The organism is Luteibacter sp. ME-Dv--P-043b, assembly GCF_030209605.1.
In the GTDB taxonomy this organism is placed as follows: domain Bacteria; phylum Pseudomonadota; class Gammaproteobacteria; order Xanthomonadales; family Rhodanobacteraceae; genus Luteibacter.
Genome location: NZ_JARVRT010000018.1, coordinates 114,578 through 170,421 on the forward strand (window position 1 = coordinate 114,578; position 55,844 = coordinate 170,421).

The following is a 55,844-nucleotide window of genomic DNA, read 5'->3' on the forward strand; positions in this document are numbered from 1 at the left end:
CAAGCACGTGTTGCTGTGGAATCCGCCGGTGGTCAACCCCGACCTCGGCCTGCGCGCATCCGCGCGCTCGCAGACCAACCTGATCGCCCGCGTGGCGATCAAGGCCGGCATGAAAACCCTGGTGTTCGCGCAGTCGCGCCTGATGGTCGAGGTGCTCACCAAGTACCTCAAGGACGTGTTCGACCACGACACGCGGAAGCCGGCGCGCATCCGCGCCTATCGCGGCGGTTACCTGCCCACGGAACGGCGCGAGGTGGAACGCGCGATGCGGGCAGGCGACGTGGATGGCATCGTGTCCACCTCGGCGCTGGAACTGGGCGTCGACATCGGCAGCCTGGATGCGGTGGTGCTCAACGGCTATCCCGGTTCCATCGCGGCCACGTGGCAACGTTTCGGCCGTGCGGGACGACGCCAGCAGCCTTCGCTGGGGGTGCTGGTGGCCACCAGTGCGCCACTGGACCAGTACCTGATGCGCCATCCGTCCTTCCTCACCGAAGCCACCCCCGAGCACGCGCGCATCCAGCCCGACCAGCCGCTTATCCTCCTCGACCACATCCGTTGCGCCGCCTTCGAGCTGCCGTTCCTCACCGGAGACACCTTCGGCCCGGACGACGCGGAGCCGTTCCTGCAGGTGCTGGCCGAGTCCGAGGTGCTGCATCGCGAGGGCGATCGCTGGGAGTGGATTGCCGACAGTTACCCCGCCAACGCCGTGAGCCTGCGCTCGGTCGCCGACGGCAACTTCGTCGTGGTCGACCGTACGGAAGGCCGGCAAACCATCCTTGCGGAGGTGGATTATTCCGCGGCGGCGCTGACCCTCTACGAAGGTGCCATCCACATGATCCAGTCGGTGCCCTACCAGGTCGAAAAACTCGACTGGGAAGGACGCAAGGCCTATTGCACGCGCACCCGGGTCGATTACTACACCGACGCCATCGACTACACCAAGCTGAAAGAACTGGAGTGCTTCGACGGCACGAACGCGGGGCAGGGCGGTGCGCGGCACGGCGAGGTGCACGTGGTGCGCCGGGTGTCCGGCTACAAGAAGATCCGCTACTACACGCACGAGAACATCGGCTATGGCCCGGTCAACCTGCCCGACCAGGAACTGCACTCCACCGCCGTGTGGTGGCAATTGCCGCAGACGGTGCTGGACGAGGCGTTCCGCTCGCGACAACACGCGCTGGATGGCTTCCTCGGGGCGGCCTATGCACTGCACACCTCCGCCATCGTCGCCGTGATGGCCGAGCCGCGCGACCTGCAGAAGGCGGTGGGCTCCGGCGACGGTGGCTGGTCCGCCCAGGTGGACGCCGGTGGGCGCGGGCAGATCCACGCCCCTGACGGCGGCATCGCCCTGCCGGATGCCCTGGAGCGTTTCCTGCCCACGGTGTATCTCTACGACAACTTCCCTGGTGGCGTGGGCCTGAGCGAGCCGCTGTTCCGCCGTGCGCCGGAACTGCTTCGCCATGCGCTGGCCACGATCGAGGGCTGCGAGTGCAAGGCGGGTTGTCCTGCCTGCGTCGGCCCGGTGCTGGCTGCGGACGAGGCGCGCGCGGAGCATACGCCGCGGGCACTGGCCGGGCGCGTGCTGCGCCTGCTTGGGGCGGATGCGTGAGCGACCTGGCCGCGCGCCTGCGGGCGCTCCGCCAGCAAGCGGGCATTCGTGACGGCGTGCCGCCCACGCATTCGCCGGGCAGCGATGCCCGGCGCGTCCGTTCCGCGACATCGGCCACGGAAGCCGTGCCGGCGGCGTCCCGGCCGTCCGTCGACCTTGCCGCCCTGCGCCGCATGGCCGGCGTACGCGAGCGCATCGCCCAGCCGCGAGCCCCACTGCGCTCGTACACGCGCGAGGTGCCCGGCGACGAACTCTCGCCGGGCCTGCGTTACCTCGAACAACGCTTCGGTGGGTACGAGCCGCCCGATACCTACGACCTCGCTTTCGCCCGGCTGGACGGCGCATCGAAGGAACACCTGCTGCACTTCGATACCGAGACCACGGGCCTGGCCGGAGGCACCGGCACCCGCGCCTTCATGATCGGCGCCGCGGATTGGTACGAGGACCGCCTGCGTGTGCGCCAGCTGTACATCACGGCCCTGTCCGCGGAAACGGCGATGCTGAAAACCTTCGCCACATGGATCGGTCGGGACACGGTGCTGGTCAGCTATAACGGCAAGTCGTACGACGCGCCGTTGCTCGCCACGCGGTATCGCCTTGCGCGCCTGGCCAATCCGCTCGCCGGCCTGCGCCATGTCGACCTGTTGCATCCCATGCGCCGGCGCTACCGCCTCGACTGGGAAAACTGCAAGATGCAGACGGCGGAACGTCGCCTGCTGAGCATCGTGCGCGAAGACGACCTGCCTGGCTCGGAGGCGCCGCGCGCCTGGCTGACCTACCTGCGCGGCGGCGCGTCCACCAACCTCGTTCGTGTGGCCGAGCACAACCTGCAGGACGTGCGCAGCCTCAGCGGACTGCTCGTTCAAGCGCATGGATGGGCGGCGCGGGATGCCCTGGCGGTTTCGCCGGCCGATGACGAAAAATAGACGCCGGCCCGCGCAGGCTGGCCACGCGACTACCCACGCGGCGCGGAGTTGTTCCCCATGAGCGAAGCCATGAAGACCTGCGATCACGACGGCTGTAATTGCCGGGTGCCGGTATCGAGGGACTTTTGCAGCGAAAGCTGCCGCATGGCTTCGGAGAGCCAGATGGGTGGCGCCGGATGCGAATGCACGCATGCCGCGTGCCAGCAGCATCACCGATCAGGAGATCCATCCCGTGAGTAATGACCCCAAACAGCCCACGCCGGGCTATCGCGAAGACAACCCCAAGCCGTCTGGTTCGCCATCCAAGGTGCCCGGCGAAGGGCACCCCGGCGAATCGCAGAACATGCCCAAGGAAAAGCCGGGCAAGCAAGGCTCCTGACGGAAAGACGCCCGGGCAGCACGGCCCGCCCGGGCCACGTGGGTATCAGGCAGCCTTGCGTACGACGTTGTCGATACCGGCCATTGCCCCGTCGATGGACTCGGCACGGTGCTCGTCGCCCAGGGCGATGCCCTCCGCGCGCACGATCTCGATATCGGTGACGCCGAGAAAGCCGAGCAGGGTGCGCAGGTAGGGTTCCTGGAAATCCATGGCCTCCGCCGGTGCGCCATTGGCGTAAACGCCACCGCGGGACGATGCGATGATGATCCGTTTGCCGCCCGCCAGGCCTTCGGGGCCGGCACTCGTATAGCGGAACGTCTTGCCAGCCACGCTGATGCGGTCGATCCAGGCCTTCAGCGTGCTGGCGATGCCGAAGTTGTACATGGGCGCGCCGAGTACGACGATGTCCGCCGCCAGGAATTCCTCCAGTATCGCGGCGTTGGCGGCAGCCTGGGGGTCGTCTTCGCCTGCCGGCGGCGTCCAGTGGGGCAGGGCGTCGGCGTGCAGATCGCGGTAGGTCACTTCCACCTGGGGGTGGCTGGCGACGAATTCCGCGACCACGGCGGCGGTCAGGCCGCGTGAGACCGAATAGGCGCCCAGGGCGCTCGAATCGATATGCAGGAGTTTCATGGTGTTCCTCGAAGGGGCCGCCGTGGCGACATGGCCACGACGATACGCCGGGGACGCTGCGCCGATTAGGCGGCTTGTCGTAGACTCATTGTTCTAAACGAGAAACGACGGGCTACCGATGGAAGGCGCGCTGCAGGACCTGAACGATCTCTATTTCTTCGCCTCGGTGGTGGAGCACGGCGGGTTTTCCGCGGCCGGGCGGGCGCTGGGCATCCCCAAGTCGCGCCTGAGCAAGCGCATTGCGCAGCTGGAGGAGCGCCTGGGCGTGCGGCTCCTGCAGCGCACCACCCGTCGTTTCGTGGTCACGGAGATCGGCGAGCGATTCTTCCAGCACTGCCGGGCGGTGCTGGAAGAAGCCCGTGCGGCCCAGGATGCCGTGGAAGAATTGCGTACCGAGCCGCGCGGCGTGGTGCGGGTAAGCTGTCCCATCTCGCTGGCCCAGAACGTGCTGGGGCCGATGCTACCGGCGTTCCTGCTCGAGCATCCCAAGGTGCAGGTGCGAATCACCGCTACCAACCGCCGCGTCGATCTCATCGGCGAGGGTTTCGACGTGGCCATACGCGTGCGCGAAAAACTCGACACCGACGCCACGCTGGTGCTGCGCAGCTTCGGCTACGCACGCAGTCTGCTCGTGGCCAGCCCGAAATTCCTCGATACCCACGGCAGGCCCACCACGCTGGAAGCGCTGTCCCGGTTGCCGGCGCTGTCGATGTTCGAGCACGAGGGCGCCCAGATCTGGGAGCTGCTGGACGCGCAGGGCAAGAAGGCCGCGGTGGAGGTCAGGCCGAGCCTGATCAGCGGCGACTTCTCGGTGCTGATCTCGGCGGCCTTGCAATGTTGCGGCGTGGCGCTGCTGCCAGAGGAATACTGCGGGCCGATGATCGCCGCGGGCCAGCTGGAGTGGGTGCTTCCGGAATACACCACGGCGCAGGGCACCCTGCACTTCGTCTATCCCAGCCGCCGCGGCCTGCTGCCGGCGATCCGCAGCTTCGTCGACTTCCTGGCCGAGCGGCTGCCCAAGGCGCGCTCGGATTTCCGCCGCGAGTGCGAGAAGGTGGCCGTCGATCCCGGCCTGGCGGGGGCATTGCAGATCGCCCGCATGGTAGGATCGGAGCAACCGGCGGCATTTGGCCGTCCAAACGAATAAGGGCGTTCGATGCAGCTCGAAACCAAGCTACCCAAGGTCGGCACCACGATCTTCAGTGTCATGAGCCAGCTGGCGCTGGAGCACAAGGCGGTGAACCTGGGGCAGGGTTTCCCGGACTTCGAGCCGCCGCAGGCCCTGCGCGACGCGGTCACACGTGCCATGGCCGAGGGCCGCAACCAGTACGCGCCCGGTATCGGCATCCCGAAACTCCGCGAGCAGATCGCGGCAAAAACCGAGCGCCTCTACGGTCACCGGGTCAGCCCGGATACCGAGGTCACCGTGACCTCCGGCGCCACCGAGGCCCTGTTCTGTGCCATCGCCGCCGTGGTACGCGCGGGCGACGAGGTGATCCTCTTCGACCCTTGCTACGACAGCTACGAGCCCGCCGTCGAACTGCAGGGCGCCGTCGCCGTGCATATCCCGCTGAAGCTGCCCGCGTTCGGCATCGACTGGCAACGCGTGCGCGAGGCGATCACGCCGCGTACCCGGATGATCCTCGTCAATTCGCCGCACAACCCGTCCGGTGCGGTGCTCAGCCGCGCCGATCTCGACCACCTGGCCGAGATCGTGCGTGACACCGGCATCGTCGTGCTGTCCGACGAGGTCTACGAACACATCGTCTTCGACGGAGCGGAGCACCAGAGCGTATTGCGCCATCCGGAACTGGCCGCGCGCAGCATCGTGGTGTCCTCGTTCGGCAAGACGTTCCACTGCACGGGGTGGAAGGTCGGCTACGCCATTGCACCCAAGGCGCTGACGGCCGAATTCCGCAAGGTGCACCAGTACATCACCTTCTGCACGTTCAATCCGGCGCAGTGGGCGTTTGCCGACTTCCTGGAGTCCAGCCCGGAGCACTACCTCGAACTGCCGGCCTTCTACGAGGCGAAGCGAAATCGCTTTCGCGAACTGCTGGCGCCGTCGCGGCTGACCCTGCTCGACGTGCCGGGCGGGTATTTCCAGCTGGTCGACTACAGCGCGATCCGCGACGTCGACGACATCGACTTCAGCGAATGGCTGGTGCGCGAGGGAGGCGTGGCCGCCATCCCGCTCAGTCCGTTCTACGAGACGGCGCCGGGCACCCGCCTGGTCCGCCTGTGCTTCGCCAAGAACGATGCCACGATGGAAGCCGCCGCGGAGCTGCTGTGCAAACTCTGACCGTCAGCCTTGTCCAGGGCGCCACGCGCTGGCACGACGCCGCGGCCAACCGCGACTATTACGGTGCCCTGGTGCGCTCCGCCGTCGCCAGCGACTTGATCGTGCTGCCGGAAACCTTCCTGTCCGGCTTCACCAACGACGCGCTGGGCCAGGCGGAGACGATGGACGGCACCAGCGTCGCCTGGATGCGTGACCTGGCCGGCGAGGTAAATGCCACGCTCACCGGCAGCCTGGTGATCCGCGAGGGCGATACCGTCTATAACCGGCTCATCTGGGCGTCGCCGGATGGCTCGCTGGCGTATTACGACAAGCGCCACCTGTTCCGCATGGCCGGCGAACACACGCGCTACGGCGGCGGCAACCAGCGCCTGATCGTCACGTTGAAGGGATGGCGCATCCTGCCGCAGGTCTGCTACGACCTGCGCTTTCCCGTCTGGTTGCGCAACGGCCGGCGTGCGGAGGCGGAGGGCGGCATGGACTACGACCTGGCGCTGTTCGTCGCCAACTGGCCCGCGCCGCGCCGGCAGCCGTGGCGCACGCTGTTGCGCGCACGCGCCATCGAGAACCTTGCCTACGTGATCGGCGTGAACCGTGTCGGCATCGACGGCAACGACCACCCGTACGCGGGCGACAGCGCCATCATCGACCCGATCGGCGAAGCCCTGCTGGAACTGGGCCCGCAGGAGCAGGTGGTCACCACCGTGCTCGACCCGGCACCCCTGCAGGCACACCGCGAACGCTTCCCCGCCTGGATGGACGCCGACGCGTTTTCGCTGAGCCCCTGACCCTCACGCCGGGGGCACGTGACCGACCTGTAGGAGCGCGCGTTCGCGCGCGACATCTTCTAGCGATACCCATGGATTCTGCGCGCCAGCTCGCAGGCACGGCCCCAAAAGATGTCGCGCGCGAGCGCGCGCTCCTACCAAGGCGTGGCGTCGGCGTTCCCAGACCTGGTGTCGACGTTTGCCGGCACGCGCCTTATTTCGCACGCGCGAACGGAACCACCGGGCCGGCCGGCGTCGTCTTGCGCCATGCGCCGAGTTTGTCCCGGATACCTTCGCCGATATCGATCTGCGGCTCCGAAGGCTCCAGCGAATCCCTGGTCTCCCAGCCGGCGATCTCGGCCCTGGCCTTGCCGAAGGCGTCGATGAAATCGGGCGTGGCATTGAGGCCGTCGGCGAGCCAGGCGCGTCCGAAATACGTGATGTCCGAATCGCTGCCGCAGCCGAACGACGTACGGTCGGCGCGTGCCGAGGTCATCACCAGGGTGCCGGGGCCGCGCAGCTTCGGCACGAAGCCGCCGGAGTAGCAGGCGTTGACGACCAGCACCTTCCAGCGGAACGGATGGCTGGCGAAGATATCGGCCAGGCCGTCGGCGTCCAGCTGGTCCAGGGGGATCGGGTCCATGTCGACCAGCAGCGAGTGGTCGCTGCCGCCGTGCGTAGCGACATAGAGCAACAACACGTCTTCCCTGGGGTCCATCACCCGGGCCACGCCGTCCAGCGCTGCCTCCAGGTTGGTCCAGCTAGCCAGCGGGTGGCTCGACAGCGTGGCGGGGTGATTCTCCAGCACCAGGGTGTGGCCGGGGCTGCCGAAGCGCGTGGTCATCAGGCGATCGAGGTATTCCGCCTCGTTGCGGAACACGCTTTCCGAACCGTCGCCGGCAAACGCGATGGCATACACGTTGGTCTTGCCGGGCGTGCGGCGTGCCAGTCGCGACAGCGACGTCTTCATCTGCGCCGGTTGGGCGGCGAAGACCTGCTCCGGCGTGGGTGCATCGTCGGGCCAGGCGCTGTCGTCCAGGAGCGTCGGGGCATCCGCATCCGGCTCCGCCGCGGGGTCGGTCACGGCCGTCGTGGAGGACGCGGCCGCAGGGTGGTTGCCCGTCTCGCGGACGGTTTGTGTTGTCGAGCCAGCGGCGGGCAGGGCGTGTCCCGCCACGGACACAGGCTGCGTGACGGGCCGTGCCGGCCCGAGCTGCAGAATGCCTACGGTGCCCAGCGCGCCGGCGACAAAGGCCGCCAGGGCGTAGATCGCCGTGCGGCGACGCGGGTCAAGGCGCAATGGCATCGAAATCGGCAACAGCGGGATGTCCGGCGTCCACCAGTGCCGTCGGCGGGCGCACGAGCTGGATGGTGCGCATGCCGGCCTCGCGGGCGGCGTCCAGTTCCTCGCGGATATCGGACAGGAACAGCACCTGTGCCGGCGGCAGGCCGATCGCCCCGGCGATGTCGCGGTACGAGGCCGTCTCGCGCTTGGGGCCGGTCTGGGTGTCGAAATAACCGCTGAACAGCGGCGTGAGGTCACCGTATTCCGTGAAACCGAACAGAAGCTTCTGCGCAGGCACCGAGCCGGACGAGTAGACGTAGAGCTGCAGGCCCTGCGCATGCCAGGCACGCAGCCGCGCCGCCACCTCGGGGTACATGTGCGAGGTGTACACGCCCGACTCGTAGCCTTCGCGCCAGATCATTCCCTGCAGGGCCTTCAACGCCGTGGATTTGCGATCCTCGTCTATCCAGCGGATCAGCAGGTCGATGATCTCGCCGCGCGTGGCTTCGACGATGCCGGCTTCCTTGGCTGCCTCGTGCAGCCAGTACTGCACCTCGGGCTCGTCGGTGTGCGTTTCCACGTAGGCGGGCAGGTGCTGCCGGGCGTAAGGAAACAGCACGTCCTTGACGAAGTCGATCGAGCTGGTGGTGCCCTCGATGTCGGTGAGGACGGCACGGATATCGGACATGCGGGCAACGCCTGTGGGCCGGGGAGACTCCGCAGGATAAACGACCGGGCCCCTCCGCGGAACGGTCAGGCCGGGCCGGTCTGCTTGGCCGAGGCGTGCGGTGTCATGCGGGGAAACCGCTCGGCGATGTCGGTGCCGGTGAAATCGGCGACCCAGCCCTCGGTGTTGGTGAACAGGCGGATTGCCACGAAATAGGGCGATTCGCTCATGTCGAACCAGTGCGGCGTGCCGTCGGGCACCCCGATCAGGTCGCCCTTCTCGCAAAGCACCTCGTAGACCCTGCCGTCGATATGCAGGGTGAACTGCCCGGCGCCGGCCACGAAGAAGCGTACTTCGTCCTCGCTATGGGTGTGCTCGTTCAGGAACTTCTGCCGGAAGGTGGCACGGTCCGGATGGTCGGGCTTGAGGCTGATCACATCGACCGAGCGGTAGCCATTCTCCGCCATCAGGCGGTCGATGTCGGCACGATAGGCGGCGATGACCTCGTCCTGCGAGGCGCCGGGGGCGATCGGCTGGGTGGCCTCCCACTGCTCGAACCGTACGCCGACGGCCTGCAGGGCGGCGGCAATGGCGGCGTGGTCGTCGTGCACGGTGACTGGTGCATCGTGGGTGTGGTCGTCGTAGATACGCAGACGGCTCATGGGGAAAGCCTCCTCAGGTCGAGTTCGCAGCCCAGCAGGAATTCCAGGGCCTCCAGGTGCCGGCGTGTCTCGGCCATGTCGCGACCCCACGTATAGATGCCATGCCCGTCGATCAGGTAGGCATGCAGGGGCTTGCCGGCATCGATCCAGGCGTCCACGCGGGCTTCGAGCTCCGGCATGTGCTGGGTGTTGGGGAAGACGGGGATATCGAGCACGCTCTCGTGGGTGGTGTAGCCGGTGATGGCCTTCTGCAGCTCCCATCCTTCCAGGCGCACGCGGCCCTCGGCGGCAAACAGCCGGGAGCAGACGCTCTGCGTGCGCGAATGGGTATGCAGCACCACGTTGGCCTCGGGAAACCGGCGGTACACCTGCGTGTGCAGGCCCGTCTCGGCGGAAGGCCGGTTGTCCGAGCCCACTGCCTGGCCCTGCATGTCCACCACCATGATGTCGTCGCGGCCCAGCCGGCCCTTGTCGCGGCCCGAGATCGTGATGGCCGCCAGCGTATCGTCCAGGCGCATGGAGAAATTGCTGCTGGTCGCGGGCGTCCAGCCGAACGACGCCAGCTCGCGTGCGGCGTCCGCGATGGCGTCGGCGCGATCGGCGAGCAGGGCGGGGTCGATGGGGGAGAGGCTGGTCGGCATGGGGATTTGGACGTCCAAACGGATGGGGAGTGTACCACGCGGGGATGACGGCCCCGCGGCAGCCCGTGCACGGTCAGGCGCGTAATGCGAACCACTGCCTTTCGGCAAAACGCGTACGATCCCGGCCGTACGGCCCGCGGGCCGGATCATCATCGACGGAGGTTCACCTATGTCGCAAGACACCGAGAACATGGAGGGGCGTCGCCGCTTCCTCAAGGCCGCCGTGGGCGGCGTGGCCGCCGCGGCCGTGCTGAGCACCTTGCCGCGCGCCGCACGGGCCCAGGACCTGCCCCATCTGGCCCCGACCGACCCGACAGCCGCCGCGCTGAAGTACACCGAGGACGCCAGCAAGGCCGCCGGCCGGGCGACCCCGAAGGATGCCTGCTTCAACTGCAACTTCTACCAGGGCAAGGCCGATGCCGCCTGGGGGCCGTGCCAGTTGTTCCCCGGCAAGGCCGTGGCCAGCAAGGGCTGGTGCGTGTCCCACGCCGTCATGATCTGAGGGGGAAGCCGGGCAGTGTGCTCCCTGGAAAGCAAAATGCCGCCCGGCGCGTGGGTCGAGGAGCTGACCCTCCCGACGCGCCGGGCGGCAATCCGGGGCCCACTGCCAAGTGATTTACCCGCGGACTGAGGATCATACTCCCCTCCCGCCGCAGCCGGCCAATGGCAGTTAAATGACAGTCACACCCGACTCATTTAATGCGAAAAATCAATAGCTTGTAAAACCTACTTCGAGCCGGCTCGAAGTCGGCTGTGGCGATACCCGTAGGCGACGTACATCACCAAGCCGAGCACGGTCCACACGCCCATCAGTACCCAGTTGCGCACCCCCATCGACCACAGCAAGGCGACGCAGCTGAGGATGCCGAGCACGCAGGTGACCGGGGCGAACGGTACCCGGAACGTCCGTGGCAAGCCCGGGGCCGTCCTGCGCAGGATCATCACGCCCGCGCATACCGCGCAGAAGGCGACCAGCGTGCCCATCGAGGTGAGGTCGCCGAGCAGGTTGAGCGGGAACACCGCCGCCAGCAGGGCGATGCCCACGCCGGTGATCACCGTATTGATGTGCGGCGTGCGGTACTTCGGATGGATGGTGGTGAACACCTTCGGCATCAGGCCGTCGCGACCCATGATCATGAAGATGCGCGGCTGGGCGATGATCATCACCAGTACCACCGACGACAGGCCGATCAGCGCGCCGACCTCCACGGTGCCGCGCAGCCAGCCCAGTTCCGGGTGCTGGCGAATGGCCGTGACCACCGGCTCGGAGGTGCCCAGTTCCGCGAAGGGCACCAGGCCGGTGAGCACGGCGGCCATGGCGATATAGAGCACGGTGCAGATGGCCAGCGAGGCCAGCGTGCCGATGGGCATGTCGCGCTGCGGGTTCTTCGATTCCTGCGCGGCGGTGGAGGTTGCCTCGAAGCCGATGTAGGCGAAGAAGACCATCGAGGCACCGCGAAGGATGCCGGCCCAGCCGTACTTGTCGCCGCCCTGGTTCTGCGGGATGAACGGGTGCCAGTTGGCCGTGTCGATGTGGCTGGCGCCCACCACGATCACGACGATGATCAGCGCCGTCTTCAGCAGCACCATCGCCATGTTGATGCCCGTGGACTCCTTGATGCCCACATAGCAGAGCCAGGTGAGCGCCAGGGTGATGCCGACCGCCGGCAGGTTGAACAACGCGCCCGTGAAGACGAAATGGCCGTCGATGAAATCCAGCGGGGCGTTGGTCAGCGCGGTCGGGATATGGATGCCGACGTGATCGAGCAGGCTGACGAAATAGCCGGTCCAGCTGACCGCCACCGCCGAGGCGGACACGCCGTATTCCAGGATCAGGTTCCAGCCGATGAACCACGCCGCGCCTTCGCCCAGCGTGGCGTACGCATACGAATACGCGCTGCCCGAGACTGGGATCATCGAGGCGAACTCGGCATAGCACAGTGCGGTGAACGTGCTGCAGATGGCGGCCAGGATGAACGAGATGATGATGGCCGGGCCGGCGTGTTCCGCGGCAGCGACGCCCGTGATGACGAAGATGCCGCCGCCGATGACCGCACCGATGCCCAGTGCCGTGAGCCCCCAGGGGCCGAGCGTGCGCCTCAGCGCGGGACCGTGAGCGTCGTCGGGTTCGGCCTGGGGAGCTTTCTTGGCGAGTAGCTGGGTGAGCATGGGCGGCCCGGAGGAAGTGACGTGGAAAGAATAGCCGTAAACGTAAAAGGCCGGCGGGAGCCCGCCGGCCTTTTACGTTCGCGCGAGGATCAGGCCAGCGACTTGCGCAGCTTGCTGTGCGCGTAGCCATAGCCGAAGTAGATGACCTGGCCGATGACGATCCAGCCGCACATCAGGCGCCAGTGTTCCTCGAACGCCTGCCAGAACAGGTAGATGCAGGCCAGCGCGCCGATGATGCAGATCGGCCACACGAACGGCACGCGGAAGCTGCGCTTCAGTTCGGGGCGGGTGTAGCGCAGGATCAGCACGCCGATGCACACGGTGGCGAACGCCAGAAGCGTGCCCATGGAGACCAGCTCGCCCAGCACGCTGACCGGGAACAGGCCGGCCATGGCCGCCGCGGCGACGCCGACGATCACGGTGCCGACATAGGGCGTGCGGAACTTCGGGTGCACCTTGGCCATGGTAGGCGGCAGCAGGCCGTCCTTCGCCATCGAGAAGAAGATGCGCGGCAGGCCCATCAGCATCACCAGGATGACCGACGACAGGCCGGTGATGGCGCCGAGGATCACCAGCGCCTTCAGCCACGACAGCTGCGGGTAGAGGCTGAGTGCGGTGGCCACCGGCTCCGGCGTGTTCAGCATGCGGAACGGGGCGATGCCGGTGAGGACCAGCGCCACGGCGATGTAGAGCACGGTGCACAGGGCCAGCGAACCCAGGATGCCGATGGGCATGTCGCGCTGCGGGTTCTTCGCTTCGCCGGCGGCGGTCGATACCGCGTCGAAGCCCACGTACGAGAAGAACACGATGGTGGCGGCGCGGAAGATGCCGCCCCAGCCGTACGTGCCCGGGCCTTCGGAGGCGGGAATGAACGGGTGCCAGTTGGCCGGGTTGATCACCTGCACGGCGAACGCCAGGAACAGCAGGATCACGGTGACCTTGATCGCCACGATGATCGAGTTGACGAAGGCCGACTGCGTGATGCCGACGTAGCACAGGCCCGACAGCGCGGCGATGATGCAGACCGCCGGCAGGTTGATCAGCGTGCCGGTGGCCTGCATGTGGCCGTCGACGAACTGGAACGGCGCCGAGGCCAGTGCCGCGGGCAGGGCCAGGTTGATGTTGGCCATGTGCCCGATCATGCCGAGCATTTCATTGAAATAGCCCGACCAGCCGGCGGCGACGGTGGCGGCGGCGAACAGGTACTCGAGCACCAGGTTCCAGCCGACGAACCAGGCGACGTACTCGCCCAGCGTGGCATAGGAATAGGAATAGGCACTGCCGGAGACGGGAAGCATGGCCGCGAATTCGGCGTAGCACAGGCCGGCCAGGGCGCAGGCGAAGCCGGCGATCAGGAAGCTGATGACCAGGGCAGGGCCGGCGTGCAGGGCAGCGGCCTGCCCGGTGATCACGAAGATACCTGCACCGATGACGGCGCCGACACCGAGAAGAATGAGGTGCCTGGCGGTGAGTACGCGCCTGAGCTCGCCGTTACCGTTACCGTGGGCGCCGGTGTCGATGTGCTCACCGGCGTCTACGTGCGGCGCGGCCTCGATCGGATGCGTCGCGAACAGGTGTTTCAACATGTGTCTCCCCTACTGCCGGAATGTAGCCTTTTATTATTTGGGACCGCCGCGTGAGTCACGGTGGACACGCCGCTGCCCGGAAGCGCTGGCACGGCACCATAGCCCAGCGGGCATTGGGCGTACAAGCTGCGATGCGAGGCGCGCCAAGGCGCTGCACGTACCGGTGGGGATGTCGAGCATGACTTACGGCGGTTGTGCATGACGCGATGCTGCTCCATCAGAACACCATGTTGAGCGCGGCCTGCGGGGCCACGTAGTCGCCCGCGTTGCGCCCGGCCACCGTGAACTGCACGCCGGCGATCAGGCCGACGGTCGGGCTGAAGTGGTACTCCAGGGCCGGTGCCAGGCCGATGTCGTGGCTTGCGGGTACGCGGTGTCGGATGTTTTGCCCGTGTCCGTCGTGTCCTGCCACGGCGACGGCGCTGGCCCGGTTCCAGATGGCTTCGCCGACCAGCACCCAGCGCCTGTCGAGTACATACTCGGCCGCGAAGGTGGCGTTCCAGGCCTGGCCCGGTCGCGCGAAGCCGCGGAAGCCGCTGTCGGTGGCATAGACGCTGCTGTCGCGGACGCGTACATGGCCGGGCGAGGGGCTCCACGCCAGCTGACCGCGCCAGCGCATCGCATGGTCGTTGGCAAGCCAGTGGAGTTGCTGGGCGCCGAGGCTGACCGTGGTGCGGGCCGCGCCGTTGCCGGTGGCGTTCAACGGGTTGTTGTCGAGTCGCTGGAAACTGCCTGTCGGCAGGCGCTGGGCGAGCGCCAGGGCCAGGATCAGTCCGGTACCATCCGCGGCCGGTGCCCGCAGGCGCTGCTGCACTCGCACCACGGTGTCGCCCATGCGCAGACCGTCGGTATGGCCGCCGGCGCCCGAGGTGCGCGAGGCGTTGAGCGTGAGTTGCACGGCGCTGCTGTCGGTCAGCGCGTAGGTGACCGGCACGGCGACCTGCCATTGACGGTACATCGCATGCTGTTCGCGGCGGTGCCCGTCGTTATCGTAGGTGCCGCGGGTGTTGGTATGGATGAGGTAGGGTTCGACGTTGAGCATGCCGGCCGGCATCGTGTTGACAGCGGGCGTTACCAGCGGGCCGGTGAAGTCGGGCGATGCGTGCGGCGTGTCGGACGGCGCAGCGAGGGCGAGCGGTGCTGAAAGAGCTAACGAGAGGGCGGTGGCGGCGTGGAGGTGAGCGTTCATGCGATTCCTTGCGGGTGGAGATCTGCCAGGCGCGTCATGCGCTTGAAATGCATCCTAGGCGGCTCCGCCCGCCCGATAACATCGGATTAGTCTGAAAATGACGTGCGACAATCAGCAGCCTGATCGCCGCCAAGCCCGCCCATGTCTACCGATCGCCTTGCCTTGATGTCCGCCCTGCGCCGATACGGCGAACGTCGGCCGGACGAGCCCGATGCCGACCGCTGCGTCGCCTGGCTGGAACGTGGTGAACGGCCGTTCGAGCGCGAAAGCCTTGAAGGTCATTTCACCGGTTCGGCCTGGCTGGTCAGCCGCGACGGCACGCGTGTGTTGCTGATGCTGCACGCCAAGCTCGGCCGGTGGCTGCAGCCGGGCGGCCACGCCGATGGCGATCCGGACCTGGCGGCGGTAGCGCTACGCGAGGCGGAAGAGGAAACCGGCCTGCGCGGGCTCGCGGTGCGGCGGGAGATCTTCGACGTGGATGCCCATCGGATTCCCGCGCGGGGCCACGAGCCGGAACACTGGCATTACGACGTGCGTTACGTCGTGGTCGCGGGAGCCGACGAGGCGTTCGTCGCCAATGCGGAATCGTTGTCGCTTGCCTGGGTGCCCATCGTGGACCTGGTGCACGACGAGCGCGTCGAACCGTCGCTGCGGCGCATGGCGGGCAAGTGGCTGGCTGCCGGGCATCCGCTGGTCACGGACTGATCCGTAAGCGTTACCGGCGTTGCCGCGGACACGGACGATTCGCTCCCCAGGCCGATCTGCGCCACGGGATCGATCAGTCCTTGTACCTGTCCGGTGCCGGATGCAGCGTGCCGCACCGCTTGCAGGTGCGCGCGTCGATCGATCTGTAGAACGTGTCGAACACGGGTGGAAAATCCTTCTCGATGCTGTCGAGGGTGAAATAGGTCTCGAACAGCGTGTGGTTGCAGTTCTGGCAGAACCACATCAGGCCGTCGCGCTCCCCCGCGAGGCGCCGCCGCTCCACCACCAGGCCAACCGAATCCGGCATGCGTTGCGGCGAATGCGGCGTGCGCGGCGGAAGATAGAAGATCTCGCCGGCGCGGATGGGGATGTCGCGTGCCTGGCCATCGTCCTGCACCCTGAGCACCATCTCGCCTTCCAGCTGGTAGAAGAACTCCGGGCCTTCGTCGTAGTGGTAGTCGGTGCGGGCGTTGGGGCCGCCGACGATCATGATGATAAAGTCGCCGTCGACGATGCACTTGTTGCCGACGGGCGGCTTGAGCAGGGCGCGGTTTTCCGCAATCCAGCGTTGCAGGTCGATCGGCGGCAGCAGGCTCATGGTCGGCGTCATCCTGTGTGTAGGAGCGCACGATGTGCGCGATGCTTTTTACCCGGTCTCGCAGGATCGCGCACATCGTGCGCTCCTACCAACGTGGGGGGTCTTGGGGGATCATCGCGCACATCGTGCGCTCCTACCAATGCGTGGGTTCGTGCGGATTATCGCGCACGGCGTGCGCTCCTGCGCAGGCGTGGCGCCACGGGAGACGATGATGGATGAGGAGACGAGGATGGACGACGAGATCAGCTGGGCCGATTTCGAGAAGGTGATGATCGTGGCGGGTACCGTCGTGCGCGCCGAGGTGTTTCCCGAGGCGCGACGGCCCGCCTACAAGATATGGGCGGACTTCGGCCCGCACGGCGAGCGCAAGACCAGCGCGCAGGTCGCGGCGATCTATCGGCCGGAAGACCTTGTCGGCAGGCAGATCGTGGCGGTCATCAATTTCCCGGAGAAGCAGATCGGCCCGTTCCGTTCACAGTTCCTGCTGACCGGCTTCCACACGGACGAGGGCGTGGTCATCACGACCACGGAGAGACCGGTGCCGAACGGCACGCGGATGGCGTAACGGCATGCGGCGACGGCACACGGATGGCGTAACGGCATGCGGCGACGGCACACAGCTGCCGTAGGAGCGCACGATGTGCGCGAATCCGGGTTTCGGTGGGCGTCGGTAACGCCGGCGCGGTTGTCGCGCGTGGCTTCTTTCGCCATGGGGGAGGATGACGGATCGCGCACATCGTGCGCTCCTACCGGTGGCCGGGCGGCCGGTCGGTTATCGTTGGCCCGGCGTTAACGGCCCGATGTCGCTGGCCCGGCCCGGCCCGGCGGGTGGCCGGGCCGGTGGGGTCGTTACAGCGCCTCGAAGATGCCGGCGGCGCCCATGCCGGTGCCGATGCACATGGTGACCATGCCGTACTTCTGCTTGCGGCGGCGCAGACCGTGGATCAGCGTGGCGGCGCGGATGGCGCCGGTGGCGCCGAGCGGGTGGCCGAGGGCGATGGCGCCGCCCAGCGGGTTCACCTTGGACGGGTCGAGGCCGAGGTCGCGAATGACGGCGAGGGCTTGTGCCGCGAACGCCTCGTTCAGCTCGATCCAGTCGAGCTGGTCCTGGGTGATGCCGGTCTGCTTCAGCGCCTTGGGGATGGCTTCCTTCGGGCCGATACCCATGACATCCGGCGCCACGCCGGCCACCGAGAATCCCACGAAGCGGGCCAGCGGGGTCAGGCCGTAGTCCTTGATCGCCTTCTCGCTGGCGATCAGCAGGGCGCCGGCACCGTCGGACATCTGCGAGGAGTTGCCGGCCGTGACCGAGCCGCCGAACTGGCCGTTGCGAAACACGGGACGAAGCTTGCCCAGCACCTCGAGGGTGGTGTCCTTGCGCGGGCCTTCGTCGGTGTCGATGACGCGGCGATCCTCGCGCACGCTGTGGTTGGCGAGGTCCGGGTAGCGGTCGTCGAGCTGGAACGGCGTGATTTCGTCCTTGAACTCGCCGGCGGCGATGGCCGCGAACGCGCGCTCGTGCGACTGCAGGGCGAAGCGATCCTGGTCCTCGCGGCTGACCTTCCAGCGCTCGGCCACCTTTTCCGCGGTGATGCCCATGCCGAAGGCGATGGCGCGGTTCTCGTCGTTCTCGAAGATGGCCGGGTTCATGGCGATCTTGTTGCCCATCATCGGCACCATGCTCATCGACTCGGTGCCGCCGGCCAGCATGAGGTCGGCCTCACCCAGGCGGATGCGGTCGGCAGCCATCGCGATGGCCTGCACGCCCGACGAACAGAAACGGTTGATCGTGACGCCCGGCACCTGTTCCGGCAGGCCGGCCAGCAGCACACCGATGCGGGCCACGTTCATGCCTTGCTCGGCTTCCGGCATGGCGCAGCCGATGACGGCATCGGCGATCAGCATCGGATCGATGCCGGGCGCCTGTTCGATCACGGCGCGGATGACGTGCGCCAGCAGGTCGTCGGGACGGGTGTTGCGGAACACGCCGCGCGGCGCCTTGCCCACCGGGGTGCGGGTGGCGGCGACGATGTAGGCATCTTGCACTTGCTTGCTCATGGGGTGGTTCCTTTAAGGGGGAAAGTCGAATGCGTGAGAGCGCGTGGCGCGTCAGTTACGCAGCGGCTTTCCCGTCGTCATCGTGTGCGCGATACGGGCCTGGGTCTTCTCGGTCTGCGCCAGTTCCACGAAGTGGCGACGCTCCAGGGCCAGCAGCCAGGCTTCGTCGACCAGCGAGCCGCGCTCGATCTTGCCGCCGGCGAGGGTGTCTGCAATGCGGCTGGCGATGTCGATATCATGCGGCGAGGCGAAATAGCCCTCGGCCAGGTTGGCCAGCGACGCCTTGAAGGTGGCCGTGGCCACGTCGCCGCCCACCGGGATGGCGCGACGGGGCATCGGCGGGCGGTAGCCGGATTCCGCCATGGCCAGGGCCTGCGCCTTGGCCACGTGGAGCACTTCATACGTGTTGAAGACCACGATATCGTCCTTGCGCAGCAGGCCCATGGCCTTTGCCTCGATCGCGCTGGTCGACACCTTGGCCATCGCCACCGTCTCGAAGATCTTCTTGAGGAACTCGAACGGATCCTCCGGGTTGGCCTGTGCGGCACGCACGGCGAATTCCTTCAGGCCGCCACCGGCCGGCAGCAGGCCGACGCCGGCCTCGACCAGGCCGATGTAGCTCTCCAGCGCCGCCACGGTGCGCGCCGAGTGCATCTGGAACTCGCAGCCGCCACCCAGGGCCAGCCCGCGCACGGCGGCGACCACCGGCACCAGCGAATACTTGATGCGCATGCTGGTGGCCTGGAAGTTCGCCACCATGGCCTCGAACTGGGCCAGCTTGCCGGCCTGAAGCAGGCCCAGCGCGCCCTTGAGGTCCGCACCGGCCGAGAACGGCTCGGACGGCTGCCACAGCACCACGCCGCGGAATTGCTGCTCGGCCAGGCCGATGGCGTGCTGGATGCCGTCGAGCACCTGGTCGTTGACCGTGTGCATCTTCGTCTTGAACGAGATCACGCCGATGTCGTCGCCCGCATGCCACAGGCGCACGCCTTCGTTCTCCCAGACCGTGGTGCCCTTGTCGAAGGTTTCACCCAGGATGGGGTCGGGGAACGCCTGGCGGGCATAGACCGGGTGCGTGGAGCGCGGCTGCTCGGCGTTGGCACTGGCCGAGTAGGAGCCGGCCTTGCCATGCACGCCGGTGCGACCGTCAGTGACCCAGGCGGGCAGGGGCGCGCTGCTCATGGTCTTGCCGGCGGCGATGTCCTCGGCGATCCAGCCCGCGACCTGTTGCCAGCCGGCGGCCTGCCAAAGCTCGAACGGCCCCAGCTTCCAGCCGTAGCCCCAGCGGATGGCGAAATCGACGTCACGGGCCGTCTCGGCCACGTCGGCCAGGTGGAAGGCTGTGTAGTGGAACAGGTCACGGAAGACGGCCCACAGGAACTGTGCCTGCGGGTCGGACGAGGCGCGCAGCTTCGCGAATTTCTCGGCCGGGTCGCGGATGGCGAGGATGGCGGAGACTTCTTCCGAGGCCTTCGGCTCGGACGGTCGGTAGTCCTGCTTCTGCAGGTCGAGCACCACGATGTCCTTGCCGGCCTTGCGGTAGAAGCCCGCGCCGGTCTTCTGGCCGAGCGCGCCCTTGTCGATCAGGCCCTTCAGCCAGGCGGGCGGCTGGAAATAGCGGTGCCACGGGTCGTCCGGCAGGGTGTCGCCCATGGTCTTGACCACGTGGGCCAGGGTGTCCAGGCCGACCACGTCCGCGGTGCGGAAGGTGGCGCTCTTCGGGCGGCCGATGGCCGGCCCGGTCAGCGCGTCGACGGTGTCGAAGCCCAGGCCGAACTGCTCGGTGTGGTGCATGGTGGAGAGCATCGAGAACACGCCGATGCGGTTGCCGATGAAGTTCGGGGTGTCCTTGGCGTACACCACGCCCTTGCCGAGGGTGGTGGTGAGGAAGGCTTCGAGGCCTTCCAGCACGGCACCGTCGGTGAGACGGGTCGGGATCAGCTCCACCAGGTGCATATAACGAGGCGGATTGAAGAAATGCACGCCCGTAAAGCGGTGGCGCATGTTTTCCGGCAGCGCCTCGGCCAGGCCGTTGATGGACAGGCCGGAGGTGTTGCTGGCCAGCACGGCGGTCTTCGACACGTGCGGCGCGATCTTCTGGTAGAGGTCGAGTTTCCAGTCCATGCGCTCGGCGATGGCCTCGATCACCAGGTCGACGTCGGCCAGCTGGGCCAGGTCGTCTTCGTAGTTGGCCGGGATGATCGCGGCGCCCAGCGATTTTTCGGCCAGGGGCGCGGGCGACAGCTTGGCCAGGTTGGCGATGGCCTTCAGCGCGATGCCGCTTTTGGGACCGTCCTTGGCGGGCAGGTCGAACAGGACGGTTTCCACGTTGGCGTTCGTCAGGTGCGCGGCAATCTGCGCGCCCATGACGCCGGCGCCGAGTACCGCGGCCTTGCGAATGCGTAACGGTGTTGCGGTCATGGTGATCTCCGGTGATGCGTGAGGATGCGTCCCGCGGTCAGCGAGCGGCGGGGGTAGGCGATGGGGCGGGCGAGACGGCCGGGCTGCGCAGGCCGGCCGCCGCAAAGCGGATCAGGTGCTCGGCGGCGCTTTCGCGGTGGTCGCGTTCGGCCACGTCGGTCTTGCGCTGGATGATCCCGAAATCGGCCATGGCGTAGGTGAGGGCGCCGGTGACGATATCGAGCCGCCAGTAGATGTCTTCCTTGGGCAGGCCCGGCAGCAGCCGGGCGAACTCGCCGGCGAACTGGCGAAGCACGTGGCCGTAGTTCTCGGACAGGAACCGCCGCAGGGTCTCGTTATGCTCGGCATACGCCCGGGCCAGCACGCGGACGAAGGCGGCGCCACCGCCATCGTTGCGGGACAGGTCCAGCGCGGGGCGGATGTAGGCGTCGAGGACATCCTCGAGGCGGGTACCTTCGCCACCGGCCACCTTGCCCAGGGCGGCCAGGCGCCGGCTGTTCAGCTCGTCGAGGCGGCGACGGAACACTTCCTCGATCAGCTTGTCCTTCGAGCCGAAGTGGTAATTCACCGCGGCGAGATTGACCCGGGCCGCGGCGGTCACCTGGCGCAGCGACGCACCGGCGAAGCCGTGGGTGGCGAACAGGGCCTCCGCAGCACCGAGGATACGTTCCTTGGTGCTGCGCTCGCGCGACGCGTAGGGGGCGTTCGTCATTCGGCGGACTCCGCAGGCGGCAGGGTTTGAATCAAACGATCGTTTGAGAATACGCCCGGGCACTCGAAAGGGTCAATGTGCGACCGCACATGGCTGCAAGCAGCTTGCGATTGAGCTAGAATCTGTCAAGATTTCGTGAGCTAAGTCAGTCATTCCTGACGGCTTTGGCCTCAAACTTTCACCGGGCGTCCCCGCGGGCCCCGGCATACTTGTCTTTCTTTTTTCCATTTCCCGGAGCATCCGTATGGCGCTGGAGCGCACCCTTTCGATCATCAAGCCCGACGCCGTCAAGAAGAACGTCATCGGTGAAATCCTCGCTCGCTTCGAGAAGGCCGGTCTCAAGATCGTTGCCGCGAAGATGAAGCAGCTGACCCGCGAAGAGGCCGAAGGCTTCTACGCCGTGCACAAGGAGCGTCCGTTCTTCGGCGCCCTGGTCGATTTCATGATCTCCGGCCCGGTGATGATCCAGGCGCTGGAAGGCGAGGGCGCGGTCCTGAAGAACCGCGACCTGATGGGTGCCACCAACCCGAAGGACGCCGCGCCGGGCACGATCCGCGCCGACTTCGCCGACTCGATCGACGCCAACGCCGTCCACGGCTCGGATTCGCTTGAGAATGCCGCCAACGAAATCAAGTACTTCTTCAACGACTCGGACGTCGTTTCGCACTGAGGCACGCCGTGAACACGCCCGCCGACAAGGTCAACCTGCTCGATTTCGATCGCGCCGGCCTGCGCGATTTCTTCGCCCAGCTCGGCGAGAAGCCCTATCGCGCCGAACAGGTCATGAAGTGGATCTACCACCGTCTCGAAAGCGATTTCGAGAACATGACCGATGTCGGCAAGGCGTTGCGCGAAAAGCTCAGTGCCAGCTGCTACGTGGGCCCGCCGAAGACCGCGTTCGAGAAGACCGCGGTCGACGGCACCCAGAAGTGGCTGCTGGGTATGGATGGCGGCAACGCCATCGAGACCGTCTACATCCCGGAGCCGACCCGCGGCACGCTGTGCGTGTCGTCGCAGGTCGGCTGCGCCCTGAACTGCCAGTTCTGCTCCACGGCCACCCAGGGCTTCTCCCGCAACCTGTCCACGGCCGAGATCATCGGCCAGGTATGGGTCGCGGCCAAACATCTCGGCAACGTGCCGCACCAGCAGCGTCGCATCACCAACGTGGTGATGATGGGCATGGGTGAGCCGTTGCTCAATTTCGACAACGTGGTCAAGGCGATGAGCCTGATGCGCGACGACCTGGGCTTCGGCCTGGCGAGCAAGCGGGTCACGTTGTCCACGGCCGGCCTGGTGCCGATGATCGACAAGCTGTCGGCGGAGAGCGACGTGTCGCTCGCCGTATCGCTGCATGCGGCCAACGACGAGTTGCGCACGGAACTTGTGCCCCTGAACAAGCGCTACCCGCTGGCCGAACTGATGGCTGCCTGCGAGCGCTACATCAACCGCGCGCCGCGAACCTCCATCACCTTCGAGTACACCCTGATGAAGGGCGTGAACGACCGGCCGGAGCACGCGAAGCAGCTGGTCAAGTTCATGCGCCGCCTGCCGGGCGCCAACAAGGTCAACCTGATCCCGTTCAATCCGTTCCCGGGCACGCGGTTCGAGCGTTCCAGCCCGGACGACATCCGCAATTTCCAGACCCAGCTGCTCAATGCCGGCGTGCTCACTATGCTGCGGCGTACGCGTGGCGACGACATCGACGCCGCCTGCGGCCAGCTGAAGGGTCAGGTGGTGGACCGCACGCGCCGCCAGGCCGAGTTCCGCCGGAAGCTGGAAGAGGGAGCGGTGAATGCGGCTTGAGCGTTGGGGTTTGCTGGCGGCACTGGTGCTGGCCTGCGCCGGCTGCGTGGCCGGCGAATCCGGGCTCAAGCCCTCGTCGGCCGCCGACGAGCGCGCCAAGGGCGCCGAGGTCCACACGGAACTGGGCCAGCGCTACATGCAGGATGGCGACCTCCAGGGCGCCATGGAAAAGCTGCAGAAGGCGCTCCAGTTCGATCCCAAGTACGTGCCGGCGCACACCGTGATCGCGGTGCTTTACGAGCGGATCAACGATCCGGTCAATGCCGAGTTGCACTACCGCAAGGCGATCGAGTTCGACCCGAAGAAGGGCTCGGTCAACAACAACCTGGCCGTTTTCCTGTGCAAGCAGGGGCGCGGCGTGGAAGCCAGGCCGTTCTTCGATCGCGCCCTGGCCGATCCCTTCTACGAAACGCCTGACCTCGCCTTGACCAACGCGGGTACGTGCCAGATGCAGGCGAAGGATTATCCGGTCGCGGAGGATTACTTCCGCAAGGCGCTGCAGCGTAACCCCAATAACGCCGATGCCCTGTATCAGCTGGCCGACCTGTTGTACCTTAAGAACGATGCTTTCCGGGCACGGGCCTTCCTGCAGCGCTATGAAGCGCTGGGCAAGCCCAGTCCGGATTCGTTGAAGCTCGGTCATGACATCGAGCTCCGTCTGGGCAACGGGGAGGTTGCCCAGGACTACGCCAAACGTCTGCGCTCGCAGTTCCCGGATTCGGAACAGGCGCACACCCTCGAAGCCAGCGCACGTCAATGACATCCGTACCTTCGAATAATTCCGGTCGGGACGACCGCGAACAGGACCTGTTCGCCGGCATCGCGCCGAATGCACCTACGGAGCACGCCATGGAACCCCAGTTCGACGTGAACGCCGATGAGAGCGGTCGTGTCCTCATCGATCACGCCGCCGGGAGCGCCGGGCTCGGCGCCCGCCTGCGGGCGGCCCGCGAGGCCCGTGGCTACACGATCGAAGCCTGCGGCCAGGCCCTGCGCCTGCCGTCGCGCCTCCTGCGCCAGCTGGAAGCCGGCGAGTACGGCGGCATCGACTACCAGGTCTACCTGGCCGGCTACCTGAGCAAATACGGCGACCACCTCGGTGTGGATCCGGAAGCCATCCAGGCCGAGCTGGCCACGTTGGCGCCTCGTCAGCCGGAACTGGTGGTCACGGGCGGCATCTCGCACTCGCGCTACCTCCTCGACCGTTACGTCACTGCCGCCACCTATGTGGTGCTGACGGCCGTGATCGTCGTGCCGATGGTCTGGCTGGGCGTGCGCGGCACGCTCGACCGTGACATGCCGCGTCTGTCGCCCCTGGACGCGTCGCCCGTCGCCCAGCAGGACGCACCGGCGCCGAGCACATCCAGCGCCGTCGCTTCCGCTACGCCGGCCGGTGGTCCCGCCGCCGCTCCCGCCGCGGAATCGCGCGTCGAGGACCAGCAGCCCCTGCTCGCATCGATGGCGATGTTCCCGCCGCTGGATCGCAGCGCGGCGAAGGCACCGCTGGCGACGTCCGCCGCCGCGCCGGTAACCGAAGACGCGGCCAAGGGGCAGGGTGCACACAGCCTGTCGCTCTCGCTGCCGTCAGCCAGTTGGGTGGAAGTCACCGCCGCCGATGGTTCGCGGCTGGAATACGGCATCCTGCCCGCGGGCACGCAGAAGTCCTACCGCAGCGACAGCCCGCTCGAGGTCCGCATCGGCAACGCCACCGGGGCCCAGGCCACGGTCGACGGCCAGGCGGTCTCGCTGGATGCCTTCCGTCGGGCGAATGTGGCGCGTTTCCGCGTGGATATCCGCGACGGCAAGGCCACGCCGATCGCGAACTGATCGCCGCTAAGGCCACGCCGTCTCAGCGCGGCGCCGCCGGCCTGCGCTTTTCGGTTATCCTTGCCTATTGATCCGTCCCGTCATCGTCCCGATGGCAGGTGCGGGCTTGTTCCCTCCAGGATGTGCTGCGCGGAGCGCAGTGGGTGATTGCATGTCATTCGACGTATACGACGATTACGAACAGGGTGAACGCGTCCAGCAATGGCTGCGCAGGAACGGCGTGTCGATCGCCGTCGGCATCGCGCTCGGCCTGGTGCTGATCTTCGGCTGGCAGCAGTGGAAATCGCATCGCGCCGGCCACGAGCAGGCCGCCGCGGGCGAATACGCCGCGCTGCAGGCCGCCGTGGCGCAGAATCGCGCCAACGAGATCGATCTGCGCACCGAGACCCTGCTGAAAGATTACTCGGACACCGCCTGGTCGGTGTTCGCGGCTGGCGAGCGTGCGCAGCGCAACGTCATGGCCGGCCAGCTGGACAAGGCATCCGGCGACCTCGACTGGGCCGTGGCCCACGCCAAGGACGACGCGTTGAAAACCCTCGCGCAGCTTCGTGTCGCGCAACTCAAGTTTGCCCAGGGCAAGCCGCAGGACGCCATCAGCTCGCTCGACGCGATGCAGGGCAAGTCCTTCGTGGCGATCGCGCAGGAACTCCGCGGCGATGCGCTGGTCAAGCTTGGACGCCACGACGACGCACGCAAGGCCTATGAGGCGGCGATCGCCGCGATGGGCGACAGTGCACCGCAACGCGGTGTCGTTCAAACCAAGCTCGATGATCTGGCAGTGGCCGGGAAGCAGGGTGCATGAAACGTTTCTGGGCAATCGCGTTGACTTCGTCGCTGGTCGTTCTGGCCGGCTGCCATTCGTTCAAGAAGGAAAACGTCGAACCGCCGACCCCGCTCGACAAGAAGTTCGAGCCGACCCTGAAGGTCCAGCGCCTCTGGAAGTCCGGCATCGGTGATGGCGCGGCGGAATCCGGCGTGCGCATGCGTCCGGCCGTGGTCGACAACGTGGTCTACGCCGCCAGCACGGATGGCAAGATCGCGGCATTCGACGCCGCGACGGGCAAGACCCTCTGGTCCAAGAGCACCCGCCAGCACGGCTGGTTCGGGTGGGGCGACGCCAAGCGCGAGGACGCCCGCTTCTCCGGCGGCCCCGGCGCTGCCGGCGACCTGCTCGCCATCGGCACGCTCGATGGCCACCTCTATGGCATGAGCACCAAGGACGGCGCGCGCCGCTGGTCGGCGGAGCTCTCCTCGGAAGTCATCGCCGCGCCGGTCATCGCCGGTGACATCGTGGTGGTCCGCTGCAACGACGGCCGTGTCTACGGTATCGACGCCGCCAACGGCGAGCGTCGCTGGGTGTACGACCAGTCCCAGGTGCCGCTGCTCAGCCTGCGCGGCAACGGCCGCCTGCTGGTCGCCAACGGCGTGGTCTTCCTCGGCAGCGATGCCGGCAAGCTGGTCGCGATCCGCCTGGACAACGGCGAAAAGCTCTGGGAACAGACCCTGTCCAGCGGTGAAGGCCGTACCGAGATCGATCGCCTCAACGATGCCGACGGTGCGCTCGTGCTCGACGGCACCACGATCTACGGCGCCGCCTACCACGGCAACCTCACCGCCATCGACGGCCCCAGCGGTCGCCCGCTGTGGAACCACGGGTTCTCCACGTTCACCTCCCTGGACGTGAAGGACAACGCGGTCTACGGCGTGGACGACCAGTCGCAGGTGTTCGCCTTCGACAAGAGCAGCGGCGCCAACATCTGGAAGCAGGCCGACCTGAAATACCGTTGGCTGACCGGCCCTGCCGTGCAGGGCAACTACGTCGTGGTCGGTGACCTCGACGGCCACATCCACTGGATGGCCGCGGCCGACGGCAAGATCGTCGCCCGCGAGCGCCTGTCCAAGAAAGCCATTCGTGCCCAGCCCGTCGTGGTGGGTGACACCGTGTTCGTTGAAGATGTCGAGGGCCACATCGGCGCCTACCGCATCGCCACGAACTGATTCACAGGATAGATGTATCTCCCATGTTGCCCGTCGTCGCTCTGGTCGGCCGTCCCAATGTCGGTAAGTCGACCCTCTTCAATGCGCTGACGCGTAGCAGGGACGCCCTCGTCGCCGATATGCCCGGCGTCACCCGTGACAGACACTACGGTGTCTGCCGTCTCGGTCCCCGGCCCTTCGTGGTCGTGGATACCGGCGGTATGTCCGGCAGTGACGAGGGCATTGAAGGCCTTACCGCCACGCAGGTCCGTCTCGCCATTGGCGAAGCGCACCTGCTGGTGTTCGTCGTCGATGCCCGCGACGGCGTGCTGCCGCTCGATGCCGGCATCCTTGCCGAGCTTCGTCGCAGCGGCAAGACGGTCATCGTCGTGGTCAACAAGACCGACGGCGTGGACGAAGCCGTCGCCATGGGTGAGTTCGCCTCGTTCGGTATCGCGGAAACGCTGCCGATGTCGGCGGCACACAATCGCGGTATCGACGTGCTGGTGGAAAAATCCATCGGTTACCTGCCAGACGAGCGGGACAACGATCCCGGCCTGGACGACCACGGTATCCGCGTCGCCATCGTGGGCCGTCCCAACGCCGGCAAGTCCACGCTGATCAATCGCCTGCTCGGGGAAGATCGCCTGATCGTCTCCGACGTGGCCGGCACCACCCGCGATCCGATCCGGGTGCCGCTGGAACGCGACGGCAAGAAGTACACCCTGATCGACACCGCCGGCGTGCGTCGCCGCGCCCGCGTCGAAGAAGCGGTCGAGAAATTCAGCGTTATCAAGACATTGCAGTCTATTGCTGCGTCGCAGGTTACGGTTGTCCTGATCGATGCCCGCGAGAACCTGGCTGACCAGGACCTCACTCTGATTGGCCACGCCATCGAGGAGGGCCGCGCGCTGGTCATCGCGGTGAACAAGTGGGACGGCATGGATACCTACGCCCGCGAGCAGACGCAGAAGGCGCTCGAGCGCCGGTTGGTCTTCGCCGATTGGGCCAAGACCGTGTTCATCTCCGCACTGCACGGCTCCGGCCTGCGCGAGTTGATGAAGGCCGTGGTTCGTGCGCATCACGCCGCAACCAAGGTGCTGACGTCCAGCGAGCTGACGCGAACGCTGGAGCAGGCCTACGAGGCCTACCAGCCGCCGCTGGTCCGCGGTCATGCGCCGAAGCTGCGCTATGCGCATCCGGGCGGGTTCAACCCACCGACGATCGTCATCCACGGCAGCCGTACCAAGCACATCGCGCCGGCATATCGGCGCTACCTGGAGGGCTTCTTCCGCAAGCGCTATCGCCTGGAAGGCACGCCCATTCGTATCGACTTCCGTGATGGTGAAAACCCTTACGCTGGCAAGAAGAACGTCCTGACGGAAGGCCAGCAGCGCCGCCGTCGGGAGATGATCCGCAACGCGAAGCGACGCGAGAAGTAAGCGTCGCCCTCGTCGAGGTGCCTCGCATGACCGACGATATGGGCAGGGACGAGTGGTTGGCCGCGCTGCGACAGCGCGTGCCCGAGATTCCCGCGACCGATGCACGCGTCCGGCAGCTCGCCGGGGCGCTGTTGGTCGACGTACGTGAGGACAGCGAGCGCGCCTCGGGCCTGCCGGAAGGCGCACTGGGGCTGTCCCGCGGTTTCCTCGAGTTGCGTATCGAGCAGGTGGCGCCCGATCGTCAGGGCGACATCCTTCTGCTATGCGGTAGCGGCCAGCGGTCGCTACTGGCTGCCGAAGCGTTGCAACGCATGGGTTACCGACACGTGTCGTCCGTTGGCGGTGGCATGGGCGCGTGGAAGGCGGCGGGTCTCCCCGTGACAGCCCCCGGACTGGATGCGGATGCGGCGGAGCGCTATGCGCGTCAGGTGCGGTTGCCCCAGGTCGGCGAGGCAGGCCAGGCACGGCTCGGCGCCGCCCGGATAGCGGTGATCGGTGCCGGTGGCCTGGGTTCGCCGGTGTTGCTCTACCTGGCCGCCGCGGGCGTCGGCCACCTCACCCTGATCGACGACGACCGGGTGGAGCGATCCAACCTCCATCGCCAGGTGGTCCACGCGGACGCCCGTGTCGGCGTAAGCAAGGCCGACTCCGCCCGCATGGCCTTGCTGGCCCTGAATCCCCGGGTCGCTGTGCGCGTCGTCGTCGACCGGCTGCGCGCGGAGAATGTCGAGGCCCTGATCGACGGCCACGACGTGGTGATCGACGGGGCCGACAACTTCCCCACGCGCTACCTGCTGGCCGCCGCCACGCGGCGGCTCGGCGTGCCCCTGGTCTACGCCGCCATTGAACGGTTTACCGGCCAGGCCAGCGTGTTCGACCCGCGGCGAGAGGATTCACCGTGCTATCGCTGCCTGTTTCCGGAACCGCCGTCGGCAGCGGACGCCCCCAACTGCAGTGAGGCCGGTGTGCTCGGCGTATTGCCCGGGCTGGTCGGACTGGTGCAAGCCACGGAGGCGATGAAGCTGGTGCTGGGCATCGGCCAGCCGCTGGTCGGACGCCTGCTGACCTACGACGCGCTGGGCATGCGCTTTCGCGAGCTTGCGCTACATCGCGATCCGCACTGTCCGGGCTGTGGGCCGGCAGCCCGGTTCGATGGCTATGTGGATATCGAGCGGATGTGTGCGTCGGCCGGCTGATCGGTGACGATCGAATACATCGCCGCGTCAACTGAAATTCCTTTCAGGACCAGACGGTTGCGAAGTATTCCTTCGAAAGAACCTCCGATGCGTTCAGCCGTTCGCCGGCTGGCCAGGTTGTCGTGGGCGGCCACGATTTCCAGTCGTGACACCGCTACCGTCTCGAGCGCGAATCGCGCGGCAAGTCGTCCGGCGCGTGTGGCGATGCCCTTGCCCTGGGCGGATTCCCGCACCCAGTAACCGAGGTTGGCAAACCGGTGCTCGTGGTTGAGGTGATTCACCCCCATGCCGCCGAGCAGCGTATCGGTAATGGCGTCGAAGACCAGGAACTCGTTGCCCTCGCCGGTGAGCCAGTGCCGACGGCAGATATCGATCCATGTCGTGGCATCGGCCTCGCTGTACCCGGCATGGCACCAGTCCTGCCAGCGGCCGACGGTAGCCACCGATTCGCGAACAGCCTCGGCTATTGCGGGGGCATCGCTCATGCGATGCGGGCGTAGGACGACGTGGCCATCGCTCACGTCGTGCGGGTAGGGGATCGGTGCGGTGTGCATGGCGGAAAGTATGCAAGAGCCGACTCTTCTCCGCACGCGGGGTTCAGGGGATAATGCGCGGTTTCCGCAGGGCGACACCCCATGACCGCACGTATTCTCGACGGCAAGCGCATCGCCCAGGAACTTCTCGAGCACATCGGTCGCCGCGTGGCCAAGCGGGTGGCCGAGGGTCGCCGTGCGCCCGGTCTGGCCGTGGTGCTGGTGGGTGAGGACCCGGCCTCGGCGGTGTATGTCCGCAACAAGCGCAAGGCCTGCCAGCAGGTGGGGTTCCAGTCGTTCGGCTACGATCTCGCGGCCAGCACGTCGCAGGACGAACTCTTTGCGCTGATCGACCGGCTCAACGCCGATCCCGCCGTGCACGGCATCCTGGTGCAGTCCCCGTTGCCGGCCCACATCGACGAGGATGCGCTGGTCGACCGGATCGATCCCGGCAAGGATGTGGACGGCTTCCAGGCGGTCAATGTCGGGCGGCTGGCCCTGCGTCGGTTCGGCCTGCGCCCGTGCACGCCCAAGGGCGTGATGACCTTGCTCGGCCACACCGATCGGCCGGTGCGCGGCCAGCATGCGGTGATCGTCGGCGTCTCCAACCACGTCGGTCGTCCGCTTGCGCTTGAGCTTCTTATTGCAGGAAGTACAGTGACTTGCTGCCATAAGTTCACGCAGAATCTAGCTTCGTTCGTCAGCCAGGCCGACATCCTCGTGGTCGCGGCCGGCAAGCCGGGGTTGGTGCGCGGGGAGTGGATCAAGCGGGGTGCGGTGGTGGTGGACGTGGGCATCAACCGGCTGGAAGACGGCCGTCTGGTCGGCGACGTCGAGTTCGCGCCAGCGGCGGAACGGGCCTCGTGGATCACCCCGGTGCCCGGTGGCGTCGGCCCGATGACGGTGGCCACGCTGATGGAAAACACGCTCGAGGCGGCCGACGCGCTGGATGCCTTGCTCGCTCGCGAGCACGGCGGCGTGCACGGCGCCGCGTAGTCGCGTCGCGCGCCTATCCGAGTGCTGCATTGCGGGGTATAATGCCGCGATTTACTCGCGGGAATAATGCTATGCGCATCCTTGCCGAGGCACTCACTTACGATGACGTGTTCCTGGTTCCCGGCCACTCCACGGTCATGCCGCGCGATGTGGACACCTCAACGCGGTTCACGCGCGGCCTGCGCCTGAACATCCCCATCGTGTCCGCCGCCATGGACACCGTGACCGAAGCCCGCCTCGCCATCACCATGGCCCAGAACGGCGGCATCGGCATCATCCACAAGAACATGTCCGCCGAACTCCAGGCCGCCGAAGTGCGACTGGTCAAGAAGTTCGAGGCCGGCGTCATCCGCAGCCCGATCACCGTGCGCCCCGACACCTCCATCGGCGAGGTCATGGCGCTCACGCGGGCGCACAACATCTCCGGCGTACCGGTGGTGGACGGCGAGAAGCTGGTCGGCATCGTCACCAGCCGCGACCTGCGTTTCGAGCGCAAGCACGACGACCCGGTGCGCAACATCATGACCCGCGAGGATCGCCTGGTCACGGTAAAGGAAGGCGCCTCGCACGACGAAGTGCTCGAACTGCTGCACCGCAACCGCATCGAGAAGGTCCTGGTGGTCAACGACGGCTTCCAGCTGCGTGGCCTGATCACCGTCAAGGACATCCAGAAAGCCCGCGACAACCCGAACGCCGCCAAGGATTCGCACGAGCGCCTGGTGGTAGGGGCCGCGGTGGGCGTCGGCGGCGACACCGAGCGCCGCATCGAGCTGCTGGTTGAAGCCGGCGTGGACGTGGTGGTGGTCGACACCGCGCACGGGCATTCGCAGGCCGTGATCGACCGTGCCGGCTGGGTCAAGAAGCGCTACCCGCAGGTGCAGGTCATCGCCGGCAACATCGTCACGGGCGAGGCGGCACGCGCACTGCTGGACGCCGGCGTCGACGCGGTCAAGGTGGGTGTGGGCCCGGGCTCGATCTGTACCACGCGTATCGTCACCGGCATCGGCGTGCCGCAGATCACCTCGATCGACATGGTCGCCACGGCGCTGAAGGGCGAGATCCCGCTCATTGCCGATGGCGGCATCCGCTATTCCGGTGACATTCCGAAGGCGCTGGCCGCCGGTGCATCCTCGGTGATGCTCGGTTCCATGTTCGCCGGCACCGAGGAAGCCCCGGGCGAGGTCGAGCTGTTCCAGGGTCGCTCGTACAAGAGTTACCGCGGCATGGGCTCCATCGGCGCGATGCAGCTGGGCTCGAAAGATCGCTACTTCCAGGACGAGGCGGACGCCGACAAGCTGGTGCCGGAAGGCATCGAAGGCCGCGTGCCTTACCGTGGCCCGCTGCGCAACATCATCCATCAGATGATGGGCGGCCTGCGCGCCTCCATGGGCTACATGGGCGCGGCGTCGATCGAAGAGATCCATGAGAAGGCCCAGTTCGTGAAGGTCACCGGCGCGGGCGTGCTCGAAGCGCATCCGCACGATATCCAGATCACGAAGGAAGCACCGAACTACCGCCGGGACTGACGCGCCCGCGCGTGCAGCCCCGGTGACCCAGGACGCCCGCCGCAAGCGGGTGTTCTGCTTTTTCAGCCCAACGCGCACGGCGCGGGGCGTTCCCCATTCCCTACGGCAGGCAGTCACCGATGACCGATATCCACAGCGACAAGATACTCATCCTCGATTTCGGTTCGCAATACACGCAGCTGATCGCCCGCCGTATCCGCGAGATCGGCGTGTACTGCGAAGTCTGGGGCTGGGACCACGCGCCCGATGAGATCGCCGGGTTCAACCCGAAGGGCGTGATCCTCTCTGGCGGCCCGGAGTCGGTGACCGAGGACCAGTCCCCGCGTGCGCCGCAGCAGGTGTTCGACCTCGGCGTGCCCGTGCTGGGCATCTGCTACGGCATGCAGACCATGGCCGAGCAGCTCGGCGGCAAGGTGGAGGCCGGTCATCACCGCGAGTTCGGTCCCGCCACGATCACCTTCGGCCAGTGCGGCCTGTTCGAAACGGTGGTGGAGGACGGCGAATCGCTGGGCGTATGGATGTCCCACGGCGACCGCGTCACCGCGATCCCGGACGGCTTCACCGTGGTCGCCTCCACCCCCAGCCTGCCGCTGGCCGCCATGGCCGACGACGCCCGCCGTTTCTATGGCGTGCAGTTCCACCCGGAAGTGACCCACACCAAGCGTGGCATGGAGCTGCTGCGCCGCTTCGTCGTCGACCTGTGCGGCTCGGCCACGCTATGGGACGCCGCCCATATCATCGAGGACGCCGTGGCCCGCGTGCGCGAGCAGGTCGGCAGCGACCGTGTGCTGCTGGGCCTCAGCGGTGGCGTCGATTCCTCCGTGGTGGCCGCGCTGCTGGAAAAGGCGATCGGCGACCAGCTGACCTGCGTGTTCGTCGATACCGGCCTGCTGCGCTTCCAGGAAGGCGACCAGGTGATGTCGACCATGGCCGAGCACATGGGCGTCAACGTCATCCGCGTGGATGCGAAGCAGCGCTACTTCGACGCCCTGGCCGGCGTGGAAGACCCGGAAGCCAAGCGCAAGGTCATCGGCCGCCTGTTCATCGAGATCTTCGACGAGGAATCGGCCAAGCTCGACGGCGTGAAGTGGCTGGCCCAGGGCACGATCTACCCGGATGTCATCGAGTCGGCCGGCAGCAAGACGGGCAAGGCCCATGTCATCAAGAGCCACCACAACGTCGGCGGCCTGCCGGAGCACATGAAGCTCAAGCTGGTCGAGCCGCTGCGCGAGTTGTTCAAGGACGAGGTGCGCCGCATCGGCGTCGAACTGGGCCTGCCGCGTGACATGGTCTACCGCCACCCGTTTCCGGGCCCGGGCCTGGGGGTGCGCGTGCTGGGCGAGGTGAAGGCGGAATACGTCGACCTGCTGCAGCGGGCGGATGCGATCTTCATCGAGGAATTGCGCAGCCATGGGCTTTACGACCGGGTGAGCCAAGCGTTCGCGGTGTTCCTGCCGGTGCGTTCGGTGGGCGTGGTCGGCGATGGCCGGGCTTACGAGTGGGTGATTGCGCTGCGGGCCGTGGAGACGATCGACTTCATGACGGCGCATTGGGCGCACTTGCCGTACGACTTCCTTGATAAGTGCTCTACGCGTATTATCAATGAGTTGCGGGGTATTTCTCGTGTGGTTTATGACATCTCGGGGAAGCCGCCGGCGACGATTGAGTGGGAGTGACGGCGGCCTGTTGCTGGATAATCATTTTTGTGCAGAATTCGGTTTATCTAACTGTTTTTCCTCATCGCTAATCGCTATTCGACTGAATGAGGGAAGGTAAACCGTTTTTGTGCATCTGATATCCCCTGCTCGATGGGAAGTCTTGTGACTGATTTACCTTCAGATCCCATCGGTGCTGCCTGGCTCGCTCGCGCGTAACGCGCGCCGTGCCGCGTTTCTGTACGAGTGGCTGACCGGGACGATCCGTCATTGACGCTGTACCCGGCGCTTCTTGGCCCGGCCCTTGCCATGCTGCCGCCTCGCTTGCGCGAACTTCATGGCATCGCGGCCACCCGCTACTGGTCGGGACACGCCGAAGTGACCCACGGTGCAGGTCTTGTCGCGCGCCTTGTGCGTGCCCTGGTCGGCTTTCCGCAAGCGACGGTGGATATTCCGGTGTCGATTGCGTTTGCACCGGAGGAGGGCGCGGCACGAGGTACCGAGCGCTGGACGCGGACATTCGGCGACCGGGTGTTTTCCTCCACACAAGCCGCTGGCTCCGGCCGCAGCGACGCGTTGCTGGTGGAGCGTTTCGGTGTGGCGTCCTTCGCCATGGCCCTGGTGGTCGAGGCTGACGGACTGCACTTCGTGCCGCGCCGATGATCGTTGTTCGGCGTTCCCATGCCTGCATACCTCCTGTCACGGGGACGCATGGTCGAATCCGAGGATGCGGGGCGCTTTCGCTTCCACAGGGAAATCGTGCTGCCGTTTGTCGGCCTCGTTGTCGCCTATCGCGGTGTACTTGATCGGGAAGCATGAGGCGAAATGCGTGGGACGGTGCGGGCTCAGCCTTCCGCCGCCAACGACCGCCGGACGCTAGCAGCAGGGCAGTGCCCGCCCATGTTCAGGTAATTGCTTACCTGCCCTCGCGACGGTTTCTCGTCGGTCATCTGTTAACTCTTTAAAGACCACACGCCCGACGACAGACGTTAGGGTGTCACTTGACAACCTCGTTTTTTTATCCGAACCTTGGAGCCAAGGATGTCGCGACGAAGCCATCCGAAGAAGGACATCGAAGAGACGCTACGGCACGCCGAGCGGTCCGGCTGGCGGATCAGCACCGGCGGCAGCCATGCCTGGGGCAAGTTGTATTGCCCCTACAACGATCGGGACTGCCGTTGCGGTGAGTTCTGCATCACCAGTATCTGGAGTACGCCCAAAAATCCGGCAGGCCACGCACGGGCGCTACGCCGCGTGGTGGACCACTGCAATGCGATTCGCAAGCCAGGCGGTCGAAGCGGTTGAACCAAGGAGGTTCCGTGGAATACGTATTTACGCTCAAGTACAGCCTGCCCACCGATGAAACCGACATGGATGCGCTAGTCGAGCGGCTGGGCGAAGCGGGCTGCGACGATGCCATCCTCGGCATCGGCCTGCCGGGGCGCCTGGCCCTGGCGTTCAGCCGGGAAGCCGTCTCGGCAGTCGACGCCATGCGGTCGGCACGCGACGACGTGCGACGGGTCGTGCCGGCAGCGGTATTGATCGAGGTGTCGCCAGACGTCGTCGGCCTGACGGATATCGCGGAAGTCGCCGGTGTCTCACGGCAGAACATGCGCAAACTGATGCTCACGCATGCCGGTCGCTTTCCGGCCCCGCTACACGACGGGTCTAGCGCGTTATGGCATCTGTCCGATGTGCTCGCATGGCTGGCCGAGCGCAAGGGTTATACCGTCGATCCCACGGTCATGGAGACGGCGCTGGCGGCGATGCAGGTCAACATCACCAAGGAGCATGCGCGGCTGGCGTCCACCGATACTGCACCGGGCTGATAAAGCTGCCGGATAAGTCCGGCTTGCGTGTAAGGGAATCCGTCACCATCTCGGAGTTCTTCTTGCCTTCCCCGGAGTATGTTCCATGGCCCAGCCGGCGCTCTTCAAGCCTTTACGCGTGCGTGACCTCGAACTGGCCAACCGCATCGTCATCGCACCCATGTGTCAGTACTCGGCCGACAACGACGGCCGCATGAATGACTGGCACCGTATTCACCTCGGCCAGCTGGCCCTGTCCGGCGCGGGGCTGCTCACGATCGAGGCGACCGCGGTGGAACCGGAAGGCCGCATCACCTGGGGCGACGTGGGCCTCTACGACGACGCTACGGAACACGCCATGGGCGGTGTGCTGGAAAGCGTCCGGCGCTGGTCGCACATGCCGATCGGTATCCAGCTGGGCCATGCCGGACGCAAGGCCTCCACGGAAACGCCTTGGGCCGGCGGTCACCAGCTTGCGCCCGATCACGAGCATGGCTGGCAGACGGTCGGCGCGTCGGCCGTACCCTTCCATGCAGGCGATCATGCGCCCGTGGCGCTCGACAAGGCCGGCCTGGCCCGCGTCCGTGACGCCTTCGCCGCTGCGGCCGAGCGGGCTGCCAGGCTTGGCCTCGCCTTCGTGCAGCTCCATGGCGCGCACGGCTACCTCTTGCACCAGTTCCTGTCGCCTTTGTCCAACCAGCGCACCGACGAGTACGGCGGCTCGCTGGAGAATCGCATGCGCTTCCCGCTGGAAGTCTTCGACGCCGTGCGCGCGGTGTTTCCCGCCGATCGCCCGGTAACGATGCGGGTATCGGCCACCGATTGGGTGGAGGGTGGCTGGGATCTGGAGCAGACGATCGCTTTTGCCAAGGCGCTTGAGGCCCGCGGCTGCGACGCCATCCACGTGTCGACCGGCGGCCTCGACGAGCGCCAGGCCATCCCGGCGGGACCGAACTACCAGGTGCCGTTCGCCCGCGGCATCAAGCAGGCGGTTGGCATTCCGGTTGTGGCAGTAGGTCTGATCACCAGCCCCGAGCAGGCCGAAGCCATCGTCGCCACCGGCGACGCGGACATGGTCGCGCTGGCCCGCACGATCCTCTACGACCCGCGCTGGCCCTGGCATGCTGCCGCAGCGTTGGGTGCCACCGTTCGTCCGCCCAAGCAGTACCTGCGGTCGCAACCCTCGCTGTACCGGAACCTGTTCGGTTCGTCGGGAGGCATCGGGCCGCAGGCGGCCTGGATTCGTGACGAGGACGGTGGCTACCGGTAGCACGCCTGGTTCGTAAGGCACGGCGGATGCCGCAGGCGCTCTTCCGGACCTGCGGCATTTTTTTTTCCAGGGCGTGCCCTGTACCCATCGGTACAATGGAAGCCTTCTCATCAGGCGTCAGACCATGGCCGCTCCGGTTCCCCCGTTCACGCGCGAATCCGCGCTGCAGAAGGTCCGCCTGGCCGAGGACGGATGGAATAGCCGCGACCCGGCAAAAGTCTCGTTGGCCTACACCGTCGACAGTCACTGGCGTAACCGTGCCGAGTTCATTACCGGGCGCGAGCAGATCGTGGCGTTTCTCACGCGCAAGTGGCTCAAGGAACAGGATTATCGGCTGATCAAGGAGCTTTGGGCGTTCACCGACAACCGTATCGCGGTGCGCTTCGCTTACGAGTGGCATGACGACAGCGGCCACTGGTTCCGTTCCTACGGCAACGAGAACTGGGAGTTCAGCGCCGACGGCGAGATGTCCCACCGTTACGCTTGTATCAACGATCTTCCCCTGGCCGACGCCGATCGTAAGTTCCACTGGCCGCAGGGGCGTCGTCCCGATGGCCACCCGGGCCTGTCCGACCTGGGTCTGTAACTCGATGGTGCTCACCATGACGGAAATAGCATGAGCGACGAACCCACGCGTTGCGCCTGGGCCGGCAGCGACCCGCTCTACGCCGCGTACCACGACACGGAGTGGGGCGTGCCGCTGCACGACTCGCGCATGCTCTGGGAGCAGTTGATGCTGGAGGGTTTCCAGGCGGGATTGTCCTGGATCACCATCCTGCGCAAGCGGGAAAACTTCCGTAAGGCGTTCAAAGGCTTCGATCCGGCCAAGGTGGCGCGATTCGGCGAGGCGGACATCGTCCGCCTGCTCGACGATGCCGGCATCATCCGCTCGCGGGCAAAGATCGAAGCCACCATCAACGGCGCGCGTATCTACGAGGACATGCGCGCCCGTGGCGAAACCTTCGATGCGTATTGCTGGTCGTTCACCGACGGCACGGTGATCCGGGGCGATGGGCGTAGCGTGCCGACGCAGACCCCATTGTCGGTGACGATTTCCAAGGATCTCAAGAAGCGCGGCTTCAAGTTCGTCGGCCCCACCATCACCTACGCCTGGATGCAGGCGGTAGGTATCGTGGACGATCATGCCGCGACGTGCTTCCGGCGTAAGCCTCGGCCAGCCGGGTCGTAGCCGGCTGCGTGGGCGCATCGTCCGACCCGCCTAAACGACGTAGAATCCGCCCCTTGTCCCGGGAATGCCCCTGCCTTGTCCACGCCCTACGTCGCCAGCGATGACACGTTCTCGGAAGCCGACCGCCGCTGGATGGAGCGTGCGCTGGCGTTGGCCGCACACGCTCGCGATGCCGAGGGCGAGGTCCCGGTCGGCGCGGTGCTTGTGTCGGACGATGTCGTCATCGGCGAAGGCTGGAATCGCAACATCACCCTGAACGATCCCACCGCGCATGCGGAGATCCAGGCCTTGCGCGCGGCCGGGCAGGCGGTGAGCAATTACCGGTTTCCCGGCTCCACGCTCTACGTCACCCTCGAGCCCTGCACCATGTGTGCCATGGCCATGATCCATGCGCGCGTCGGCCGTGTGGTGTACGCCGCGACCGATCCCAAGACAGGGGCGGCGGGAAGCGTCTTCGACACCCTGGTTTCCCCGTTGCACAACCATCGCGTGACCGTGGTCGGCGGCCTGGAAGCGGAGACGGCAAGCGCGATGCTGCGCGCGTTCTTCCGCGCGCGCCGCTAGCTTTCGTGAGTGCCGCTAGGCGTAGGGTGCCAGCACCTCGGTCACCGAACGCTCGATCTTCAGGTCGAACAGGGCATCGGCGCGCGTGACGCCGATATTGAGCGAGGCGATGGGCAGGCCACGCCGCGAGGCTTCCAGGACGAACCGGTAACCGGAATAGACCATCAGTGACGAGCCGACCACCAGCATGGCGTCGGCCTGGCCGAGGCGTTCCCAGGCGGTGTCCACGCGGGCACGCGGCACGTTCTCGCCGAAGAAGACGACATCCGGCTTGAGAATGCCGCCGCAGAGCGTGCACGCCGGAATGACGAAGGAAGAGAAGTCCACCTCGTCCAGGTCCGCGTCGCCATCGGGTGCGATCGTGGCCTGCAGCGCCAGCCATGCGGGGTTCGCGCTCATCAGCCGGTTCTGCATGGCGTCGCGCCCGGTGATGTCGCCGCACTGCATGCAGCGCACGCGGTCCAGGCGCCCGTGCAGGTCCACCACCTCGACGCTGCCTGCCGCCTCGTGCAGGCCGTCGACGTTCTGGGTCAGCAGCAGCGCGATGCGGCCATCCTGTTCCATCCGCGCAAGCGCACGATGAGCCGCATTCGGGCTGACGGCGGCGAAATGACGCCAGCCGATCATGCCGCGGGCCCAGTAGCGAGCACGCGCCGGCGGCCCGCTCATGAACATCTGCAGGGTCATCGGGGGACGGCGTTTCCACGCCCCCTGGCCGTCGCGGTAATCGGGGATGCCGGAGTCCGTGCTGATACCCGCGCCGGTCAACACGAACAGGCGGGGGTGGGCATCGACGAAGGCGCGCAGCGGATCGTCGGCGGAGGCGATGGCGGGCAGGGTGCTCACGATGCGCGAACTATAGCGGATCGGTCAGGTGTGTTTGCGAAGCACTTCGAGCACGCAGGCGGCGTCCTCGCCGAAGCGCCGGATGGCCGCGTCGAGGGTGGGGCTGCGCTCCTCGGCCAGGCGGCGCTCGAGGTGCAGCCCCATGCGCGCGAGGTCCGTCGCCTCGGCCATGCCCAGCGCGCCGGACACGCGGTGCAGCCAGGCCTGCAGGTCGGCCGTGCCGGGTTGCGCGAGCAGGAGGTGCAGCTGGATCAGGTCGCGGCTGAGCGAGCGATCCAGCGCCGCGATCACCTCGCGCAGCGCGGACGTGCCGCCGAGCGTGGTGCGCAGTGTCTCGATGTCGATGCGCGGGGATAGGCGGGGCAGGGTGAGGGTAATCTCGACGATGATGCGGGTACCACGGTCGGCGGCGCACTCGATATGCAGGACGCCGTCCAGTGTCGCCACCATGGCCTGGGCCGTGGCCAGGCGCGGGCAGTGCTCGTCGAGCGCGCTGCCGGTGTCCGCCACGGTGATGTGGACGAGCTGGCCGTCCGGATCATCGCCCACCACGTCCACCTGCAAGGCGACCCGCACGCTGCCGGGCACCGCGAACGCCCTGTCCAGAAGGAGGCACAGCACGCGGCCCAGCATGGCGTACGGGCCGACCAGATCGTGCGCCAGCGCCGGGTCCACCTCGATCTCCAGCTCGCTGCCGTGGCGTCGCGCGATGCGGGCGTAGTGCTGGCCGATGCGAGTCAGCAGCGCGGGCAGGTCACGGCATTCTCTGATGCTCGCGCACGCGAGCGCGATGCGGTCGTAGCCTGCCAGCAGCCGTGCGCGCAGGCGTCGTCGCAGTGGCAGCGATGGGCGCGATGTGCTCAACTCTGCGCCCCGCCGACGGCGCCCCGGAAGGGCGCATGGCGGCCTGGACTGGTTATCGAGAAAGGATTACTCATGGTTCACCGTGTCATCCTGGCGGACGATCATCCCGTCGTGCTCAAGGGCATCAGCCTGGCGTTGACGAAGGACGGCCTGGCCGACGTGGTCGGCGAGGCACAGTCGCCGGACGAACTGCTCGCCGTGCTGGCCAGGGAGCCCTGTGACGCGCTGATCACCGACTTCAGCATGCCCGAACCGGGCCGCGACGGGCTGGCCCTGCTGGCGGAAATCCGCCGGCTCTACCCCGATCTGCCGGTCATGGTGATCACCACCCTGGCCAATCCCGCCCTGTACCGCGAGATCCTCGAGGCCGGCGTGCGCGGACTGATCGGCAAGTCGGGGGATACGCGGGAGATTCCCGAGGCACTGGTGCAGATCCTGTCGAACCATGTCTACCTGGGAGCCTCCGTTCGCGAAATGATTTTCACACCGCAGGGCGAGCCCATCGGCACCGGGACGCTGGCCGACCTTTCGCCGCGGGAGCTGGAAATCCTGCGCCTGTTCGCCGCGGGCAACAGCGTGACCGACATAGCCCGGGCCACGGGACGCGGCTTGTCCACCATAAGCCAACAGAAGACCAACGCCATGCGCAAATTGCGGCTGGAAACCGATGCGGAGATCTTCGAATACATCGAAAGGCTGCGACTTCCGCCGGCCGGGGTACAGGCGGCCGGTCAACATAGTCGCAGCCGCACGGGCGGGACATAGAAAAAATCTCAAAAGTGCACGCTGGTTTGACATCGGCGTTCAGGCGTCATGCCTACAATGTGACGGTCCGGTGCCACGGCGGCGCCACCCAAGGAGACGTATCGGTGAGTGCCAAGATCAGCCCGCTGGCGGGCAAACCCGCCACGGAAGCCACCCCGGTGGATGTCGCCGCCCTGCTTGCCGCCTATCACGACCTGCAGCCCGATCCGTCGGTGCCCGAGCAGCGCGTGGTGTTCGGCACGTCCGGCCACCGCGGTTCGTCGCTGGTCCGCTCGTTCAATGCATCGCACGTACAGTCCGTGGTCCAGGCGATCTGCGAGTATCGCCGCAAGGAAGGCATCGACGGTCCGCTGTTCGTGGGCATCGACACCCACGCGCTGTCCGCTCCCGCGTTCGAAAGCACGGTAGAAGTGCTGGCCGCGAATGGGGTAGCGACCTACGTGTCCCGTGGCGGCGAATTCACGCCCACGCCAGCGGTCTCGCATGCCATCCTCGTCTTCAATCGCGGGCGTGACAGCGGCCTGGCCGACGGTATCGTCATCACCCCGTCGCACAATCCGCCCGAGAGCGGCGGCATCAAGTACAACCCGCCGCACGGCGGCCCCGCCGATACCGACGCCACGTCATGGATCGCCCAGCGCGCCAACGCGCTGATCGAGGGCGGGCTGCGCGAGGTGAAGCGGCAGCCGTTCGCGCAGGCGATCAAGGCCTCCACCACGACCGAGTACGACTTCCTCGATCGTTACGTGAGCGATCTCGGCGACGTGCTGGATCTGGACATCATTCGTGCCAGGGGCGTCCGTATGGGCGTCGATCCCCTCGGCGGCGCCGGTGTGCATTACTGGCGTGCGATCGGTGAGCGCTACACGCTCGACCTCACCGTGGTCAGCGAGGTGGTGGATCCCACGTTCTCCTTCATGTCGCTGGACTGGGACGGTCGCGTGCGCATGGACCCGTCGTCGTCCTATGCCATGCAGCGCCTGATCGGGCTGAAGGACAAGTTCCAGGTCGCCTTCGCCTGTGACACCGATCACGATCGCCACGGCGTCGTGGCGCCCAGCACCGGTTTGCTCCCCGCCAACCATTACCTCGCGGCAGCGGCGTGGTACCTGTTCCAGAACCGGCCCGGTTGGCGCCCCGATGCCGCGGTCGGCAAGACCGCCGTCAGCACCGGCCTGCTCGATCGCGTCGCCGCGAGCCTGGGGCGGCCGCTGCGCGAGGTCCCGGTGGGCTTCAAGTATTTCGTCTCCGGCCTTTACGACGGCAGCCTCGGCTTCGGCTGCGAGGAAAGTGCGGGCGCCTCCTTCCTGTCCAAGGACGGATCGGCCTGGTCGACCGACAAGGACGGCATCGTCGCGGCGCTGCTGGCCGGCGAAATGACCGCCCGGCTCGGGCGCGACCCTGGCGAGATCTATCGCGGGATCACCGCCGAGCTGGGCGACCCGGCCAACGCGCGCATCGACGCGCCCGCCTCGCACGCGCAAAAGGCCACCCTGTCGAAGCTTTCCCCGGATCGGGTCGATTCGAAGACCCTGGCGGGCGACCCGATCGTCGCGGTGGTCAACCAGGCCGGTGGCCAGCCCATCGGGGGGATCAAGGTCAGCTCGGCCGAAGCCTGGTTTGCGGCACGCCCGTCGGGCACCGAGGATATCTACAAGGTCTACGGCGAGAGCTTTCGCGGTCCCGACCATCTCGCCCAGGTGCTGGCCGAAGCGCAGGCCATGGTAGACAAGGCCCTCGGCTAGTCAAAAAAAACGCCGTGGGCGCCTAAAGATTGTGCCGAATACGCCGTCAAGGAAGTGTCTCCTTCATTCCGGGCGCCCCGCGTGACTCTTTTCAAATCGACCCAGGCCCGCTACACGGTGGCGGTAGCGGCCTATTTCCTCGTGCTGGTGGCGCTGACCCTGGTGGTGATCCGCCTCTTCGTCAGCCCGGACCTGCGCGCCAGTGAAGCCGAACTGGTCGGGCGCAACGTCGACGAGATCGGCGCGGTCATCACCAACAAGCTGCACCAGGTGGAGGCGCAGCAGCGCAGCATCACCCAGACGGTGGCGCTCATGGACAGCCCGTCCATCGACCGGCTGCAACCCGGCCTGGTGGACCAGTACGGCGATGCCGACGTGTTCGGCGGCGGCATCTGGCCGCTGCCGTTCAAGCGCGAGGCCACGAAGGAACGCGACAGCACCTTCTTCGCCCGCGATGCCAGCGGCAAGCTGGCGGTCAACACGCACTGGAACCAGCCCGACGCCCTGAAGTACTGGGAGCAGAGCTGGTACAAGAATGGCCTGAATGCGCCACGCGGCCATTGTCTCTGGGCCGATGCCTACAAGGACGACGCGAGCGCACAGCCGCGGACCAACTGCGCCATGGCCATCTACAAGGGTGACGAGATCTTCGGTGTCTCCACCGTCGACGTCACGCTGGGCTTCTTCAACCGCCTCGTGGCGGACATGGAAAAGAAGGTACACGGCCAGATCCTGATCGTGGAGCCGAACGGCACCGTGGTCAGCAACAGCACCTATATCAAGGACGACATCGTCCTGAAGAAGATCGCCGACCTGGCCGGCAGTTCGACCATGATCGCCCAGGTGAGGGACGCACTCCCGGGCGTGGCCAAGGGTGGCCAGGTCGAGCGGGACTACGACGTCGACGGCGAATCGCATACGTTGTTCCTCAAGCCGATCGCCGGGACGCCCTGGGTGCTGGCCACCAGCCTGCCGACCCATCTGCTCACCGAGAACAGCACCCGTGTGCTGACCAAGCTGGCCGCGGTGCAGGTGCCGCTCGCCGCGCTGCTGCTCATCGCGCTGGTGCTGGGCATCCGCGCGCTGATGAACCAGCTGGCCACGTTGAAGACCAACATCGACGAGCTCAATTCCGGCGAAGCGGATCTCACCCGCCGGCTCAGCTATGGCAAGGGCACCGAATACAACGGCGTGGTGGACAGCTTCAACGGCTTCATCGCTCGCCTGCAGGGCATGATGCGGCAGGTGCGTGACAGCTCGGCGGCCATTTCCTCGGCGGCCACGCAGATCGCCAGCGGCAACCTCGATCTTTCCCAGCGCACGGAGGAGCAGGCCAGCTCCCTGGAAGAAACCGCCGCGTCGATGGAAGAGCTGACCGCCACGGTCCGGCAGAATGCCGACAACGCCCGCCAGGCCAATACGCTGGCCCGCGATGCGGCGGCCGCGGCACGCAGCGGCGGTGACACGGTGGACGAAGTGGTCGTGACCATGGATGCCATCACCCGGTCGTCCGCCCGCATCGCCGATATCGTAGGGGTCATCGACGGCATCGCCTTCCAGACCAACCTGCTGGCGCTGAATGCGGCGGTGGAAGCGGCGCGTGCCGGTGAGCAGGGACGCGGTTTCGCGGTGGTGGCCGGTGAGGTGCGCAGCCTGGCCCAGAGTTCGGCAAAGGCGGCCCGGGACATCAAGACGCTGATCGCGGATTCCGTGGACGATGTGGAACGGGGCTCGTCGCTGGTCCGCGTGGCGGGCCAGCGCATCGGCGAACTGACCGGCAACGTGGCCCATGTGGCTACCTTCATGGAAGAGATCATGGCGGCCAGCAACGAGCAGAGCCAGGGTATCGAGCAGGTCAGCGGCGTGGTCACGCAGCTGGACGACATGACCCAGCAGAACGCGGCCCTGGTCGAGGAAGCCGCGGCTGCGGCCAAGGCCCTGGAAGACCAGACCCGCACGCTGGAGTCGGTGGTGGGCGGCTTCAAGCTCTGACAGATAACGCCGACGCCGGCGCCCTCGATGGGGGCGCCGGCGTCGTTCCGTCCAGGGGCTTCCCGGACGTCTTAGCGCATGCCGCCCGAGGCGATGATCAGCTCGCCCGTGAGCCACTTGGCCTCGTCCGACGCGAGGAATGCCACCACCGGCGCGATGTCGTCCGGCTGGCCCACACGACCCAGCGGGGTCAGGCCGACCGCCCACTGTTCGAAGTCGCCACCGGCGAAACCCGCCGTGTGCACGCCCTCGGTGATGACCATGCCCGGGTTGACCGAGTTGACCCGGATACCGCGGGCGCCCAGCTCGCGCGACAGCACGCCGGTGATGGCGTCCACGGCGCCCTTGGTCCCCGAATACACGGCGCTGCCCGGCGGCGTGATCCGCGACACCGTGGAGCCGATATTGATGACGCTGGCGCCCTGGCCGAGATGGGGGGATGCCGCCTGGGTGACCAGCAGGGTGCCGAGTACATTGATGTCGAAGATGCGGCGGTACAGGGCCTCGGTCGTCTCCTCGATCGGGGCCATCTGGTAGACACCCGCGTTATTGACCAGGATGTCCAGGCGGCCGAACTGCGCGATGGCCGCCGCCACCATGCTTTCCGCATCCGCCTGCTTCGACACGTCGCCGCCCACGGCGAACGCCTTGCCGCCCGCGGCTTCGATCGCCGCGACCACCGTATCGGCACCGGCCTTGCTCGAGGCGTAATTGACCACCACGGAGGCACCTTCGGCGGCCAGCGTGCGTGCGATGGCCGCGCCGATGCCCTTGGACGCGCCGGTCACCAGCGCGACCTTGTCTTTCAGCTTGCTCATGGTTGTTTTCCCGTGATCGACCGCCGGTATGGCCGCCGCTGTCCCCTTGCATGGGGGTGACAGGTGCGCGCGTGTCATAGGTCGCCGGTCAAAACATTTGTGCGTGGCGCGCAACAGTGACGGGGGTGCGCTGGCCTTGAATCCATGATGCAATGCCGCATTGATGATCGGGACACTTCCGGGAATACGCACCATGACTACTTCGACCCCGCTCGAACCCGTCGATTCGTTCGACTACGTGATCTTCGGCGCCACGGGCGACCTGACCATGCGCAAGCTGCTGCCTGCGTTGTACCGGCGTTTCGCCGAGGGCCAGATCCCCGACGACGCGCGGATCGTGGGCACGGCGCGTTCGCCGCTGGACGATGCCTCGTACCGCGAACGCGCGCAGAAGGCCCTGAAGGAATTCATCCGCGAGGACGAATACGCCGACGATACGGTTCGTCGCTTCCTCGAGCGCGTGCATTACGTCAGCCTCAACGGCGCGGAAGCGGGCGGCAACTGGGACGGCCTGAAGTCGTTGCTGGAAAAGGATGCCGCCGAGGATCGCGTACGCGTGTTCTACCTGGCCACGGCGCCCGACCTCTACGGCGACATCGCACGCAACGTCGACGAAAAGGGCCTGCGCACCGCCAGTTCGCGCATCGTGCTGGAGAAACCCATCGGCACCGACCTGGAGACCGCGCGCAAGGTCAACGAGGGCGTCGGCCGCCACTTTCCCGAGAACACGATCTTCCGCATCGATCATTACCTGGGCAAGGAGGCGGTGCAGAACATCATCGCGCTGCGTTTTGCCAACCCGATGCTGGAGCGCATGTGGGATCGCGAGTCCATCGAGTACGTGCAGATCACCGCGGCGGAAACGGTGGGCCTGGAAGGGCGCGGCGGCTACTACGACGGCTCCGGCGCACTGCGCGACATGATCCAGAACCACCTGCTGCAGGTGTTGACCGTGGTCGCCATGGAACGCCCCGCCTCGCTGGAAGCCGATGCGCTGCGTGACGAGAAGGTGCGCGTGCTGACCTCGCTCAAGCCGCTGGACCGCGACCACCTGGCGACGAGCGTGGTGCGCGGGCAGTACGTGCAAGGCAAGCAGGACGGCAAGCCGGTGCCGGGCTACCGGGAAGAACTCGGGGACGACTCGGCCAGCACGACGGAAACCTTCGTCGCGCTCAAGGCGGAGGTCGACAACCCCCGCTGGCAGGGCGTGCCGTTCTACCTGCGCTCGGGCAAGCGCATGCCGGAGAAACTCACCGAGATCGTCATCCAGTTCCGTGCCGCGGAGGCCGGGCTGTTCGGCGACGCCCGCCCGGGCAGCCGCGTGCGCATCCGTATCCAGCCCAACGAGAGCATCCGCCTGCCGCTGTTCGTCAAGCAGCCGGGCGACCGCTTCGCCCTGGAAGAGGTCGATGCCCTGTCGACGTTGAACGATCCCTCGCGCGTGGTCTATCGCGATTCCTACGAAGGCCTGCTGCTGGACGCCGTGAAGGGCAGCCCGGCGCTGTTCGTGCGCAAGGACGAGACCGAGGCCGCCTGGCGCTGGGTGACGCCCATCCTCGACGCCTGGGGCAAGGACACGCAGGGCCCCGATCCCTACGAGGCAGGCACCTGGGGTCCGGATGCGGCACGCGAGCTGCTCCGTCGCGCCGGGCACCGCTGGATCGAGGACATCGCCGGCTGAACGGGCCGGGCAGGGGCGGGCAGCGCGTTGCCATTGCATCCACGCAAGCTGCCCGCATTATCGGTGGAACGCCGCCATCCCCCTCGAGGAGTGCCCCATGGCCGAATACCGCAAGACCCCCGAAGCCGTTGCCAGGCTGACGCCGGAGCAGTTCCGCGTCACCCAGGAGAGTGGCACGGAGCGCCCGTTCCAGAACGCGTTCCACGACAGCCACGCACCCGGCATCTATGTCGATATCGTCTCCGGCGAGCCCTTGTTCTCGTCGCTGGACAAGTTCGACAGCGGCTGTGGCTGGCCCAGCTTCACCCGTCCGCTCGAGGACGAGCACGTGGCGGAGAAGCGCGACATCACCCACGGCATGATCCGCACGGAAGTGCGTTCCACCCATGCCGACAGCCATCTGGGCCATGTGTTCCCGGACGGCCCGCGTGACAAGGGCGGGCTGCGCTACTGCATCAACTCCGCCTCGCTTCGCTTCATTCCCGTGGCCGACCTGGAAAAGGAAGGGTATGCGGACTATGCGGCACAGTTTGCCGCCCGTGACGGGGGTGAGGCATGAGCTCGCGCGCCATCCTGGCAGGCGGCTGCTTCTGGGGCATGCAGGACCTGATCCGCAAGCAGCCGGGCGTGATCGCCACCCGCGTGGGTTATTCGGGCGGTGACGTCCCCAACGCCACCTATCGGAACCACGGCTCGCACGCGGAGGCCATCGAGATCGAGTTCGACCCCGCCGTGCTCAGCTACCGCAAGATCCTGGAATTCTTCTTCCAGATCCACGACCCGACCACGCCCAACCGCCAGGGCAACGACCGCGGCCTCAGCTATCGTTCGGCCATCTTCTACCTCGACGACGAGCAGAAGAAGGTTGCGGAAGACACGATCGCCGATGTCGACGCGTCCGGCCTCTGGCCGGGCAAGGCGGTGACGGAACTGGCGCCTGCCGGCGACTTCTGGGAAGCCGAGCCGGAGCACCAGGATTACCTGGAGAAGTTTCCCAACGGCTACACCTGCCATTTCATCCGCCCGGACTGGGTGCTACCGAGCCGCGGCGCGTAAGCTTCCGCCCCCATTGTGCGGTCCGTCTGGTCGTTGTCAGGCAGGCGGCAAAACGGGGGTCTGACGTGGTCAGTCGCGGCGTATGTCCAGCAGGTCGGGCATGCGATCGATGACCGCCAGCGCGCCGGTTGTCGCCAGGTCCAGCGATTTGCGGTAACCGTAGCTCACCATCACCAGGGCCACGCCCGCGTCGTGCGCGGCCAGCGCGTCGCTTTCCGAATCCCCCACCATGAGCACCTCCGTCACGGCGACCCCCGTCTGCCGGGCGAGGTGGAGCAGGGGCGCGCCGCTGGGCTTGCGCTGCGGCAGCGTGTTGCCTCCGGTGATGCCGTCGACGAAGGGCAGCATGCCGCGCGCCTCGAGCAGCGGCCGCACGAACTCCTCGTTCTTGTTGGTGCACACGGCGAGGGTCACGCCCTGGTCGTGCAGTGCCCGCAGCGTGTCGACCACGCCGTCATAGGCGTCGCCGTCGAGCGCGGTTTCGGCGTAATGCACGAGAAAGCCCGGCATCACGGCGTCGATGTCCGCCTCGCTGCCGGCGTCTCGGAACGCATAGGTGATCAGCTGGCGCGAGCCCTCGCCGATCCAGTCGACGATGCGTGCATCGTCCACGCGCGGCAGCTTCCAGTCCTCGAGCGTGCGATTGACCGCGGCGGCAATGGCTGCGGCGCTGTCGACCAGGGTGCCATCGAGATCGAAGATGACCAGGGAGAACGGGAACGTCACGGCAGGCTCCGGCAAAAAACGCTCATTCTACGCCCGGGGTGCCTTGCGTCGATGCTGGAGGAAGACAATGACATCGTCCACGGACATCGGTACGGCGGCGTGATAGCCCTGGAGGTAATCGCAGCCGTGCGCGACCAGCCACTCCGCCTGCGACGCGCGCTCCACGCCTTCGGCGATCACCTGCAGCCCCAGCGTACGGCCCAGGGTGATGATGGCCTCGCATACGGATGCCGAGCGCACCTCCGAGTCGATCTCGGCGACGAAGGCGCGGTCGATCTTCAGCGCATCGATGGGTAGGTCGCGCAGGTAGGCGAGGCTGGAAAACCCGGTGCCGAAATCGTCCAGCGCCACGGGGACGCCGAGCGTCCTGAGCGCCTCCATCGCACGCAGTGCCTGGTCGCCGATGACCGCGCTTTCGGTCAGTTCCACCTGGATGGCACCGCGTGGCAGGTCGTGCTCGGCGATGGTCTGTCGTATCGCTGCCACGATGTCGTCGCGTTGCAACTGCACGGCCGATACGTTCACCGCGAGCGCGACGTTCGGGAAACCCGCGTGTGCCATGCGGACGTAGGCACGCCCCACCTCCCGCAGCACCCGGTGTCCCAGCGGCACGATCAGCCCGGTTTCCTCGCACAGCGGGATGAAGACGTCGGGAGCGACGAAGCCACCGTCCGGCAACGGCCAACGGATGAGGGCCTCCATGCTGACGATGTCGCCATCGCTGCTGCGCACGATGGGCTGGAAATGGACGGTGAAGGTGTCCTCGTCCAGCGCGCTGCGGATCTGCGCCGCCATCTTCAGGCGGTTGATGGACGCGGCGGCCATGGCCGCCTCGAAGACGTGCCACGTGCCGGGCGCGCCGCTGCCCATCTGCGCCGCCAGGGCGGCGGCGCCGAGCACTTTCTCCGCGCGGTCGCCGTCGCGGGGATGCACCGCCAGGCCCACGCGCGGTTCCAGGATGTGCAGCATGCCGTGCACGCTGACGGGCGAGGTCACGGCACGCATCAGCGCGGCCAGCGTCTCGCCGCGCCTGGCTTCGTCCATGATCGCCATGACGAAGGTTTCCGCCGGACGGTGGGCGACGGCCGTGCCGGGGCCCTTGAGGGCCGCGAACCGGTCGGCCATGACCCGCAGCACATCCTGGCCCACAGCCTGTCCGAAGGTGTCACTGATGAGTTCCAGCCCGCGCAGCTGCACGAAGGCCAGCTCGTAGCCGCCGGCCCGGCGACGTTCCTCGTCGAGGAAGTCCAGCAGGGCGTCGGTATTGTGCAGACCGGTAATCGCGTCGTGCGTGGCCCGGTGCCGCAGCACCCGTTCGTTGCGCAGCCGCTCTGTGACGTCCTCGACCACCACCAGCCGGGCCACGTGGCCGGGAAAATCGATGTCGGACCCATGGACCAGCACCTGCAACAGGCTGCCGTCGACGCGGCGGTGCGTCCACGGGCGGCTATCGAGGGTGTCACCACCACCACGTCCCTCGACGGCCGCCCGTAGAGCGCGCGCATCGGTGGTGGGCCGGATGTCCAGCAGGGTCATGGCCTGGAACTGTTCCCGCGTATAGCCATAGGCATCGATGGCTGCCTGGTTGACCACCAGGAAGCGCATGGTATCGGTGTCGTACACCCAGGACGGCATGGGGTTCTTGTCGAAGATGATGCGGAAGCGCCGCTCGGCCGTTTCGATCTCGCCGACATAGCGCAGGTGATCACGTTCGGCACGGCCGATCCGGCGCAGGATGTACCACAGTGCGATCCAGTACAGCAGGTACAGCGCGGCGGTCAGCGCCACCACGGGGTACCAGTTGCCGAGGAGGGCGGCACTGGCCGCACCGAAGCCCACCCGTAGCGGATAGCGGCCGGGCGCTGCCAGCGAGATGACGCGATCCACGCCGTCGACCTGGCTGATACGGCGGCCCGCACGCGTATCCTGGGGATCGAACAGGATGTCGACCGGCTTGCCGATCAGCTCGGGATGGTTACCGGTGCGGGCGACGATCGTGCCGTGCAGGTCGATGACCGTCGCGACATCCTGCGACCCCGCGTGGAGGTTGTCGACGACATCCTGCAGGTCCTCCTGGTTCATGCGTGCCAGCAGCCAGCCGCCGTCCACGAACGGCACGGCCAGGGGAATGACCCAGCCCTTCCCGTGTCGCTCGATGGGCCCCATGCGCAGGTCGGTACCGGCTGCCGGCGAGCCGATCCACTGCATGATGGCGGGCTCGCCGTCTCCGGGGCCCACGGCCTGGCCCGCCGGGTCGAGCAGCACGATGCTCTCCACCTGGTCGTGGCGCGCGATCGCGTCCTTGAGGCTGTCCGCCAGCAGGGGCTTCGCCTCGTTGGGCACCGTAAGCGTCAGGTCGTGCGCGCTGGCCGAAATACCCATCAGCGCGACTTCCAGCTGCCTCAGGCGCGCATCGATCAGGCGCTGCGCACCATCGGCCAGTGTCCGCGCCTGTGCATGGGCCGCCTGGACACGGTGCTGGTAGTCCTGGAACAGGACCACCGCGAGGCCGACGCCGATGATGACGCCCACGGCAAAGCCGATGGTCTGTACCAGCGCCGATGTTTTCCTGAACTCGTTGACCACGGCGATGGAACGCCTATCCCCCGGGAGACAGGACGCTAACAGCCTCGTGGGGTCGCCCGCAATCGTCACCTGTACCGCTGCGTGCCATGGGTGCATCCTTGGCGGGCGCCGTCACGTAGACAACGCTAACGTTTGCTTCCGGACAAGCCCTTGCTGCGTTCCCCGATCGTCACTTTCATCGTTTACGAAGCCTTGTGGTTCGCGGTGGTCATCGCCGCTGGTGGCGAACACGGCTGGATGGCCTCGGGGTTTACCGTGGCCTTCGTCGCCTGGCAGGTCGCGATGGCGCGCGAGCGTCGCCTCATGCTCCGGCTTGCCTGCCTGGCCGTCGTGTTCGGTGCTGTCGTGGATGGCGGAGCCACCGCGCTGGGCTTCGTGCGCTACGCGGCCGATGTGCCGGCACCGTGGCCGGGTGGACCGCCCTGCTGGATCCTCGGCCTGTGGGCCGCGTTCGCCGTGACCATGCCGGGTCCGATGCGGTGGCTGGCGGGCAGGCCCTGGCCGGCGGCCCTGCTGGGCGCCATCGGCGGGCCGTTGTCCTACGCCGGTGCGGCGCGCGGCTGGCATACCGTGCTGCTCACCGCGCCGTCGTGGCATGGCTATACGTGGCTGGCGGTCACCTGGGCCCTGGCCATGGCAGCGCTCGCCATCGCGCTGGAGCGTCTCGGCTCAGGCGGGGCAGCGTCCATCGAGGGGTAGGGCCAGGGCCTGGTCCCACGCGGTGTCGGGCACGCCTTCGGTGCGATCGGCTGGCAGGAACTCGATGCGGACGTCCGCGGGCTTGCCGCGTGCGTCGCGGATCGTACCCGGCCCTTCGTAGCGACGCAGGCGTCGTGTGGCTTCGGTGTAGGTCACGTCGATCGTCGGTGCGGCAAAGCCATACCAGGCGTCCAGCTTCAGGGCGATGCGTCGCTCCGTGCCCTCCCGCCCGGATGCGACGACCTTGACCGGAAAGAACTTGCCCTTGCCGGTCATCAGGAAGGGCGCGGAGGCGCCGCGATCCACCACCTGGTCCCAGCGGGCGCGCAGGAACACGTCGAATCCCGCATCGATGACGGCATCGGGCGGTACCGTCAGGGCCTGCTCGCTGCGCTGTCCACCGACGCGGCGCACGTAGACGACACGTTGCGCGCCGTCGCCGCGTACGCCGTCCTCGTACCCGTTGCGCGCATCGGTGAAATCGAAGTCCGGTTGCGTGGGTATCGTGCCGGCCCGCAGCCGCTTGCGTGCGAAGGGCTTGCCATCGGGGCACTGGAACACGATGAGATGCCGTGAGGCATCGCCCAGGTGCACCTCGCGATAGAGCACGGCAGTGCCACCGCGCGCGTAAGCGGTACCGACGTAACGTTCCATGGCGGTGGCGGGCAGCGCCAGGGCGCAGGCGGCAAAGACGAGCACGGGATGAGCGGACGTAACGGGCATGGGGCCTCACGGGGACGGGGGCGTCGTGAGGATCATACGGGCCGCGACAGCGACGGGATGCGCGTTCCGCGTCAGCGGCGTGTCGCGTACACGCCATCGAGCGCGCGCTCGGCCCTGAAACCGGCCTTGTCCAGGCGTGCTGCGACCTCGCGCGGCACGTCGCGTCCGCTGGTGAGCTTGTTGGGGCTGCCGGTGTAATGGAACAGCCTGCCGCCACGCCGCAGGACACGGGCCAACTGTCCGTAGAACATCTGCGAGTAGAGTTCGCCGGCGATGCCGAAACGCGGCGGGTCGTGCAACAGCGCGTCCACCGACGCATCGGCGATGCCCGTGATGGCCACCGACACGTCGGCGTGCGATAGCCGCAGGCGCCCGCCATGGCCCGGGGCATCGGGATCGGGCGACCAGGGATTCAGCGTGCGCAGCCACAGCACGTCGTCGTTCTTCTCGAACGAATCCACCCGCGCCGCGCCCTCGTCCAGGCAGCAGGCGGCGAAATAACCCAGGCCACCGCAGGTGTCCAGCACCACCTTGCCGCGCGGCTGGACCAGGGCCACCTTGCGGCGGGCATCGTCGAGCGGGGATTCCCTGGCGGTCGGTAACATCTTGATGCCGTCGATCTCGAAGGTGGGCGCGCCCCAGGGCGTGGGAACGAGCTTGATCAGCGAGTCGGCAAAACGCGAGACCGGGGCGAACGCCTCGCCGTCCCACCAGTAGATGGTGCGGTCCTTCAGTTTGCCGGGGTGCGGGAATGAACCACCGCGCCAGCTCCACGTTGCGCCGTGCAGGCGCACCTCGTCGTCCGAGCGACCGAGGTCCAGCGAGCCGCGCCAGGCGTCCTCGCCACGGGCGTGTGCCGCATCCCAGGCCTCGACGACGGGACGTGTCAGCAACGGGCCGGAGTAGTGGGGCACGGACGGTATCCTTCGACGGGCAGTCGGTCATTTTAACCACGGCACGCCGCCCACGCATGGCGCTGCCGGGCTTACTGTACGCTTTGCGGCTGACCCGAAGCGAAGCGCACTCCCCATGGCACTCAAATCCACCGTCTTCAAGGCCGACCTGCAGGTCAGCGACATGGACCGGCATTACTACCAGGCCCATGCCCTGACACTCGCCCAGCATCCGTCGGAAACCGACGAGCGCATGATGGTGAGGGTGCTGGCCTTTGCCCTGAACGCGGACGACGCGCTGGTGTTCGGCAAGGGGCTCAGCGCCGACGACGAACCGGACCTGTGGCGCAAGGAACTTACCGGCGAGGTCGACCTGTGGATCGAACTGGGCCAGCCCGACGAGCAGCGCATCCGTCGCGCGGCCGGTCGCGCCAACCGGGTCATCGTCTACACCTACAGCGGTCGTGGCGCGGAGGTGTGGTGGAAGAAGACGGCCGCGGCCGTGGCACGCACGAAGAACGTGTCGGTGGTCGACGTGGCGCCCGCCACCGTCGAAGCCCTGGCGGCGCTCACCCAGCGCACGATGCAGATCCAGTTCATGATGCAGGACGGCCAGGCGCAGGTGATCAGCGGCGATGCGGTGATTCCCGTCGAGCTGAACGTTCTGGCCTGAGCAAGCGGGTTACGGCGTGCATGCATCCGTGCTGGCCAGCTTGGTCGAGGCGACGCCGCCGTAGGGGCTGACCCCGATGCGGGACCCCGGTACGGCGGCGGTGTTCACACCCGTGGTGGTGCCGGTGGCACCGGCACACAGCACGAAGGCCATGGGCTGGCTGGGGTTGGTGCGCGAGGCCAGCGGCACCAGTTGGCCCTGCTGGCCGAAGGTCACCACGGCGGCGTCGCTGGCGACCGCGGAGATTCCGTTGAAGGCAGTCGCCGTGCGCAGCACCTGCATGCCGGCCGACGCGTTAGCCGTATAGACATCGGTCGCTGTCGTGGTCGCTACCGGATGCACGTAGACGAGCCAGCCGGTGTCGTAGCGATTGCTGGACGAGCACGTGGCCCCGTCCGCGCTGGCGCATACCGACACGTAATTGGCGCGCACGACGGCCTCGGTGCGTGCGTACTGCACCGCTGCCTGCAGGCTGTCCGTCGCGGCGCGCAGACGATGCTTCTGCAACATGGTGCGGAACGACGGCACGGCCAGGGCGGCAAGGATCGCCGCGACGACGATCGCCACCACGAGCTCCAGCAGGCTGAAGCCGTGCTGGCGGTGCCGAGCCTGTCGTCGCGTGCGCATGCGTTTCACCAGCATGTGCCGTTGCTGGTCGTGCCGGTGGGCGCCTTGACGCCCGTGC

Annotated in this window: 56 protein-coding genes and 1 pseudogene (2 of these 57 running past the window's edge); 35 read left to right on the top strand and 22 right to left on the bottom strand. The window is 66.9% G+C overall.

All coding sequences use genetic code 11. From position 1 onward, the window contains the following. The 3 genes from QRN34_RS11905 to QRN34_RS11915 form a co-directional block, all read left to right on the top strand. Positions 1 to 1,612, top strand: the 3' portion of a protein-coding gene (locus QRN34_RS11905) for a DEAD/DEAH box helicase (protein WP_285404680.1). 809 nt of this gene lie to the left of the window's left edge; only the last 1,612 of its 2,421 coding nucleotides appear in the window; the start codon falls outside the window, past its left edge; the stop codon is at positions 1,610 to 1,612. Next, on the top strand, positions 1,609 to 2,538 hold the full coding sequence (locus tag QRN34_RS11910; RefSeq protein WP_285404681.1) for a ribonuclease H-like domain-containing protein: 930 nt from the start codon (positions 1,609 to 1,611) through the stop codon (positions 2,536 to 2,538). Before QRN34_RS11905 ends, QRN34_RS11910 begins: the two co-directional genes overlap by 4 nt. A 190-nt stretch (positions 2,539 to 2,728) precedes the next feature. Continuing rightward, entirely contained in the window at positions 2,729 to 2,917 is a 189-nt protein-coding gene (locus QRN34_RS11915; protein WP_285404682.1) for a hypothetical protein, read from the top strand. 45 nt (positions 2,918 to 2,962) lie between these two features. On the opposite strand, the gene QRN34_RS11920 is transcribed toward QRN34_RS11915, so the two are convergent. Beyond that, a complete protein-coding gene (locus QRN34_RS11920) occupies positions 2,963 to 3,547 on the bottom strand; it encodes an NAD(P)H-dependent oxidoreductase (protein ID WP_285404683.1) in 585 nt (194 codons plus the stop codon). 118 nt (positions 3,548 to 3,665) lie between these two features. Between QRN34_RS11920 and QRN34_RS11925 the strand changes: the two genes are divergently transcribed. From QRN34_RS11925 to QRN34_RS11935, 3 genes are read left to right on the top strand one after another with little or no spacing between them, the layout of a single operon-like run. Then, a complete protein-coding gene (locus tag QRN34_RS11925; RefSeq protein WP_285404684.1) occupies positions 3,666 to 4,694 on the top strand; it encodes a LysR substrate-binding domain-containing protein in 1,029 nt (342 codons plus the stop codon). Between the two features lie 9 nt (positions 4,695 to 4,703). After that, positions 4,704 to 5,849: a pyridoxal phosphate-dependent aminotransferase gene (locus QRN34_RS11930; RefSeq protein ID WP_285404685.1), complete on the top strand. Its 1,146-nt coding sequence runs from the start codon at positions 4,704 to 4,706 to the stop codon at positions 5,847 to 5,849. Continuing rightward, positions 5,837 to 6,634, top strand: coding sequence for an amidohydrolase (locus tag QRN34_RS11935; protein ID WP_285404686.1), 798 nt, complete (start codon positions 5,837 to 5,839; stop codon positions 6,632 to 6,634). Before QRN34_RS11930 ends, QRN34_RS11935 begins: the two co-directional genes overlap by 13 nt. 193 nt (positions 6,635 to 6,827) lie before the next feature. Here QRN34_RS11935 and QRN34_RS11940 read toward each other — a convergent pair whose 3' ends face one another. From QRN34_RS11940 to QRN34_RS11955, 4 genes are all read right to left on the bottom strand, one after another. Next, entirely contained in the window at positions 6,828 to 7,919 is a 1,092-nt protein-coding gene (locus QRN34_RS11940; protein WP_285404687.1) for a C13 family peptidase, read from the bottom strand. Beyond that, positions 7,903 to 8,586 (bottom strand): acireductone synthase, encoded by a 684-nt coding sequence (gene mtnC, locus QRN34_RS11945; RefSeq protein ID WP_285404688.1) that lies wholly within the window; start codon positions 8,584 to 8,586, stop codon positions 7,903 to 7,905. The genes QRN34_RS11940 and mtnC overlap by 17 nt, the downstream gene beginning before the upstream one ends. Positions 8,587 to 8,651: 65 nt before the next feature. Continuing rightward, complete coding sequence (locus QRN34_RS11950) at positions 8,652 to 9,227, bottom strand: acireductone dioxygenase (protein ID WP_285404689.1); 576 nt, start codon at positions 9,225 to 9,227, stop codon at positions 8,652 to 8,654. Further along, positions 9,224 to 9,868: a methylthioribulose 1-phosphate dehydratase gene (locus QRN34_RS11955; protein ID WP_285404690.1), complete on the bottom strand. Its 645-nt coding sequence runs from the start codon at positions 9,866 to 9,868 to the stop codon at positions 9,224 to 9,226. The genes QRN34_RS11950 and QRN34_RS11955 overlap by 4 nt, the downstream gene beginning before the upstream one ends. Before the next feature lie 169 nt (positions 9,869 to 10,037). On the opposite strand from QRN34_RS11955, the gene QRN34_RS11960 reads away from it, so the two are divergent. Beyond that, positions 10,038 to 10,370 (top strand): high-potential iron-sulfur protein, encoded by a 333-nt coding sequence (locus QRN34_RS11960; protein WP_285404691.1) that lies wholly within the window; start codon positions 10,038 to 10,040, stop codon positions 10,368 to 10,370. A 224-nt stretch (positions 10,371 to 10,594) separates the two neighbouring features. Here the strand turns inward: QRN34_RS11960 and QRN34_RS11965 are convergent, their stop codons facing one another. The 3 genes from QRN34_RS11965 to QRN34_RS11975 form a co-directional block, all read right to left on the bottom strand. Then, positions 10,595 to 12,037, bottom strand: a complete 1,443-nt coding sequence (locus QRN34_RS11965) for an amino acid permease (RefSeq protein ID WP_285404692.1) — start codon at positions 12,035 to 12,037, stop codon at positions 10,595 to 10,597. Positions 12,038 to 12,126: 89 nt separating this feature from the next. Further along, the gene (locus QRN34_RS11970; RefSeq protein WP_285404693.1) at positions 12,127 to 13,623 is read right to left on the bottom strand and encodes an amino acid permease; all 1,497 of its coding nucleotides are present in this window, start codon (positions 13,621 to 13,623) and stop codon (positions 12,127 to 12,129) included. Between the two features lie 217 nt (positions 13,624 to 13,840). After that, a complete protein-coding gene (locus QRN34_RS11975) occupies positions 13,841 to 14,812 on the bottom strand; it encodes a hypothetical protein (protein WP_285404694.1) in 972 nt (323 codons plus the stop codon). Positions 14,813 to 14,953: 141 nt separating this feature from the next. On the opposite strand from QRN34_RS11975, the gene QRN34_RS11980 reads away from it, so the two are divergent. Continuing rightward, complete coding sequence (locus tag QRN34_RS11980; RefSeq protein ID WP_285404695.1) at positions 14,954 to 15,517, top strand: NUDIX hydrolase; 564 nt, start codon at positions 14,954 to 14,956, stop codon at positions 15,515 to 15,517. Between the two features lie 73 nt (positions 15,518 to 15,590). Here the strand turns inward: QRN34_RS11980 and QRN34_RS11985 are convergent, their stop codons facing one another. Then, entirely contained in the window at positions 15,591 to 16,115 is a 525-nt protein-coding gene (locus tag QRN34_RS11985) for a 3-hydroxyanthranilate 3,4-dioxygenase (RefSeq protein WP_285404696.1), read from the bottom strand. A gap of 229 nt (positions 16,116 to 16,344) precedes the next feature. On the opposite strand from QRN34_RS11985, the gene QRN34_RS11990 reads away from it, so the two are divergent. Continuing rightward, the gene (locus QRN34_RS11990) at positions 16,345 to 16,680 is read left to right on the top strand and encodes a tRNA-binding protein (RefSeq protein WP_036141586.1); all 336 of its coding nucleotides are present in this window, start codon (positions 16,345 to 16,347) and stop codon (positions 16,678 to 16,680) included. 284 nt (positions 16,681 to 16,964) lie between these two features. Here QRN34_RS11990 and QRN34_RS11995 read toward each other — a convergent pair whose 3' ends face one another. The 3 genes from QRN34_RS11995 to QRN34_RS12005 are packed head-to-tail and all read right to left on the bottom strand — an operon-like array spanning position 16,965 to position 21,306. Next, positions 16,965 to 18,173: an acetyl-CoA C-acyltransferase gene (locus QRN34_RS11995; RefSeq protein WP_036141583.1), complete on the bottom strand. Its 1,209-nt coding sequence runs from the start codon at positions 18,171 to 18,173 to the stop codon at positions 16,965 to 16,967. 51 nt (positions 18,174 to 18,224) lie between these two features. Then, positions 18,225 to 20,594: a 3-hydroxyacyl-CoA dehydrogenase/enoyl-CoA hydratase family protein gene (locus tag QRN34_RS12000; RefSeq protein WP_285404697.1), complete on the bottom strand. Its 2,370-nt coding sequence runs from the start codon at positions 20,592 to 20,594 to the stop codon at positions 18,225 to 18,227. A gap of 37 nt (positions 20,595 to 20,631) precedes the next feature. After that, on the bottom strand, positions 20,632 to 21,306 hold the full coding sequence (locus QRN34_RS12005) for a TetR/AcrR family transcriptional regulator (protein WP_051938820.1): 675 nt from the start codon (positions 21,304 to 21,306) through the stop codon (positions 20,632 to 20,634). A gap of 244 nt (positions 21,307 to 21,550) precedes the next feature. Between QRN34_RS12005 and ndk the strand changes: the two genes are divergently transcribed. From ndk to moeB, 8 genes are all read left to right on the top strand, one after another. After that, positions 21,551 to 21,976, top strand: coding sequence for a nucleoside-diphosphate kinase (ndk, locus tag QRN34_RS12010; protein WP_036141578.1), 426 nt, complete (start codon positions 21,551 to 21,553; stop codon positions 21,974 to 21,976). 8 nt (positions 21,977 to 21,984) lie between these two features. After that, positions 21,985 to 23,109 carry a 23S rRNA (adenine(2503)-C(2))-methyltransferase RlmN gene (gene rlmN, locus QRN34_RS12015; RefSeq protein WP_285404700.1) on the top strand — a complete coding sequence of 375 codons (1,125 nt, stop codon included), beginning with the start codon at positions 21,985 to 21,987 and terminating at the stop codon, positions 23,107 to 23,109. Continuing rightward, complete coding sequence (gene pilW / locus QRN34_RS12020; protein WP_285404702.1) at positions 23,099 to 23,869, top strand: type IV pilus biogenesis/stability protein PilW; 771 nt, start codon at positions 23,099 to 23,101, stop codon at positions 23,867 to 23,869. Before rlmN ends, pilW begins: the two co-directional genes overlap by 11 nt. 89 nt (positions 23,870 to 23,958) lie before the next feature. After that, entirely contained in the window at positions 23,959 to 24,936 is a 978-nt protein-coding gene (locus QRN34_RS12025; RefSeq protein ID WP_081916901.1) for a RodZ domain-containing protein, read from the top strand. Between the two features lie 151 nt (positions 24,937 to 25,087). Then, on the top strand, positions 25,088 to 25,738 hold the full coding sequence (locus QRN34_RS12030) for a tetratricopeptide repeat protein (RefSeq protein ID WP_036141569.1): 651 nt from the start codon (positions 25,088 to 25,090) through the stop codon (positions 25,736 to 25,738). Next, the gene (gene bamB, locus QRN34_RS12035; RefSeq protein ID WP_285404706.1) at positions 25,735 to 26,934 is read left to right on the top strand and encodes an outer membrane protein assembly factor BamB; all 1,200 of its coding nucleotides are present in this window, start codon (positions 25,735 to 25,737) and stop codon (positions 26,932 to 26,934) included. The genes QRN34_RS12030 and bamB overlap by 4 nt, the downstream gene beginning before the upstream one ends. A 23-nt stretch (positions 26,935 to 26,957) precedes the next feature. Beyond that, entirely contained in the window at positions 26,958 to 28,355 is a 1,398-nt protein-coding gene (gene der, locus QRN34_RS12040; protein WP_285404708.1) for a ribosome biogenesis GTPase Der, read from the top strand. 26 nt (positions 28,356 to 28,381) lie between these two features. After that, positions 28,382 to 29,551 (top strand): molybdopterin-synthase adenylyltransferase MoeB, encoded by a 1,170-nt coding sequence (moeB, locus tag QRN34_RS12045; protein WP_285404710.1) that lies wholly within the window; start codon positions 28,382 to 28,384, stop codon positions 29,549 to 29,551. Here moeB and QRN34_RS12050 read toward each other — a convergent pair. Continuing rightward, complete coding sequence (locus tag QRN34_RS12050) at positions 29,512 to 30,105, bottom strand: GNAT family N-acetyltransferase (RefSeq protein ID WP_285404712.1); 594 nt, start codon at positions 30,103 to 30,105, stop codon at positions 29,512 to 29,514. The genes moeB and QRN34_RS12050 overlap by 40 nt on opposite strands. An 81-nt stretch (positions 30,106 to 30,186) precedes the next feature. On the opposite strand from QRN34_RS12050, the gene folD reads away from it, so the two are divergent. From folD to tadA, 10 genes and pseudogenes are all read left to right on the top strand, one after another. Then, a complete protein-coding gene (gene folD / locus QRN34_RS12055) occupies positions 30,187 to 31,080 on the top strand; it encodes a bifunctional methylenetetrahydrofolate dehydrogenase/methenyltetrahydrofolate cyclohydrolase FolD (protein ID WP_285404714.1) in 894 nt (297 codons plus the stop codon). A gap of 71 nt (positions 31,081 to 31,151) precedes the next feature. Then, positions 31,152 to 32,606 carry an IMP dehydrogenase gene (guaB, locus tag QRN34_RS12060; protein WP_036141552.1) on the top strand — a complete coding sequence of 485 codons (1,455 nt, stop codon included), beginning with the start codon at positions 31,152 to 31,154 and terminating at the stop codon, positions 32,604 to 32,606. Between the two features lie 119 nt (positions 32,607 to 32,725). Continuing rightward, positions 32,726 to 34,282 (top strand): glutamine-hydrolyzing GMP synthase, encoded by a 1,557-nt coding sequence (gene guaA, locus QRN34_RS12065; protein ID WP_285404717.1) that lies wholly within the window; start codon positions 32,726 to 32,728, stop codon positions 34,280 to 34,282. Positions 34,283 to 34,570: 288 nt separating this feature from the next. Continuing rightward, positions 34,571 to 35,080: pseudogene (locus tag QRN34_RS12070) on the top strand (DUF4166 domain-containing protein). Between the two features lie 222 nt (positions 35,081 to 35,302). After that, the gene (locus QRN34_RS12075; protein ID WP_285404718.1) at positions 35,303 to 35,566 is read left to right on the top strand and encodes a hypothetical protein; all 264 of its coding nucleotides are present in this window, start codon (positions 35,303 to 35,305) and stop codon (positions 35,564 to 35,566) included. A gap of 14 nt (positions 35,567 to 35,580) precedes the next feature. After that, a complete protein-coding gene (locus tag QRN34_RS12080) occupies positions 35,581 to 36,090 on the top strand; it encodes a DNA-binding protein (RefSeq protein WP_285404720.1) in 510 nt (169 codons plus the stop codon). 85 nt (positions 36,091 to 36,175) lie between these two features. Continuing rightward, the gene (locus QRN34_RS12085; protein WP_285404721.1) at positions 36,176 to 37,339 is read left to right on the top strand and encodes an NADH:flavin oxidoreductase/NADH oxidase; all 1,164 of its coding nucleotides are present in this window, start codon (positions 36,176 to 36,178) and stop codon (positions 37,337 to 37,339) included. Between the two features lie 124 nt (positions 37,340 to 37,463). Then, positions 37,464 to 37,925, top strand: coding sequence for a nuclear transport factor 2 family protein (locus QRN34_RS12090; RefSeq protein ID WP_285404723.1), 462 nt, complete (start codon positions 37,464 to 37,466; stop codon positions 37,923 to 37,925). Positions 37,926 to 37,955: 30 nt separating this feature from the next. Next, complete coding sequence (locus QRN34_RS12095; protein WP_285404725.1) at positions 37,956 to 38,528, top strand: DNA-3-methyladenine glycosylase I; 573 nt, start codon at positions 37,956 to 37,958, stop codon at positions 38,526 to 38,528. 75 nt (positions 38,529 to 38,603) lie between these two features. Further along, positions 38,604 to 39,092, top strand: a complete 489-nt coding sequence (gene tadA / locus QRN34_RS12100; RefSeq protein ID WP_285404726.1) for a tRNA adenosine(34) deaminase TadA — start codon at positions 38,604 to 38,606, stop codon at positions 39,090 to 39,092. Between the two features lie 15 nt (positions 39,093 to 39,107). On the opposite strand, the gene QRN34_RS12105 is transcribed toward tadA, so the two are convergent. Both QRN34_RS12105 and QRN34_RS12110 read right to left on the bottom strand, forming a co-directional pair. Next, complete coding sequence (locus QRN34_RS12105; RefSeq protein WP_285404727.1) at positions 39,108 to 39,938, bottom strand: NAD-dependent protein deacetylase; 831 nt, start codon at positions 39,936 to 39,938, stop codon at positions 39,108 to 39,110. A gap of 24 nt (positions 39,939 to 39,962) precedes the next feature. After that, a complete protein-coding gene (locus QRN34_RS12110; protein ID WP_285404729.1) occupies positions 39,963 to 40,802 on the bottom strand; it encodes a hypothetical protein in 840 nt (279 codons plus the stop codon). A 72-nt stretch (positions 40,803 to 40,874) separates the two neighbouring features. Here QRN34_RS12110 and QRN34_RS12115 point away from each other — a divergent pair, with 72 nt between their 5' ends. The 3 genes from QRN34_RS12115 (at position 40,875) to QRN34_RS12125 (ending at position 45,304) form a co-directional block, all read left to right on the top strand. Continuing rightward, the gene (locus tag QRN34_RS12115; protein WP_285404731.1) at positions 40,875 to 41,567 is read left to right on the top strand and encodes a response regulator transcription factor; all 693 of its coding nucleotides are present in this window, start codon (positions 40,875 to 40,877) and stop codon (positions 41,565 to 41,567) included. Between the two features lie 104 nt (positions 41,568 to 41,671). Then, entirely contained in the window at positions 41,672 to 43,312 is a 1,641-nt protein-coding gene (pgm, locus tag QRN34_RS12120; protein WP_285404733.1) for a phosphoglucomutase (alpha-D-glucose-1,6-bisphosphate-dependent), read from the top strand. Positions 43,313 to 43,393: 81 nt separating this feature from the next. After that, positions 43,394 to 45,304: a methyl-accepting chemotaxis protein gene (locus QRN34_RS12125; RefSeq protein WP_285404735.1), complete on the top strand. Its 1,911-nt coding sequence runs from the start codon at positions 43,394 to 43,396 to the stop codon at positions 45,302 to 45,304. Between the two features lie 71 nt (positions 45,305 to 45,375). On the opposite strand, the gene QRN34_RS12130 is transcribed toward QRN34_RS12125, so the two are convergent. After that, positions 45,376 to 46,122, bottom strand: coding sequence for a glucose 1-dehydrogenase (locus QRN34_RS12130; protein WP_285404737.1), 747 nt, complete (start codon positions 46,120 to 46,122; stop codon positions 45,376 to 45,378). A 193-nt stretch (positions 46,123 to 46,315) separates the two neighbouring features. Between QRN34_RS12130 and zwf the strand changes: the two genes are divergently transcribed. The 3 genes from zwf to msrA all read left to right on the top strand — a co-directional run bounded on the left by zwf (position 46,316) and on the right by msrA (position 48,859). Further along, complete coding sequence (gene zwf, locus QRN34_RS12135) at positions 46,316 to 47,803, top strand: glucose-6-phosphate dehydrogenase (RefSeq protein WP_285404739.1); 1,488 nt, start codon at positions 46,316 to 46,318, stop codon at positions 47,801 to 47,803. Between the two features lie 97 nt (positions 47,804 to 47,900). Beyond that, the gene (msrB, locus tag QRN34_RS12140; protein ID WP_285404741.1) at positions 47,901 to 48,362 is read left to right on the top strand and encodes a peptide-methionine (R)-S-oxide reductase MsrB; all 462 of its coding nucleotides are present in this window, start codon (positions 47,901 to 47,903) and stop codon (positions 48,360 to 48,362) included. Then, complete coding sequence (gene msrA / locus QRN34_RS12145; RefSeq protein WP_285404743.1) at positions 48,359 to 48,859, top strand: peptide-methionine (S)-S-oxide reductase MsrA; 501 nt, start codon at positions 48,359 to 48,361, stop codon at positions 48,857 to 48,859. Before msrB ends, msrA begins: the two co-directional genes overlap by 4 nt. Before the next feature lie 69 nt (positions 48,860 to 48,928). Here msrA and QRN34_RS12150 read toward each other — a convergent pair whose 3' ends face one another. Further along, on the bottom strand, positions 48,929 to 49,585 hold the full coding sequence (locus QRN34_RS12150) for an HAD-IA family hydrolase (protein WP_285404745.1): 657 nt from the start codon (positions 49,583 to 49,585) through the stop codon (positions 48,929 to 48,931). A 27-nt stretch (positions 49,586 to 49,612) separates the two neighbouring features. Next, positions 49,613 to 52,171: an EAL domain-containing protein gene (locus QRN34_RS12155; RefSeq protein ID WP_285404747.1), complete on the bottom strand. Its 2,559-nt coding sequence runs from the start codon at positions 52,169 to 52,171 to the stop codon at positions 49,613 to 49,615. Between the two features lie 150 nt (positions 52,172 to 52,321). Between QRN34_RS12155 and QRN34_RS12160 the strand changes: the two genes are divergently transcribed. Then, positions 52,322 to 52,870: a DUF2878 domain-containing protein gene (locus QRN34_RS12160; RefSeq protein ID WP_185754387.1), complete on the top strand. Its 549-nt coding sequence runs from the start codon at positions 52,322 to 52,324 to the stop codon at positions 52,868 to 52,870. On the opposite strand, the gene QRN34_RS12165 is transcribed toward QRN34_RS12160, so the two are convergent. Both QRN34_RS12165 and QRN34_RS12170 read right to left on the bottom strand, forming a co-directional pair. Further along, a complete protein-coding gene (locus QRN34_RS12165; RefSeq protein WP_285404749.1) occupies positions 52,841 to 53,593 on the bottom strand; it encodes a hypothetical protein in 753 nt (250 codons plus the stop codon). The two genes, QRN34_RS12160 and QRN34_RS12165, sit on opposite strands and share 30 nt — an antisense overlap. 71 nt (positions 53,594 to 53,664) lie before the next feature. Further along, entirely contained in the window at positions 53,665 to 54,507 is an 843-nt protein-coding gene (locus QRN34_RS12170) for an SAM-dependent methyltransferase (RefSeq protein ID WP_285404750.1), read from the bottom strand. A gap of 115 nt (positions 54,508 to 54,622) precedes the next feature. On the opposite strand from QRN34_RS12170, the gene QRN34_RS12175 reads away from it, so the two are divergent. After that, positions 54,623 to 55,159 (top strand): YaeQ family protein, encoded by a 537-nt coding sequence (locus tag QRN34_RS12175; protein ID WP_036141506.1) that lies wholly within the window; start codon positions 54,623 to 54,625, stop codon positions 55,157 to 55,159. A 9-nt stretch (positions 55,160 to 55,168) separates the two neighbouring features. Here QRN34_RS12175 and QRN34_RS12180 read toward each other — a convergent pair whose 3' ends face one another. Both QRN34_RS12180 and QRN34_RS12185 read right to left on the bottom strand, forming a co-directional pair. Then, the gene (locus tag QRN34_RS12180) at positions 55,169 to 55,801 is read right to left on the bottom strand and encodes a GspH/FimT family pseudopilin (protein WP_285404752.1); all 633 of its coding nucleotides are present in this window, start codon (positions 55,799 to 55,801) and stop codon (positions 55,169 to 55,171) included. Continuing rightward, positions 55,792 to 55,844, bottom strand: the 3' end of a protein-coding gene (locus QRN34_RS12185; RefSeq protein ID WP_285404754.1) for a type IV pilin protein. The gene runs 382 nt beyond the window's last position; the window shows 53 of its 435 coding nt (coding positions 383-435); its start codon lies off the right edge, out of view — the gene reads right to left on this strand; the stop codon is at positions 55,792 to 55,794. Before QRN34_RS12185 ends, QRN34_RS12180 begins: the two co-directional genes overlap by 10 nt.

Excerpts from the sequence above, each read along its gene's own strand:
- QRN34_RS11915 (WP_285404682.1), top strand. The coding sequence starts at position 2,729 with ATGCCGCGTGCCAGCAGCATCACCGATCAGGAGATCCATCCCGTGAGT.
- QRN34_RS11920 (WP_285404683.1), bottom strand. The coding sequence starts at position 3,547 with ATGAAACTCCTGCATATCGATTCGAGCGCCCTGGGCGCCTATTCGGTC.
- QRN34_RS11925 (WP_285404684.1), top strand. The coding sequence starts at position 3,666 with ATGGAAGGCGCGCTGCAGGACCTGAACGATCTCTATTTCTTCGCCTCG.
- QRN34_RS11930 (WP_285404685.1), top strand. The coding sequence starts at position 4,704 with ATGCAGCTCGAAACCAAGCTACCCAAGGTCGGCACCACGATCTTCAGT.
- QRN34_RS11940 (WP_285404687.1), bottom strand. The coding sequence starts at position 7,919 with ATGCCATTGCGCCTTGACCCGCGTCGCCGCACGGCGATCTACGCCCTG.
- mtnC (WP_285404688.1), bottom strand. The coding sequence starts at position 8,586 with ATGTCCGATATCCGTGCCGTCCTCACCGACATCGAGGGCACCACCAGC.
- QRN34_RS11950 (WP_285404689.1), bottom strand. The coding sequence starts at position 9,227 with ATGAGCCGTCTGCGTATCTACGACGACCACACCCACGATGCACCAGTC.
- QRN34_RS11955 (WP_285404690.1), bottom strand. The coding sequence starts at position 9,868 with ATGCCGACCAGCCTCTCCCCCATCGACCCCGCCCTGCTCGCCGATCGC.
- QRN34_RS11960 (WP_285404691.1), top strand. The coding sequence starts at position 10,038 with ATGTCGCAAGACACCGAGAACATGGAGGGGCGTCGCCGCTTCCTCAAG.
- QRN34_RS11965 (WP_285404692.1), bottom strand. The coding sequence starts at position 12,037 with ATGCTCACCCAGCTACTCGCCAAGAAAGCTCCCCAGGCCGAACCCGAC.
- QRN34_RS11970 (WP_285404693.1), bottom strand. The coding sequence starts at position 13,623 with ATGTTGAAACACCTGTTCGCGACGCATCCGATCGAGGCCGCGCCGCAC.
- QRN34_RS11975 (WP_285404694.1), bottom strand. The coding sequence starts at position 14,812 with ATGAACGCTCACCTCCACGCCGCCACCGCCCTCTCGTTAGCTCTTTCA.
- QRN34_RS11980 (WP_285404695.1), top strand. The coding sequence starts at position 14,954 with ATGTCTACCGATCGCCTTGCCTTGATGTCCGCCCTGCGCCGATACGGC.
- QRN34_RS11985 (WP_285404696.1), bottom strand. The coding sequence starts at position 16,115 with ATGAGCCTGCTGCCGCCGATCGACCTGCAACGCTGGATTGCGGAAAAC.
- QRN34_RS11990 (WP_036141586.1), top strand. The coding sequence starts at position 16,345 with ATGGACGACGAGATCAGCTGGGCCGATTTCGAGAAGGTGATGATCGTG.
- QRN34_RS11995 (WP_036141583.1), bottom strand. The coding sequence starts at position 18,173 with ATGAGCAAGCAAGTGCAAGATGCCTACATCGTCGCCGCCACCCGCACC.
- QRN34_RS12000 (WP_285404697.1), bottom strand. The coding sequence starts at position 20,594 with ATGACCGCAACACCGTTACGCATTCGCAAGGCCGCGGTACTCGGCGCC.
- QRN34_RS12005 (WP_051938820.1), bottom strand. The coding sequence starts at position 21,306 with ATGACGAACGCCCCCTACGCGTCGCGCGAGCGCAGCACCAAGGAACGT.
- ndk (WP_036141578.1), top strand. The coding sequence starts at position 21,551 with ATGGCGCTGGAGCGCACCCTTTCGATCATCAAGCCCGACGCCGTCAAG.
- pilW (WP_285404702.1), top strand. The coding sequence starts at position 23,099 with ATGCGGCTTGAGCGTTGGGGTTTGCTGGCGGCACTGGTGCTGGCCTGC.
- QRN34_RS12025 (WP_081916901.1), top strand. The coding sequence starts at position 23,959 with ATGGAACCCCAGTTCGACGTGAACGCCGATGAGAGCGGTCGTGTCCTC.
- QRN34_RS12030 (WP_036141569.1), top strand. The coding sequence starts at position 25,088 with ATGTCATTCGACGTATACGACGATTACGAACAGGGTGAACGCGTCCAG.
- bamB (WP_285404706.1), top strand. The coding sequence starts at position 25,735 with ATGAAACGTTTCTGGGCAATCGCGTTGACTTCGTCGCTGGTCGTTCTG.
- der (WP_285404708.1), top strand. The coding sequence starts at position 26,958 with ATGTTGCCCGTCGTCGCTCTGGTCGGCCGTCCCAATGTCGGTAAGTCG.
- moeB (WP_285404710.1), top strand. The coding sequence starts at position 28,382 with ATGACCGACGATATGGGCAGGGACGAGTGGTTGGCCGCGCTGCGACAG.
- QRN34_RS12050 (WP_285404712.1), bottom strand. The coding sequence starts at position 30,105 with ATGCACACCGCACCGATCCCCTACCCGCACGACGTGAGCGATGGCCAC.
- folD (WP_285404714.1), top strand. The coding sequence starts at position 30,187 with ATGACCGCACGTATTCTCGACGGCAAGCGCATCGCCCAGGAACTTCTC.
- guaB (WP_036141552.1), top strand. The coding sequence starts at position 31,152 with ATGCGCATCCTTGCCGAGGCACTCACTTACGATGACGTGTTCCTGGTT.
- guaA (WP_285404717.1), top strand. The coding sequence starts at position 32,726 with ATGACCGATATCCACAGCGACAAGATACTCATCCTCGATTTCGGTTCG.
- QRN34_RS12075 (WP_285404718.1), top strand. The coding sequence starts at position 35,303 with ATGTCGCGACGAAGCCATCCGAAGAAGGACATCGAAGAGACGCTACGG.
- QRN34_RS12085 (WP_285404721.1), top strand. The coding sequence starts at position 36,176 with ATGGCCCAGCCGGCGCTCTTCAAGCCTTTACGCGTGCGTGACCTCGAA.
- QRN34_RS12090 (WP_285404723.1), top strand. The coding sequence starts at position 37,464 with ATGGCCGCTCCGGTTCCCCCGTTCACGCGCGAATCCGCGCTGCAGAAG.
- QRN34_RS12095 (WP_285404725.1), top strand. The coding sequence starts at position 37,956 with ATGAGCGACGAACCCACGCGTTGCGCCTGGGCCGGCAGCGACCCGCTC.
- QRN34_RS12115 (WP_285404731.1), top strand. The coding sequence starts at position 40,875 with ATGGTTCACCGTGTCATCCTGGCGGACGATCATCCCGTCGTGCTCAAG.
- QRN34_RS12130 (WP_285404737.1), bottom strand. The coding sequence starts at position 46,122 with ATGAGCAAGCTGAAAGACAAGGTCGCGCTGGTGACCGGCGCGTCCAAG.
- zwf (WP_285404739.1), top strand. The coding sequence starts at position 46,316 with ATGACTACTTCGACCCCGCTCGAACCCGTCGATTCGTTCGACTACGTG.
- msrB (WP_285404741.1), top strand. The coding sequence starts at position 47,901 with ATGGCCGAATACCGCAAGACCCCCGAAGCCGTTGCCAGGCTGACGCCG.
- msrA (WP_285404743.1), top strand. The coding sequence starts at position 48,359 with ATGAGCTCGCGCGCCATCCTGGCAGGCGGCTGCTTCTGGGGCATGCAG.
- QRN34_RS12165 (WP_285404749.1), bottom strand. The coding sequence starts at position 53,593 with ATGCCCGTTACGTCCGCTCATCCCGTGCTCGTCTTTGCCGCCTGCGCC.
- QRN34_RS12175 (WP_036141506.1), top strand. The coding sequence starts at position 54,623 with ATGGCACTCAAATCCACCGTCTTCAAGGCCGACCTGCAGGTCAGCGAC.
- QRN34_RS12180 (WP_285404752.1), bottom strand. The coding sequence starts at position 55,801 with ATGCTGGTGAAACGCATGCGCACGCGACGACAGGCTCGGCACCGCCAG.